The 57,671-nt window shown below is 41.9% G+C and carries 55 protein-coding genes and 1 pseudogene (2 of these 56 cut by a window edge); 52 read left to right on the forward strand and 4 right to left on the reverse strand.

Translation table 11 applies throughout. The annotated features are described in order from the left end of the window. A protein-coding gene (locus ACDD58_RS12860; RefSeq protein ID WP_370777814.1) for a DegV family protein crosses the window boundary here: on the forward strand, positions 1-716 show its 3' portion. Its footprint begins 160 nt before the window's first position; only the last 716 of its 876 coding nucleotides appear in the window; its start codon lies beyond the left edge, outside the window; the stop codon is at positions 714-716. A gap of 165 nt (positions 717-881) precedes the next feature. Here ACDD58_RS12860 and ACDD58_RS12865 read toward each other — a convergent pair whose 3' ends face one another. Further along, the gene (locus ACDD58_RS12865; RefSeq protein WP_186899544.1) at positions 882-2,231 is read right to left on the reverse strand and encodes an MATE family efflux transporter; all 1,350 of its coding nucleotides are present in this window, start codon (positions 2,229-2,231) and stop codon (positions 882-884) included. Between the two features lie 150 nt (positions 2,232-2,381). Between ACDD58_RS12865 and ACDD58_RS12870 the strand changes: the two genes are divergently transcribed. The 8 genes from ACDD58_RS12870 to ACDD58_RS12905 all read left to right on the forward strand — a co-directional run bounded on the left by ACDD58_RS12870 (position 2,382) and on the right by ACDD58_RS12905 (position 11,283). Then, a complete protein-coding gene (locus ACDD58_RS12870) occupies positions 2,382-3,278 on the forward strand; it encodes a LysR family transcriptional regulator (RefSeq protein ID WP_370777816.1) in 897 nt (298 codons plus the stop codon). A gap of 132 nt (positions 3,279-3,410) precedes the next feature. Continuing rightward, positions 3,411-4,691, forward strand: coding sequence for an adenylosuccinate synthase (locus tag ACDD58_RS12875; protein WP_370777817.1), 1,281 nt, complete (start codon positions 3,411-3,413; stop codon positions 4,689-4,691). Positions 4,692-4,708: 17 nt separating this feature from the next. Then, a complete protein-coding gene (locus ACDD58_RS12880) occupies positions 4,709-5,311 on the forward strand; it encodes an HAD family hydrolase (protein ID WP_370777819.1) in 603 nt (200 codons plus the stop codon). A 181-nt stretch (positions 5,312-5,492) separates the two neighbouring features. Continuing rightward, complete coding sequence (locus ACDD58_RS12885) at positions 5,493-6,440, forward strand: ABC transporter ATP-binding protein (RefSeq protein WP_370777820.1); 948 nt, start codon at positions 5,493-5,495, stop codon at positions 6,438-6,440. Continuing rightward, positions 6,440-8,560, forward strand: a complete 2,121-nt coding sequence (locus ACDD58_RS12890; protein ID WP_117919163.1) for a Gldg family protein — start codon at positions 6,440-6,442, stop codon at positions 8,558-8,560. Before ACDD58_RS12885 ends, ACDD58_RS12890 begins: the two co-directional genes overlap by 1 nt. Then, the gene (locus tag ACDD58_RS12895; RefSeq protein ID WP_117919165.1) at positions 8,560-9,210 is read left to right on the forward strand and encodes a DUF4340 domain-containing protein; all 651 of its coding nucleotides are present in this window, start codon (positions 8,560-8,562) and stop codon (positions 9,208-9,210) included. The genes ACDD58_RS12890 and ACDD58_RS12895 overlap by 1 nt, the downstream gene beginning before the upstream one ends. 268 nt (positions 9,211-9,478) lie before the next feature. Beyond that, positions 9,479-9,925, forward strand: coding sequence for a MarR family winged helix-turn-helix transcriptional regulator (locus ACDD58_RS12900; protein ID WP_241070969.1), 447 nt, complete (start codon positions 9,479-9,481; stop codon positions 9,923-9,925). Next, positions 9,922-11,283, forward strand: a complete 1,362-nt coding sequence (locus ACDD58_RS12905; protein WP_117919169.1) for a citrate/2-methylcitrate synthase — start codon at positions 9,922-9,924, stop codon at positions 11,281-11,283. Before ACDD58_RS12900 ends, ACDD58_RS12905 begins: the two co-directional genes overlap by 4 nt. 22 nt (positions 11,284-11,305) lie before the next feature. On the opposite strand, the gene ACDD58_RS12910 is transcribed toward ACDD58_RS12905, so the two are convergent. Continuing rightward, entirely contained in the window at positions 11,306-11,521 is a 216-nt protein-coding gene (locus ACDD58_RS12910; protein WP_241070970.1) for a hypothetical protein, read from the reverse strand. A gap of 239 nt (positions 11,522-11,760) precedes the next feature. On the opposite strand from ACDD58_RS12910, the gene ACDD58_RS12915 reads away from it, so the two are divergent. From ACDD58_RS12915 to ACDD58_RS13000, 18 genes are all read left to right on the forward strand, one after another. Then, positions 11,761-12,264 carry an SEC-C metal-binding domain-containing protein gene (locus ACDD58_RS12915; RefSeq protein ID WP_117919172.1) on the forward strand — a complete coding sequence of 168 codons (504 nt, stop codon included), beginning with the start codon at positions 11,761-11,763 and terminating at the stop codon, positions 12,262-12,264. A 74-nt stretch (positions 12,265-12,338) separates the two neighbouring features. Then, a complete protein-coding gene (locus ACDD58_RS12920) occupies positions 12,339-12,563 on the forward strand; it encodes a hypothetical protein (RefSeq protein WP_241070971.1) in 225 nt (74 codons plus the stop codon). A gap of 173 nt (positions 12,564-12,736) precedes the next feature. After that, on the forward strand, positions 12,737-13,054 hold the full coding sequence (locus tag ACDD58_RS12925) for a DUF1540 domain-containing protein (protein ID WP_117919176.1): 318 nt from the start codon (positions 12,737-12,739) through the stop codon (positions 13,052-13,054). Between the two features lie 217 nt (positions 13,055-13,271). Continuing rightward, positions 13,272-13,859: a zinc dependent phospholipase C family protein gene (locus tag ACDD58_RS12930; protein WP_118208988.1), complete on the forward strand. Its 588-nt coding sequence runs from the start codon at positions 13,272-13,274 to the stop codon at positions 13,857-13,859. A gap of 181 nt (positions 13,860-14,040) precedes the next feature. Next, entirely contained in the window at positions 14,041-14,208 is a 168-nt protein-coding gene (locus ACDD58_RS12935) for a Spo0E family sporulation regulatory protein-aspartic acid phosphatase (RefSeq protein ID WP_117919180.1), read from the forward strand. A 269-nt stretch (positions 14,209-14,477) separates the two neighbouring features. Next, positions 14,478-14,912 carry a division/cell wall cluster transcriptional repressor MraZ gene (gene mraZ / locus ACDD58_RS12940; protein ID WP_117919182.1) on the forward strand — a complete coding sequence of 145 codons (435 nt, stop codon included), beginning with the start codon at positions 14,478-14,480 and terminating at the stop codon, positions 14,910-14,912. Positions 14,913-14,923: 11 nt separating this feature from the next. Next, on the forward strand, positions 14,924-15,862 hold the full coding sequence (rsmH, locus tag ACDD58_RS12945; RefSeq protein ID WP_117919184.1) for a 16S rRNA (cytosine(1402)-N(4))-methyltransferase RsmH: 939 nt from the start codon (positions 14,924-14,926) through the stop codon (positions 15,860-15,862). Between the two features lie 15 nt (positions 15,863-15,877). Next, positions 15,878-16,381 carry a hypothetical protein gene (locus ACDD58_RS12950; RefSeq protein WP_118208986.1) on the forward strand — a complete coding sequence of 168 codons (504 nt, stop codon included), beginning with the start codon at positions 15,878-15,880 and terminating at the stop codon, positions 16,379-16,381. A 44-nt stretch (positions 16,382-16,425) separates the two neighbouring features. Further along, the gene (locus ACDD58_RS12955; RefSeq protein WP_370777827.1) at positions 16,426-18,477 is read left to right on the forward strand and encodes a peptidoglycan D,D-transpeptidase FtsI family protein; all 2,052 of its coding nucleotides are present in this window, start codon (positions 16,426-16,428) and stop codon (positions 18,475-18,477) included. Between the two features lie 79 nt (positions 18,478-18,556). Then, positions 18,557-20,284 (forward strand): peptidoglycan D,D-transpeptidase FtsI family protein, encoded by a 1,728-nt coding sequence (locus ACDD58_RS12960; RefSeq protein WP_370777829.1) that lies wholly within the window; start codon positions 18,557-18,559, stop codon positions 20,282-20,284. A 74-nt stretch (positions 20,285-20,358) separates the two neighbouring features. Beyond that, on the forward strand, positions 20,359-21,312 hold the full coding sequence (gene mraY / locus ACDD58_RS12965) for a phospho-N-acetylmuramoyl-pentapeptide-transferase (protein ID WP_118209043.1): 954 nt from the start codon (positions 20,359-20,361) through the stop codon (positions 21,310-21,312). Between the two features lie 30 nt (positions 21,313-21,342). Then, the gene (murD, locus tag ACDD58_RS12970; protein ID WP_370777832.1) at positions 21,343-22,707 is read left to right on the forward strand and encodes a UDP-N-acetylmuramoyl-L-alanine--D-glutamate ligase; all 1,365 of its coding nucleotides are present in this window, start codon (positions 21,343-21,345) and stop codon (positions 22,705-22,707) included. Positions 22,708-22,754: 47 nt separating this feature from the next. Beyond that, positions 22,755-23,873: an FtsW/RodA/SpoVE family cell cycle protein gene (locus tag ACDD58_RS12975; RefSeq protein ID WP_117919193.1), complete on the forward strand. Its 1,119-nt coding sequence runs from the start codon at positions 22,755-22,757 to the stop codon at positions 23,871-23,873. 2 nt (positions 23,874-23,875) lie between these two features. Next, positions 23,876-24,631 carry a cell division protein FtsQ/DivIB gene (locus ACDD58_RS12980; protein WP_117919195.1) on the forward strand — a complete coding sequence of 252 codons (756 nt, stop codon included), beginning with the start codon at positions 23,876-23,878 and terminating at the stop codon, positions 24,629-24,631. Positions 24,632-24,746: 115 nt separating this feature from the next. Further along, positions 24,747-25,946: a cell division protein FtsZ gene (gene ftsZ, locus ACDD58_RS12985; RefSeq protein WP_186899552.1), complete on the forward strand. Its 1,200-nt coding sequence runs from the start codon at positions 24,747-24,749 to the stop codon at positions 25,944-25,946. Positions 25,947-26,154: 208 nt separating this feature from the next. Further along, a complete protein-coding gene (locus tag ACDD58_RS12990; protein WP_330414569.1) occupies positions 26,155-26,946 on the forward strand; it encodes a sigma-E processing peptidase SpoIIGA in 792 nt (263 codons plus the stop codon). Positions 26,947-26,977: 31 nt separating this feature from the next. Then, positions 26,978-27,709 carry an RNA polymerase sporulation sigma factor SigE gene (sigE, locus tag ACDD58_RS12995; protein WP_117919201.1) on the forward strand — a complete coding sequence of 244 codons (732 nt, stop codon included), beginning with the start codon at positions 26,978-26,980 and terminating at the stop codon, positions 27,707-27,709. A gap of 128 nt (positions 27,710-27,837) precedes the next feature. Then, positions 27,838-29,448, forward strand: coding sequence for an MBL fold metallo-hydrolase RNA specificity domain-containing protein (locus ACDD58_RS13000; RefSeq protein WP_186899553.1), 1,611 nt, complete (start codon positions 27,838-27,840; stop codon positions 29,446-29,448). Here ACDD58_RS13000 and sigG read toward each other — a convergent pair. After that, complete coding sequence (gene sigG / locus ACDD58_RS13005) at positions 29,445-30,224, reverse strand: RNA polymerase sporulation sigma factor SigG (RefSeq protein WP_118208980.1); 780 nt, start codon at positions 30,222-30,224, stop codon at positions 29,445-29,447. The genes ACDD58_RS13000 and sigG overlap by 4 nt on opposite strands. A 155-nt stretch (positions 30,225-30,379) precedes the next feature. On the opposite strand from sigG, the gene ACDD58_RS13010 reads away from it, so the two are divergent. From ACDD58_RS13010 to ACDD58_RS13110, 21 genes and pseudogenes are all read left to right on the forward strand, one after another. Next, positions 30,380-30,688: a hypothetical protein gene (locus ACDD58_RS13010; RefSeq protein WP_241070973.1), complete on the forward strand. Its 309-nt coding sequence runs from the start codon at positions 30,380-30,382 to the stop codon at positions 30,686-30,688. Between the two features lie 54 nt (positions 30,689-30,742). Beyond that, positions 30,743-31,588 (forward strand): diaminopimelate epimerase, encoded by an 846-nt coding sequence (dapF, locus tag ACDD58_RS13015; RefSeq protein ID WP_117919211.1) that lies wholly within the window; start codon positions 30,743-30,745, stop codon positions 31,586-31,588. A gap of 21 nt (positions 31,589-31,609) precedes the next feature. Beyond that, positions 31,610-31,861, forward strand: a complete 252-nt coding sequence (locus ACDD58_RS13020; RefSeq protein WP_117919213.1) for a PqqD family protein — start codon at positions 31,610-31,612, stop codon at positions 31,859-31,861. A gap of 13 nt (positions 31,862-31,874) precedes the next feature. Continuing rightward, positions 31,875-34,052, forward strand: a complete 2,178-nt coding sequence (locus tag ACDD58_RS13025; RefSeq protein WP_370777836.1) for an NAD-dependent epimerase/dehydratase family protein — start codon at positions 31,875-31,877, stop codon at positions 34,050-34,052. Next, on the forward strand, positions 34,049-34,960 hold the full coding sequence (locus ACDD58_RS13030) for a hypothetical protein (RefSeq protein ID WP_370777838.1): 912 nt from the start codon (positions 34,049-34,051) through the stop codon (positions 34,958-34,960). Before ACDD58_RS13025 ends, ACDD58_RS13030 begins: the two co-directional genes overlap by 4 nt. Before the next feature lie 20 nt (positions 34,961-34,980). Further along, complete coding sequence (locus ACDD58_RS13035) at positions 34,981-37,371, forward strand: amino acid ABC transporter permease (RefSeq protein WP_370778751.1); 2,391 nt, start codon at positions 34,981-34,983, stop codon at positions 37,369-37,371. Between the two features lie 30 nt (positions 37,372-37,401). Then, on the forward strand, positions 37,402-39,276 hold the full coding sequence (locus tag ACDD58_RS13040) for a DUF2194 domain-containing protein (protein WP_370777839.1): 1,875 nt from the start codon (positions 37,402-37,404) through the stop codon (positions 39,274-39,276). Positions 39,277-39,278: 2 nt separating this feature from the next. After that, positions 39,279-40,721: a GT4 family glycosyltransferase PelF gene (pelF, locus tag ACDD58_RS13045; RefSeq protein ID WP_370777841.1), complete on the forward strand. Its 1,443-nt coding sequence runs from the start codon at positions 39,279-39,281 to the stop codon at positions 40,719-40,721. Positions 40,722-40,724: 3 nt separating this feature from the next. Next, positions 40,725-42,179: an exopolysaccharide Pel transporter PelG gene (gene pelG, locus ACDD58_RS13050; RefSeq protein WP_117919223.1), complete on the forward strand. Its 1,455-nt coding sequence runs from the start codon at positions 40,725-40,727 to the stop codon at positions 42,177-42,179. Continuing rightward, entirely contained in the window at positions 42,176-42,559 is a 384-nt protein-coding gene (locus ACDD58_RS13055; RefSeq protein ID WP_117919225.1) for a DUF2304 family protein, read from the forward strand. The genes pelG and ACDD58_RS13055 overlap by 4 nt, the downstream gene beginning before the upstream one ends. Beyond that, on the forward strand, positions 42,531-43,754 hold the full coding sequence (locus tag ACDD58_RS13060) for a glycosyltransferase (protein ID WP_370777843.1): 1,224 nt from the start codon (positions 42,531-42,533) through the stop codon (positions 43,752-43,754). The genes ACDD58_RS13055 and ACDD58_RS13060 overlap by 29 nt, the downstream gene beginning before the upstream one ends. 35 nt (positions 43,755-43,789) lie before the next feature. Further along, positions 43,790-44,587: a glycosyltransferase family 2 protein gene (locus tag ACDD58_RS13065; RefSeq protein WP_370777845.1), complete on the forward strand. Its 798-nt coding sequence runs from the start codon at positions 43,790-43,792 to the stop codon at positions 44,585-44,587. After that, entirely contained in the window at positions 44,562-45,800 is a 1,239-nt protein-coding gene (locus ACDD58_RS13070; protein WP_370777847.1) for a DUF4874 domain-containing protein, read from the forward strand. Before ACDD58_RS13065 ends, ACDD58_RS13070 begins: the two co-directional genes overlap by 26 nt. 18 nt (positions 45,801-45,818) lie before the next feature. After that, on the forward strand, positions 45,819-46,805 hold the full coding sequence (locus ACDD58_RS13075) for a glycosyltransferase family 2 protein (RefSeq protein ID WP_370777850.1): 987 nt from the start codon (positions 45,819-45,821) through the stop codon (positions 46,803-46,805). A gap of 42 nt (positions 46,806-46,847) precedes the next feature. Continuing rightward, positions 46,848-48,392: a lipopolysaccharide biosynthesis protein gene (locus ACDD58_RS13080; RefSeq protein WP_370777852.1), complete on the forward strand. Its 1,545-nt coding sequence runs from the start codon at positions 46,848-46,850 to the stop codon at positions 48,390-48,392. Further along, entirely contained in the window at positions 48,376-49,653 is a 1,278-nt protein-coding gene (locus tag ACDD58_RS13085; protein ID WP_370777854.1) for a nucleotidyltransferase family protein, read from the forward strand. Before ACDD58_RS13080 ends, ACDD58_RS13085 begins: the two co-directional genes overlap by 17 nt. A 14-nt stretch (positions 49,654-49,667) precedes the next feature. Further along, positions 49,668-51,089, forward strand: coding sequence for a DUF4832 domain-containing protein (locus tag ACDD58_RS13090; RefSeq protein ID WP_370777856.1), 1,422 nt, complete (start codon positions 49,668-49,670; stop codon positions 51,087-51,089). A 60-nt stretch (positions 51,090-51,149) separates the two neighbouring features. Then, positions 51,150-51,266, forward strand: a pseudogene (locus ACDD58_RS13095) (glycosyl transferase); the annotation flags it as partial. A 107-nt stretch (positions 51,267-51,373) separates the two neighbouring features. After that, positions 51,374-51,754 carry a hypothetical protein gene (locus ACDD58_RS13100; protein WP_117919237.1) on the forward strand — a complete coding sequence of 127 codons (381 nt, stop codon included), beginning with the start codon at positions 51,374-51,376 and terminating at the stop codon, positions 51,752-51,754. 106 nt (positions 51,755-51,860) lie between these two features. Continuing rightward, positions 51,861-52,166, forward strand: coding sequence for a hypothetical protein (locus ACDD58_RS13105; RefSeq protein ID WP_241070976.1), 306 nt, complete (start codon positions 51,861-51,863; stop codon positions 52,164-52,166). Between the two features lie 138 nt (positions 52,167-52,304). Next, entirely contained in the window at positions 52,305-54,071 is a 1,767-nt protein-coding gene (locus tag ACDD58_RS13110; RefSeq protein ID WP_117919239.1) for an ABC transporter ATP-binding protein, read from the forward strand. Positions 54,072-54,082: 11 nt separating this feature from the next. Here ACDD58_RS13110 and ACDD58_RS13115 read toward each other — a convergent pair whose 3' ends face one another. Beyond that, a complete protein-coding gene (locus tag ACDD58_RS13115; protein ID WP_370777858.1) occupies positions 54,083-55,276 on the reverse strand; it encodes a PqqD family protein in 1,194 nt (397 codons plus the stop codon). A gap of 127 nt (positions 55,277-55,403) precedes the next feature. Here ACDD58_RS13115 and ACDD58_RS13120 point away from each other — a divergent pair, with 127 nt between their 5' ends. The 4 genes from ACDD58_RS13120 to ACDD58_RS13135 all read left to right on the forward strand — a co-directional run. Then, complete coding sequence (locus ACDD58_RS13120; protein WP_370777859.1) at positions 55,404-55,850, forward strand: S24/S26 family peptidase; 447 nt, start codon at positions 55,404-55,406, stop codon at positions 55,848-55,850. Positions 55,851-55,985: 135 nt separating this feature from the next. Then, positions 55,986-56,480 carry a QueT transporter family protein gene (locus tag ACDD58_RS13125; RefSeq protein WP_015520593.1) on the forward strand — a complete coding sequence of 165 codons (495 nt, stop codon included), beginning with the start codon at positions 55,986-55,988 and terminating at the stop codon, positions 56,478-56,480. A gap of 279 nt (positions 56,481-56,759) precedes the next feature. Further along, entirely contained in the window at positions 56,760-57,458 is a 699-nt protein-coding gene (locus ACDD58_RS13130) for an N-acetylmannosamine-6-phosphate 2-epimerase (RefSeq protein ID WP_370777861.1), read from the forward strand. A gap of 2 nt (positions 57,459-57,460) precedes the next feature. Beyond that, a protein-coding gene (locus tag ACDD58_RS13135) for a transporter (RefSeq protein ID WP_118208963.1) crosses the window boundary here: on the forward strand, positions 57,461-57,671 show its 5' portion. Its footprint extends 1,067 nt past the window's final position; the window shows 211 of its 1,278 coding nt (coding positions 1-211); its start codon is at positions 57,461-57,463; the stop codon falls past the right edge of the window.

Consider the following 57,671-nt stretch of genomic DNA (forward strand, 5'->3'; position numbering starts at 1 on the left):
CTGAGAAGACAGACATCCATACATCCATGCCACTTGTAGGAAATGTCACAGACACCTGGGATGAACTGTTAAAAGAGTATGATGAGATCGTGCATATTCCAATGTCATCCGGACTCAGCGGTTCCTGTGAGACTGCCATTATGCTTTCACAGGATTACGATGGAAAGGTACAGGTGGTTAACAATCAGAGAATTTCTGTTACACAGCGGCAGTCCGTTTTAGACGCGATCGCACTTTCGAAACAGGGAAGATCTGCATCTGAAATTAAAGAGATCTTAGAGCGGGATAAATTTGAATCGTCTATTTATATTATGGTGGACACACTTTATTATCTGAAAAAGGGCGGCAGGATCACACCGGCGGCTGCAGCACTCGGAACATTGTTAAAGTTAAAACCGGTACTTCAGATCCAGGGGGAAAAATTAGACGCATTTGCCAAGGCAAGAACTGTAAAACAGGCAAAGAGCATGATGATCGAGGCAATGAAGAACGATTTTGCCAACCGCTTCAAAGATCCAGCCGGAGAGCATATGTATCTTGAGATGGCATACACGCATGACTTGGAAACGGCAGAGAACTTTAAGAAAGAAGTGCAGGAAGCATTTCCAGGCATGGAAATCCGTATGGATCCGCTTTCACTTAGTATTTCCTGCCATATCGGACCGGGAGCATTAGCAGTGGCATGTTCAAGAAAGATTCCGGAACTGGAAGAGTAATCAGAAAATAAAAGAAAGTAAAAAATATATAAGAAAATCGGTTGGAGACTGAATTTCATAAGAAATTTAGTTTTCAACCGATTTTTATTTAATACATTCCTATTCTTCACATTGCCTGAAAATAAGAAAAATCTAAGTGCCTGATTTAGATTATATTGTTTAGGATCATGATAAAGTATGACCGTGCAGTTTGATTTTTTTATGTTTCCATATGATATAAGTGATCATCAGAGGAATACCGGCGCCCACCCAGGCAGCAGGATCAGCAAGGCAGATCCCCTGATAACCGAGCGGTTTCTGCAGGAGTGCGATCGCAACAAAGCGGCATACCAGCTCGATCACGCCACTCAACATTGGAACAAGTCCTTCGCCTAATCCCTGTAAGGCATTGCGGTATAAAAAGATCATGGCAAGCGGGAGGAAAAACCAGCTCACTGTTTTTAAATACATCATGGCGTAGGAGAAAATCTCATCGGAAGGATTGCTTACAAACCAGCTTACGATAAATTCTCCACCGAAAATACAGATGGCAGCACCGATGGCTGCTGCAGCGATACAGATGAAAAATCCTTTGCGCATACCGTCGAAAATACGGTTGTATTTTCCTGCACCGAGATTCTGACCACAGTAGGTTGCCATGGCGGTACCGAGCGTCGGCATGGTCTGAGTTGCGATATTGTTGACCTTAGAGGCAGCTGTAAAGGAAGCAACCACACTGGAACCAAACACGTTGACAGCACTCTGCAGGATCATGGTTCCAATGGCGGTGATGGAGTAATTTAATGCCATTGGGATACCGATCGAGAGCATGTTAATGACACCCGGGCGATCCAGATAATAATCCGCTTTTGTTGTGCGAAGGATCTCAAACTGCCGGAACATATGGATAAAACATAAGATCGCAGAAATTCCCTGTGCAATAATGGTGGCATAAGCAGCACCGGCGGTTCCTGTTTTTAACACAACAATAAATAAAAGATCCAGTACAACATTTAATATAGAAGAAAAGATCAAAAAGTAAAGTGGTGTTTTGCTGTCCCCGATTCCTCTTAAAATACCGGCAGAAACATTATATAGCATCGTTAAGATAATACCTGCAAAAATAACTTTGATATAGGCATCTGCCATGGAAAGTATATTGTCCGGTGTGTGCATCCAGACTAAAAACAGACGGGATGCCGCAACAGTCGGAATTGTGAGGATTGCCGAAACGATCACGGTTAAGATCAGAGAGAGCGCAACATAGTGTTTTAACAAACGAAAATCTTTTGCACCGAAAGCGTGTGATATCATGACGCCAAATCCCTGTGCGATACCGGTTGCAAATCCGAGCACCAGAAACATGATGCATCCGGTAGAACCAACGGCGGCAAGTGCTTCTTCACCGAGATATCTTCCCACGATGATCGTGTCTACCATATTATAAAATTGCTGGAACAGATTTCCTAATAAAACCGGAATGGAAAAAAACAGTATGATTTTTAATGAACTGCCGGTGGTCATATCTTTTGTCATGCTACTGGAAACTCCTTTCAAACTTTGGTATGATGTAATTATTCAGTGCACATATATGCAGTATAATGTAAGGCTTAGTATACGTCACAAAAATCGGAAATACAAGCGGAAAATAAGACTTTTTTCCTAATTTTTTTAAGGGAGAATCAGATGGATATCAATTTGGAATACTATAAGATATTTTATTATACAGCAAAGCAGAAAAGCATTACTCTGGCGGCAGAAAAACTTTCTATCTCACAGCCTGCGGTCAGTCAGGCAATCAAACATTTAGAAAAAGATCTTGGCTGTGCATTATTTGTAAGGACGGCAAAGGGAGTTCGCCTGACAAAGGAAGGGGAGATGCTTTTTTCTTATGTGGAGCGCGGCTACGAGGCAATTCTTTCCGGGGAGAGGAGGCTTCTTGAGATGCTCAATCTTGAAAAAGGAGAGATCTGCATCGGTGCAAGTGATATGACGCTAAAATATTATCTGCTGCCTTATCTGGAGCGGTTTCATGAAAAATATCCTAATATCCGGGTAACCGTGACAAATGCGCCGACACCGGAAACCCTGCAGCATCTTGCAGATGGCAGAATTGATTTTGGAATCGTAAGTTCTCCGGTTGAACCGCAGGGCTGGCTTAAGATCATTCCGGTAAAAGAAATCAGGGACGTCTTTGTGGCAGGCAAAAAATATAAAGAACTTTGTGGAAAGAAAATGAAATATGAGGAACTTTCGGAATATCCGCTGGTGTGTTTAGAGGGAAGTACCTCAACGAGACATTATGTGGAAGCATTTTTAAAAGAAGAAGGTGTGACGGTATCGCCGGAATTTGAACTTGCCACCAGCGATATGCTGATACAGTTTGCACTCCGCAACCTTGGGATCGCAAGTGTGATGGAAGAGTTTGCAAAAGAGTATGAGGAAGATGGCAGACTGTTTAAACTGCAGTTTGAAAAAGAAATCCCGGCACGGAAATTCTGTATCGTGTTAAATGAGAGGATTCCAATGTCTGCGGCTGCAGCGAAACTTTTAGGCGGTCTTATAAATACACATAATGAATGATTATACCAGATATAAAGAAGATTAATTTTACTTATAGAAAAACATCATGTATAATCAGTAAGTAAAAACAAGGAGCAAGTGACTTTTTGTTCCTGAACAGGAATAGCAAAGAGAAACTAGGAGGATATTCAAATGGTAAAAGCAGTCGTTGGAGCCAACTGGGGCGATGAAGGAAAAGGAAAGATTACAGATATGCTTGCAAAGGAAGCAGATATTATCGTACGTTTCCAGGGTGGTGCAAATGCAGGTCATACGATCGTAAATGATTACGGAAAGTTTGCACTTCACACATTACCGTCAGGTGTATTTTACGGACACACCACAAGCGTGATCGGCAATGGTGTCGCTTTAAATATTCCGGTACTTATGAAAGAGATCCAGTCTATCGTGGAGAGAGACGTTCCGAAGCCAAAGATTTTAGTTTCCGACCGTGCACAGATGGTGATGCCTTATCACATTTTATTTGACCAGTATGAGGAAGAGCGTTTAGGCGGTAAATCTTTCGGTTCCACAAAGTCAGGTATCGCACCATTTTATTCTGATAAATATGCAAAGATCGGTTTCCAGGTCAGCGAGTTATTCGATGAGGAACTGTTAAAAGAAAAGGTTGTCCGTATTGCAGAGACAAAGAATGTACTCTTAGAGCATTTATATCATAAACCACTGATCAATCCGGATGAATTATTAGAGACATTACATGAGTACCGCGATACCATTGCACCTTATGTATGCGATGTTTCTTCTTATCTGGATCAGGCGATCAAAGAAGGAAAGACTATATTATTAGAGGGACAGCTTGGTACTTTAAAAGATCCGGATCACGGAATTTACCCGATGGTTACATCTTCTTCTACATTAGCAGCTTACGGTGCGATCGGAGCAGGTATCCCGCCATATGAGATCAAACAGATCGTAACAGTATGTAAGGCATATTCTTCTGCAGTCGGAGCAGGTGCATTTGTCAGCGAGATCTTCGGTGATGAGGCAGATGAGCTTAGAAGACGTGGTGGTGACGGCGGTGAGTTCGGTGCGACTACAGGACGTCCGAGACGTATGGGATGGTTCGATTGTGTGGCAAGTAAATATGGCTGCCGTCTGCAGGGAACAACAGATGTTGCATTCACGGTACTTGATGTACTTGGATACTTAGATGAGATCCCGGTATGCGTTGGCTATGAGATCGACGGAGAAGTGACCACAGATTTCCCGACAACTGCAAAATTAGAGAAGGCAAAACCGGTATTAAAGAAACTTCCGGGATGGAAATGCGATATCCGCGGAATCAAAAAATACGAGGATCTTCCGGAAAACTGCAGAAAATATGTAGAATTTATCGAGGAGCAGATCGGATACCCGATCACCATGGTATCAAATGGACCGGGAAGAGATGACATCATTTACCGCACCAAATAAGAAAAAGGATATCTGGTATGATAAAAAATATTATTTTTGATGTAGGCATGGTGCTGGTCAACTGGGATCCACATGCGGCATTTCAGAAGTTAGGTTTTGATGAAAAGACGGAGGAAGCAGTCGGGAATGCGACTGTTTACTCGGATGCATGGAATGAATCAGACCGCAGTGTTTTAGATTCTGATGAACAGCTTGCGGTATTTGTTCAGAATGCACCGGACTATGAAAAAGAGATCCGTATGTTCTGGGACAATGTCGGAATGGCGATTTACCAGTATGAATATTCACGTGCATGGATTCAGGAACTGAAAAAGAAAGGTTATCATGTATATATCCTTTCTAATTATGGAAAATGGACTTATGAGCACACTACGGAAGCACTGTCGTTCTTAGAAGATGTAGACGGTCAGGTGTTCTCCTTTGAAGTTCACCAGATCAAGCCGGAACCGGAAATCTATCAGACTCTGCTGGACAAATTTAAACTGACGGCAGATGAATGTGTATTTTTAGATGACCGCAGGGAGAATGTCGAGGCAGCAGAAGCGCGGGGGATTCATACGGTATTATTTACAACGTATCAGGAAGCCTTGGAAAAATTAAAAACATACGGTGTTGTGTAAGAATTTACATGATCCTGCCTGTTATAAGGGCATATAAAACAAAGAGCTGTTTTCACAGATGTGGAGATGGCTCTTTGTTTTTACGTTCACACTTTTATCACAGATTCATCCACTTTTAAACACAATTACACGTTACCCTTATAAAGTAATATTTAGGGAATGGAATAAGGAGGAGAAAAACGTGATTGAAATCAATCATCTGGTAAAAAAATACGGCAGTCATGTCGCCGTTGATGATTTGTCGCTCACAGTAGAGCCTGGCAGAATTTACGGCTTTTTAGGACCGAATGGTGCCGGAAAATCAACAACGATGAACATTATTACCGGCTACCTTGCAGCAACAGGCGGTGAGGTAAAAATCAACGGATTTGATGTGTTAAAACAGCCGGAGGAAGCAAAAAAGTGTGTGGGGTATCTGCCGGAGCTGCCGCCTCTTTATATGGATATGACGGTAAAAGAATATCTGGATTTTGTGGCTGAATTAAAGAAATTAGATAAGAGCCGGCGGGCAGGTTATGTGAAAGAAGCCATGAAAATTACAAGAACGGAGGAAGTATCAGGAAGATTGATCCGCAACCTGTCAAAAGGTTACCGTCAGAGAGTCGGTTTTGCACAGGCGGTACTTGGATATCCGGAAATACTGATCTTAGATGAACCGACGGTAGGATTAGACCCGAAACAGATCATTGAGATCAGGGATCTCATCAGAGAACTTGGAAAGAAACATACAATTATACTCAGCTCTCATATTTTGTCTGAAATCTCTGCTGTCTGTGATCATGTATTTATTATCTCTCATGGAAAACTGGTTGCCAGTGATTCGACAGAGAATCTGCTGGAGCGGATGACTGGTGCACAGGAGATTGAACTTTTGCTGAAAGCGGAAGAAAATGAGGCAGAGACGGCAATCCGCGAGATTGCACAGGTAGAACGGTGTGAAAAAACAGAGGCGAAAGAGGATGGTACAGTAGGGCTTCTTGTGACAGCAAAAAAAGATGCGGATGTAAGGGAAGCAATTTATCACACCTGTGTGGAACATCATATGCCGATTTTAGAGATGAAAGCAGCATCGAAGTCCTTAGAGGATGTATTCCTTGAACTTACCTCACAGGAAGGAGGAATAAAATAATGTTTGCAATTTTTAAACGTGAGATCAGATCCTATTTCCAGACTGTGGTGGGATGGCTTTTCATAGCGGCGGTACTTGCTTTATATGGTTTATATTTTTATGCTTATAATTTAAGATCCGGTTCGCCTTACGTATCGTATTCACTTTCGGCAGTCGCATTTATTGTTATGATCGCAGTACCGGTACTTACGATGCGCAGTTTTGCGGAGGAGAGGCATACAAGAACCGATCAGCTGATGCTGACATCTCCTGTTCCGCTTGGTAAGATCGTGTTTGGCAAATATCTTGCCATGGTCGGAGTATTTTCCATTGCCATGGTCATCGTTGCACTGACACCATTATTTTTATCAATTTATGGCTCGGTTCCGCTTGGAGAAAGCTATGTTGCTATCTTAGGATTCTGGCTGTATGGCAGTGCGTGCATTTCGGTCGGTATGCTGATGTCGGTTGTAACCGAAAGCCAGGTTATTGCAGCAGTTTTAGGGTTTGCAGCACTGTTTCTGGGTTATATGATGTCAAGTATTACCAGTATGATCTCGCAGAGCGGTAATATTCTGACAAAAATATTAAATGCATATGATCTTTATACGCCGCTGGATAAATTTATGAACGGCTGTCTGGATCTTACAGGCGTTATTTATTTCCTGTCTGTGATCGGGATCTGCCTGTTTTTAAGCTGCCAGCTGATCCAGAAACGCAGATATTCTGTCAGCACAAAAAAGATCGCACCGGGTGCGTTCTCAATTGGTATGATCGTTGTTGCTTTTGCAATCGCAGTTGTTGTGAACCTGGTGGCAGATGAACTGCCATCCACAGCCACAGCGATCGATGCGACATCTACAAAGTTATATTCTATTACAGATACAACAAAAGATTACTTAAAGACGCTTGATTCGGACGTTAATATTTATGTGCTTGCAGCAGAGAAAAATGCGGACAGTACACTTTCCGAAACGCTGCAGCGTTATGAGGATCTGTCTGACCATATAAAAGTAAGCTATATCAACCCGTCAACAAACCCGACATTTTTCCAGAAATATACGACGGAAGCACCGACCTCAAACAGTCTGATAGTGGTGAGCGATGCACGTTCGAGGGTGATCGATTATAATGATATTTATGAATATTCCTATGATTATTCTTCTTATACAAGAAGTCTTGACGGATATGATGCAGAGGGACAGATCACAAGTGCACTCCAGTATGTGACAAAAGATTCAAGTGAACTGCCGGTTGTTTATGAGATTACAGGACATGGTGAAACTGCACTGTCCGGTGGATTTACTGAGGCAGTTGAAAAAGCCAATATGACACTCACAGAGCTGACATTGTTAAAAGAAGATGCAGTGCCTGAGGATGCATCGGCGATCATTATCAATGCACCAACATCAGACTTTTCAGCAGATGATGCAAAGAAAGTGACAGATTATCTGGAAAAAGGTGGAAAGGCACTGATCACGACAAATTTCCAGTACAAGGATCTGACAAATTTTGAAAGTATTTTAAAAGCGTATGGCATTGAGCGTGTGGACGGTATTGTCATGGAAAATGACAGTTCCTACTATTATAATAACATTCCGTATTATCTGCTTCCGGAAGTAGAGAGCAGTGATTATACATCATCTGTCAGCGGCAAATATATTTTTGCACCGTACAGTGAGGCGTTCAGTTATGACGGATCTTCCGATGATGTGACATACACAGCGCTGTTACAGACAACGGATAAGTCTGTTTCGAAAATTGATGCCGGCAACGCGACAACTTCTGAAAAAGAGGATGGAGATATTGAAGGTCCGTTTACGATCGCACTTGCTGCAGAAAAAACAGTAGATGATACATCGTCCCAGATTGTTGCCATTGGTTCCATGGAATTGTTTACGGATTCTACGGATCAGATCGTATCAGGAAGCAACGTATCCATGTTTACGGATATCGTGACGAATCTGACCGGGGGAGCAGATAATGATACTAGCGTCATTCCGGTAAAAGATTATAAGATGAGCACGATCACGATCACATCAATTTCCACGATTATCGGCGGACTGGTGGCAAGCATTTTTATACCGGTTGTTCTGATCGTCATTGGAGTTGTGATCTGGGCAGTAAGGAGGAAAAAATAATGCAGAAACAGAAAAAACAGATGGTCATTCTGGTCATTTTGCTGATATTACTGATCCTTGCCTATATAGGTGTTCATTTTTACAGTAAAAAGCAGGAAGAAAAAGAGGAAGCAAAGACGGAGGCAGAAAAGATAACGGTAACAGATATTGAAGTTTCTGATATCACACAATTTTCTTATGTGCTGGATGGAACAACGCTTTCCTTTACAAAAAATGGAACGGAATGGATTTATGACGATGATCAGTCCGTTGATATTGATGAAAGTGCATTAGAGACACTTCTGAAAAAAGCAGCGAAGATCACAGCGACAGATGAGGTTACAGAGTACGACAGTCTTACTGATTTTGGACTGGATGATCCTTCTAATACGATTACACTAAAAACAGATGCCGGACTTACCACTATCTATATTGGAAGTCAGAATGAGATCACGAATGAGTATTATTTAAAAACAGGTGAAAGTGATACTATCTATGTTGTAGACAGTGCAACAGCAACCGGATTTGATAAAAGTATTGAGGAGCTGACAGCAAAATCCGATGATACGGAAACAGAAGAACCGTCAGAAGCCGTGGAGGAAACAGAAACAGCAACAGTGGTGCCAAATGATACAGAGACATTGGAAATAGAAGAAACAGAGACGAAATAGCAGAATTGCATGATAAACTTGCAGAGCTGCTGTTGTAAATGAAAAAAGTACCGGATTGCGGATGAATGCAGTCCGGTATTTTTTTGGTAATCGCTGTTGGTTGTACAGTATGTGTGGACAACAACATTTACATAAGTTCATAAATTATTAATTTGACACATTTTAGAAAAAGGGGTAACATAAGTATTAGAAAGTTCATTAATGAACTAATCCAAACCGCAAAACAGTGAAAAAATATTTGCCATAAGAAAAAGAATGTGGAGCAGGGATGATGTACAGTGAGTATGAATTGTTTGGAACCAACCAGCAGATGAGAAAAGTGATCGAGCAGGCGTGTGAACGGCTGATGGAGACCTATGGACTGCGTCACGTGGAACTGGATATCCTTTATCTGATTTCCCATGAAAAGCAGAAAGATACTGCAAAGGATCTGATCGAGATACAGCATTTGTCCAAGGCTCATATTTCGAAATCAGTGGATAATTTAAAGCAGCATGGTTATATTGAACTGATCGCAGATGAGGAAGACCACAGAAGGATACACATTCGCATGACTGGTAAGGCAAAACCTGTGCTGGAAGAATTTGAGCAGATCCGGGCGGATATTTTGGAACGTCTGTTTGCGGGAGTGACAGAAGAAGAACGCAGCTGCTTAAAGCGTGTAATGGGTAAGATTATGAAAAACATTCAGGCAGAACAGGAGGATGGGGTATGAACCAATATGGAGATTTTGGAAAAGAAACGGAAGAACTGATGATGATATGTGATCGTAACGACAGAATCCCGCCGGAGCTGTTTAAAGAGTTCGGTGTAAAACGTGGTTTAAGGGACGTAGATGGAACCGGTGTACTTGCAGGAATCAGCAATATCTCAAGAATTGATGCATTTAAAACAGAAAATGGAAAAAAGATTCCGTGTGACGGACAGCTCTGGTACCGTGGTTATAATGTGATCGATCTGATCCAGGGATTTGAAGGGAAACGTTTTGGATTTGAGGAAGTGGCATATCTTCTTTTGTTTGGTGAACTGCCGGATACTGCAAAATTAGGAGCATTCAAGAGCATGCTCGAAGAGTGCAGACAGCTTCCGACAAACTTTACCAGAGATGTCATTATGAAGGCACCGAGCAAGGATATCATGAATTCACTGACAAGAAGTGTGCTGACACTTGCTTCCTATGATGAGACGATCGCAGACCAGGAACTTCATACACAGTTAGAACAGTGTATCAAACTGATCAGTGTATTTCCGATGCTTGCGGTATACGGCTACCATGCATATAACCATTATATCTGTGATGACAGCCTTTATATCCATCGTCCGCAGGAGGGGCTGTCTGCAGCAGAGAATCTGCTTCTTATGCTCCGACCGGATAAGGCATACACGGAACTGGAAGCGCGCGTGCTCGATATAGCACTGGTGCTTCATATGGAGCATGGTGGAGGAAATAACTCTACATTTACAACAAGAGTTGTAACATCCTCCGGATCTGATACATATTCTGTCATGGCAGCAGCACTTTCTTCCCTGAAAGGACCAAAACACGGTGGTGCCAATATCAAGGTTGTAGAAATGATGGATGATATGAGAAGCCATGTAAAGGACTGGGGAGACAGGGATGAAGTTAAAAACTACTTAGAGCAGCTTGTTGACAAACAGGCATTTGACCGCAAAGGCCTGATCTATGGCATGGGCCATGCCGTTTATTCGCTTTCTGATCCGAGAGCACGCGTGTTCAAAAGTTTTGTGGAACGGCTTGCTGTGGCAAAGGGAAGGGAAAAAGATTTTGCACTTTACAGTATGGTGGAGAATCTTGCACCGGAAGTGATCGCAGAAAAACGTCATATTTACAAAGGAGTTTCTGCAAATGTTGATTTTTACAGTGGATTTGTATACAGCATGTTAGACATTCCGTTAGAACTTTATACACCGATCTTTGCAATCGCCCGTATTGTCGGATGGAGTGCACATCGTATGGAAGAACTGGTAAATATGGATAAGATCATTCGTCCTGCATACCGGAGCATTATGCCGGAGAAAGTGTACGTGCCGTTAGAAGAGCGAGAACAGTAACAAAAAATGAGCAGAAGAAAGATTATTCTTCCTTCTGCCCATTATTTTTTTTGATCATCTTATATACAAAGGAATATGCCCAGACCAGAACTGGGATGATCACAGTTGCATAAACCGAAGCCATCAGCATATCCATGTAGTTCTCATTGGAAGAGAGCGCACAGAAAATGGTGGAAATATAAAGCCCGGCTAAAATGACGGCGCCGGAAATGGCGAGGATACGTTTTATTTTTTTCAAAGTAAGACCTCCAGTTTTATATATGTTTACCGGCATGATGTGAGTCAAAGACAGACAAAATACCGCAGCTGTACTAAGATTATCCTAGCCGAAAGTATCAGAAGAGTCAAGAAAAATAAAGACAGCATGAAATGCAAACATCATAAATTAATGAATTGCAAAAACAGTGGATGTTTGCTATAATAGTACATGCATGTTAAATGCAACCACAATTCACATAGAAAACGAGGAAACAGACTATGGCATTATTAGAACAGTGGCAGAAAATTGCCTATAATGAGAAAACAGACAGAGGGGAATTACAGAGATTCTGGCAGAGATATTTCCTTTTGGAAAAAGGCGTATATGAGAAGCTTCTTACAAACCCGGATGAGAAGGTTGAGGGAACTGTAAAAGAGCTTGCTGATAAATATAATCTGAGCATCATGGAGATGACAGGTTTCCTGGATGGAATCAATGACAGTTTAGTAGAGCCGAATCCAATCGATACCATGGAGGAGGATACAAAAGTAAGCCTTGCATTTGATAAAGAAAAATTATACAAGAACATGGTAGATGCAAAGGCTGACTGGCTGTATGAGCTTCCTCAGTGGAATGAGATCTTCGATGGTGAGACAAAAAGAAGACTGTACTTAGAGCAGAAGAAGTCCGGAACTGTTATTGTTGGCAAAAAGATCGGACGTAACGATCCATGCCCATGCGGATCTGGCAAGAAATATAAATACTGCTGTATGAATAAATAAGTAAAACAAAATCCCGGTGTTTTGAAGATTATCAGAACACAGGGATTTTTATGTATCTGAAAGGAGAACATTGTATGAAAAAATTAAAAGAATTTTTTGCAGATATGACAGAGAGCGTTTCTGTTACAAAACTGGATGGAACTTTGATCGTTGCAATAGCAGCACTCTCCGGTGTGATCATCGGAATGTTGATCTCACCGCGCAAGAATGCAAAATATGGCTGTGATAATGGCACGACTTATATCACCAACAATGGAGAAGAGGACGACTGGGACTGGGATGAAGAGGACCGGGAATAAAATTTTATGATAAAAATCCGGATATTGTCAAAAAAATATGCTCTCTAATCTGCCGGAAAGGCATAAATTTCCCCAAAAGAGAGAAACTAATACCAGACAGTCAGATCATTGCGAAAGAAATGATAAAAATACGAAAGACTGTCCCCTTTTTATAAGGGATGAAAGGAGAAAAAATGACAATTCTGGATTGTTCAGTTACAGGCTGTATTTACAATGAGGCAAACTGCTGCCACAAAGGCAGTATCAAAGTGGAGGGAGAAGACGCAAAAGAATGTGAAGATACCTGCTGCGGAAGTTTTGTGGAGCGTGGGGATAAATGCGCAAAGAATGTAACGAAAGATGCACCGAAAAATATTGATGTATCATGCTGTGCTACAAATTGTGTCTTCAATAAGGCAGAAAAGTGTGATGCAGAGCATATTGGTATCGCGGGCGGTGATGCATGTAACTGCAGGGATACAGAATGTGCAAGTTTCTGCTGTAATTCATAACAACAGATTTGCATGGAAAACCGGAGATTTGTATTGAAAAGTCTCCGGTTTTTCTTATGGTAGATATAAAATCCGACACAGAACGTACAGAAAATGTTCAGAAATTCTTAACTTGTATTTCAATCAGATGGGACGTATAATGCGAGTAGGAAATAAGTCATGATCATAGCTTACATTTTTGTATGACAGGGATGCACTGGAATGGGAGGCTTTTAGAATGAGGAAAAAATCTCATATTTCTCTTGCAAAATATATCGTAAACAGTCTTGACGACAAAGAATTAAAAAAACATAGGTTGTCGTTTTACATTGGAAGTGTTCTTCCTGATATCAAACCTTCTTTTGTTTATAAAAGGCATGAGATCAATGGAACGTTCCCTTATGTGAAAAAGCATATTGCCCGGTTGTCGGAAGGACAGAAGGTTATGAATAAAAAGGGTGGAAAATATTACAGGGATTTAGGACAGGTCAGTCATTATCTTGCAGATTATTTTACATTTCCACACAACAAAATATATCCGGGAGGATTCAAGGATCACTGCTCTTATGAAGAAAAATTAAAACGTGATCTGAGATCTTATATCAAAAGCGGGGAAGCTGAGAGACAACATGTGCCGGGTGGACATTTTATGGATGCAAAAGCTCTCTGCGATTATATCCAGAAAGCGCATGATGATTATATTGAGCGAAAACATGATGTTTCAGATGATATTACACATATTGTTGAGGTGAATCGTAAGGCGATTGAGGGAATGATAGAAGTTCTTGCGAGAAAGAGCGAAAATCACCGTCTGAAACACTCATAAAGTGGAAAATTGCAATAGCTGCTGTCGAAAAATGGGGAGAAGTGGCATGCTGTTTTGATTGATTTTTGCATGATTTAGGAGTAATATGTAAATATCAGAGAAAAGGGTGTCATAAGTACTATAAACCGCCAGCAACGCGATGAAAGTGGCATAGGAATCTTGGCAGTTAAGGAGGATTCATATGAACAGAATCGAAGAAATTCAAAGAGAAATTGAGTCTGTCAGATCAGAACTCAATCAATCATTTTTACAGAACGATGAATTCGAGGAATATTATCGAAAAAGTACGGAACTAGACAAGCTGATCGAAGAATACTTAGAGAGAAAACAGCAGGTACAGATGAGCTGACAGACAGTCGAATATGGAAAATATTATTTATAAGAACGATAGGACAAAGGTACTACCGTTCTTTTTTTGTGTAACAAATTAGCGACATTACCATAAAAAACCACTGGAAAATCAAGGAAATTCTTGATTTTTTCTTAAGAGTGGTTTAAGATGTATATAAATGTGGAGGAAAGTGGTACGAAATGGTACAAAGTGGTAGATGAGATCCTGTTTGGTGGAAGATCAGATCTTTAGGATTTTAGTTCCACTTAAAGGCAGGTGTTTGTGTTATGTTCATGGGAGAATACAATCACACAGTGGATCCAAAAGGCAGACTGATCATCCCTGCAAAGTTCAGAGAGCAGCTTGGCGATGAATTTGTAGTGACAAAGGGATTGGATGGATGCTTATTTGTGTATACCAAAGAAGAGTGGCACAACATCGAAGAAAAGTTCCGGGGGATTTCCATGACCTCTAAGGACGCCAGAAAATTTTCGCGTTTTTTCTTCGCAGGAGCAGCGGCACTAGAACTGGACAAGCAGGGAAGAATTTTACTTCCGCCGGTTTTGAGGGAATACGCTGATTTACAAAAAGATGTCGTCTTAGTCGGCGTGCTGAGTCGTGTGGAAATCTGGGATAAAGACAGATGGCTGGAAAATACTTATGATGAGGACGAGATGGATGATATCGCAGAACACATGGCAGAGTTAGGATTTAGCATTTAGAGGTGAGGACAGTGGAATTTCATCATTATTCTGTATTATTAAATGAGACAATTGAAAATTTAAATATCAGACCGGATGGAATCTATGTGGACGGAACCTTAGGCGGTGGCGGACATTCTTATCAGATCCTGAAGCATTTGGGGGAAAATGGAAGACTGATCGGCATTGATCAGGATGCAGATGCGATCAGGGCAGCCGGGGAACGCCTTACAGAGTTTGGAAATAAAGCGACACTGATCCGCAGCAACTATGCCAATATGAAAGAAGAACTGCATGCGATCGGGGTGGACAAAGTAGACGGTATTGTACTTGACCTTGGTGTTTCTTCCTTCCAGTTAGATACACCAGAGCGTGGATTTACTTACCGGGAACCGGATGCGCCGCTTGATATGCGTATGGATGACAGACAGAGCCAGACAGCAAAAGATATTGTCAATGGATACAGTGAAATGGACTTATACCGTATTATCCGTGATTACGGGGAAGATAAATTTGCAAAAAATATTGCAAAACATATTGTAGCGGAACGTCAAAAGAAAACGATCGAGACAGCAGGAGAACTGACAGATATTATACGGGCAGCTATTCCGATGAAAGTACAGGTAACCGGAGGGCATCCGGCAAAGCGTACATTTCAGGCGATCCGTATTGAGTTAAATCACGAACTTGAAGTGCTTAGAGATCATTTAGATGAGATGATCGATCTTTTGAATCCGGGTGGAAGGATCTGCATTATTACATTCCATTCGTTAGAAGACCGTATTGTAAAATCAAATTTTAAGAGAAATGAAAACCCATGTACCTGTCCGAGTGATTTTCCGGTCTGTGTCTGTGGAAAAGTTTCAAAAGGAAAAGTGATTACAAGAAAGCCGATTCTTCCATCGGAGAAGGAACTGGAAGAAAATTCGAGGTCAAAAAGTGCAAAACTTCGTGTATTTGAACGAAGATAGTTAGGGAGGAATATTATGAGAGATCAGACGGAGAGGAGAGCTTCCGGAAGAAATTATTATGTGGATGGCAATACGGTGCGCCGCATGGAAGCAGTACCTGATTACCGAAGAGAAAGACGGGAAAGAGAAGAAAGAGAACGGGAAGAACAACTGCGTAGAAGAAAACGTCAGGTAAGAAGAAATCAGGAACGTCAGCTTCGGATGAGCAAGAGTTATGTGATATTTCTTACCATGGCAGTGATCGTATTTGGCGTATTTGCAGGAACCTACATAAAAATACAGTCAGATATGACGGCAAGAATGAATACGATCAGCAATTTAGAAAGCCAGATCGCTGATTTAAAGGCAGATAATGATGAGGCATATAAGAGAATCCGTATGTCTGTAGACCTTGACAGTGTCAGGGAAAAAGCATTAAATGAGCTTGGAATGTCATATGCAAAAGAATCCCAGATTATCTATTATACTGTTGACAATGATGATTTTATGAACCAGTACAGTGAAATACCGCAGAAATAGAATGCATGTTTTGATACTGTGATATAAGAAATGCAGGGGTAAGGATGGCAGCAAAGAGAAGAAGAAAACCATGGTTGAAGTTTCCGAGACGCATGCAGAAAAAACTGGTCGTTATGTTCAGTGCGATTGCAGTTTTACTGACAGGGCTGATCGGGAGACTTATGTATATTGAACATACCAGCGGTGATAAATACGAAAAAATTGTTTTGTCACAGCAGGAATATGACAGTCAGACCATTCCGTATCAGAGAGGCGATATTGTGGACAGCAAGGGTACTGTACTTGCAACCAGTATCGCCGTTTATAATGTCATTTTAGACTGTTCGGTCATGACCAGCAAAGAGGAGTATATTGAGCCTACAATTCAGGCGCTTACAAGCTGCTTTGAGGATATGGACAGCAATACATTGTATGGTTACGCGAAAGAGCAGAATGACAGCCGTTATATCGTGCTGAAGAAAAAGGCATCTTACGAAGAAATACAGCCATTTGTTGAAATGCAGGAAGCTGTGGATGAAAAAGGGAAAAAGATAAATTCCAATATCAAGGGTGTGTGGTTTGAAAAGGAATATCAAAGAGAATATCCGTATGGTGCACTTTCGAGCTCTATTGTAGGATTTACAGCTTCCGGAAACGTTGGTGTGAACGGTCTTGAACAGTATTACAATGAAACCTTAAACGGTGTGGATGGAAGAGAGTACGGATATTTAAATACAGATAATAACTTTGAAAAGACCATCAAAGCTGCGAAAAATGGTAACACAGTTGTGTCTACGATCGATTCCCATATCCAGTCTGTGGTAGAACAAAAGATTGCGGATTTTAATGAAGCCTATACCGGGAATTACCGCGAGGGAGAGCCTGGGGCTAGCCATGTCGGAGTACTGGTCATGAATCCGAATAATGGGGATGTTCTTGCAATGGCTAATTATCCGAATTATGATCTGAGCAATCCCAGAGATCTTTCGGCATATTATACGCAGGAAGAGATTGATGCAATGGACGAAGATACACAGATGGATGCCTTGAATAAAATCTGGCAGAATTTCTGTACAACATATACTTATGAACCTGGATCTACTGCAAAACCATTTACGGTAGCGGCAGGACTTGAAACGGGCAAGGTTTCGACGGGAGACAGTTTTTACTGTGATGGATATGAGCATGTGGGTGGACATGATATCCACTGTGTAAACAGAAGCGGACATGGGATGGAAACACTTGAACAGACACTTATGAATTCCTGCAATGATGCGATGATGCAGATATCCTATCGTCTGGGGAGTGATATTTTCACCAGATATCAGCAGATATTTGGCTTTGGACAAAGAACGGGGATCGATCTTCCAGGAGAAGCAAGAACAGATTCCCTGATCTATACGGCAGATAATATGGGACCAGTCGATCTTGCAACCAATGCGTTTGGGCAGAATTTCAATACGACGATGATACAGCTTGCCACGGCATATTGTTCTCTGGTCAATGGTGGAAGTCTTTATCAGCCGCATGTTGTGAAAAGGATAACGGATGAAAGCGGAAATACGATCAGTGAAGTGACACCAACCATTTTACGGGAGACGGTATCGAAGTCAACGAGTGATGCCTTAAAACAGTATATGTATTCTACGGTCACAGGCGGTACTGCAGTAACTGCAAAGGTAGATGGATATTCCATGGGAGGAAAAACCGGTACAGCCCAGAAAGCAGGACGTGATGGCATTAATTATCTGGTGTCGTTTATCGGATTTGCGCCGGTGGAAGATCCGCAGCTTGTTATTTACTGTGTTGTGGATGAACCGAATGTTGCAGAACAGTTCCACAGTACTTATGCACAGAATATCGTAAGAGAGATCTTAGAGGAGGTTCTTCCTTATATGAATATATACCGGGATGAAGATACTACCGGTATTCATGAAGGATGGGGAATCAAAGGTGAAGACGAAGGCGATGTCGGTGATGTGACGGCAGCCGATGTTGCAAACTCTACGGCTGAGGAGAGTCTGGATGTGCCGGATACGACGGATGAACTGCCGGAGAATACGGGGGAACAGCCAGCCGAAGATATTGATCCGGGGGCAGATGAAGGTCAGCAGTAAAGAAAAGTATAAAACAAAATACATAACCTCACAAAAGTAAGAATAAAATGCTATGAAAACTTTTGTGAGGTTTTTATATATGCAGCAGGAACTTCCTTTTTATAGAAGTAAAACATTTCATCGGAAAAAGATCATGGTAATGTTTACGGTTGTATTTCTGGCGCTTTTATTTTTACTTGGAAGACTGGTGTATCTTATGATATTTTGCTCCGGATATTATGGACAAAAGGCGCAGAATCTGCATGAGAGGGAGCGTGATATTAAGGCAGCGAGAGGAAAAATTTTAGACAAAAACGGTGTGGTACTTGCAACTAACAAGTCGGTCTGCACCATATCGGTCATACACAGCCAGATCGAAGATAAAGAGGCAGTGATCACTGCACTGGTAAAAGAACTTGAACTACCGGAGGAAACAGTGCGGAAACGTGTGGAAAAGGTGAGCTCCATAGAGCGCATAAAGACAAATGTCCCAAAAGAGACAGGAGATAAGATACGGGCATATAAACTTCCGGGGATCAAAGTAGACGAAGATTATAAGCGGTATTATCCCTACGATACGTTAGCATCAAAAGTATTGGGATTTACGGGTGGTGATAACCAGGGAATTGTGGGACTTGAAGTAAAGTATGATTCTTATCTTCAGGGGACGAATGGGAAAATACTTACACTTACAGATGCAAGGGGGATTGAGATTGAAAATGCAGGGGAGACGAGACTTGAACCGGTCAACGGATACGACCTTAATATTTCCATGGACTATAATATACAGTTATACTGTGAACAGGCGGCAGAGAAGACCTATATCAAAAAAGATGCAAAATATGTGTCTGTTATCGTGATGAATCCGTCAGATGGAGAAATCTATGCAATGGTAAATTATCCGGAGTTTCATCTGAATGATCCGTTTACACTGATCAATGAGGAAAATGTTCCTGCGGAGAAAAAACAGGATCTTTTGAACCAGATGTGGAGAAATCAATGTATCAGTGATACTTATGAACCGGGTTCCACATTTAAGATCATTACAGCGGCAGCAGCATTAGAACAGGGAGTCGTTAAGCTGACGGATAATTTTTACTGTCCCGGATATAAACTGGTGGAGGACCGGAGGATACGGTGTGCCAAGACGACCGGACATGGGGCAGAAACGTTTGAAACAGGAATTATGAATTCATGTAATCCGGTATTTATCGAACTTGGAGAAAGACTTGGGGTTGACAATTTTTATAAGTATTTCAGACAGTTTGGACTGCTGTCGAAAACAAATGTGGATCTTCCCGGAGAAGCGGCAACGATCATGCACAAAAAAGAAAATGTCGGTCCGGTAGAGCTTGCAACCATATCGTTCGGGCAGTCCTTTCAGATCACGCCGATGCAGCTTGTGACTACTGTTTCTTCTATTATAAATGGGGGACACCGTATCACGCCGCATTTTGGGGTAAAAATCACAGGAGAAGGGGGAAATGAGGTAGAAACATTGAGCTATGAAACAAAAAATGACATCTGCAAGGAAGAAACGTCGGAAACAATGCGTTATCTGTTAGAGAGGGTTGTCTCTGATGGCAGTGGAAAGAATGCTAAAATAGAAGGTTTTTCCATTGGAGGAAAAACTGCTACTTCACAGACACTTCCAAGGAGTGAACATAAATACATCTCGTCATTTCTTGGATTTGCCCCTGCGGATGATCCGAAAGTTTTAGTGCTCGTTGTAATCAACGATCCGAAAGGAACTTATTACGGAGGGCAGATCGCGGCACCTGTTGCAAAAGAAATTATGGAAAACATTTTGCCGTATCTTGCGAAATGATAAAAAATGACGTATACTATTGTGTTGTTAAAAAAGTACATGAGCGCAAAACCGGCGCAAGAATGGAGATTATTATGACATATGAAATTGTAATACCGGTAATTATTGCATTCGCAATCAGTGCACTGTTAGGACCAGTTGTGATTCCTTTCTTAAGAAGACTCAAGGTAGGTCAGACAGAACGAAAAGAACTTGAATCCCATTTAAAGAAAAACGGAACCCCGACAATGGGGGGACTGATGATTCTTGCAAGTATTATCATAACATCCCTGTTTTATGTCAAAGATTATCCGAAGATCATTCCGATTCTGTTTATGACAGTCGGATTTGGTGTGATCGGATTTTTGGATGATTATTTAAAAGTTGTGCTGCGCCGTTCAGATGGACTGCTGGCATGGCAGAAGATGATTCTTCAGATCATTGTCACAGGTGTATTTGCTGTATACATGGTGAAATATTCCGGTGTGGCACTTACCATGCTGATCCCGTTCTCAGGGGGAAAATACTTAGATCTTGGATGGCTGGCAATTCCGGTTCTGTTTTTTGCGGTAGTCGGCACCGTAAACGGAACGAATTTTACGGATGGACTTGACGGATTAGCATCAAGCGTTACGATCATGGTTGCAACATTCTTTTCAGTTGTAGCAATCGGAACTAATGCAGGAATTGCACCGATCACCTGTGCTGTTGTGGGGGCACTGCTTGGATTTTTACTGTTTAATGTATATCCGGCAAGTGTATTTATGGGAGATACCGGATCTCTGGCACTGGGTGGCTTTGTAGTATCAACAGCATATATGATGCAGATGCCTCTTTTTATTCTGATCGTGGGTCTGATCTACCTGGTGGAAGTTTTATCCGTTATCATTCAGGTGACTTATTTTAAGAAAACCGGCGGAAAGCGTATTTTCCGTATGGCACCGATTCATCATCATTTTGAACTTGGCGGATGGTCTGAGACAAGAGTTGTTGCTGTATTTTCTATCACGACAGCAATTTTGTGCCTGATCGCACTGCTTGCAATGTAATAAAAATCAGATGTGGAAATGGAGTAATGCATGGATCTGACAGGAAAACAGGTATTGGTGGCAGGACTTGGAAAAAGTGGGATTGCCGCCGGGGCGTTACTAAAGAAACTTGGGTGCAGCGTCTTTCTGTTCGATGAAAACAAAAAGTTCGATACTGCTGCCTGGAAAAAAACGTATCCGGTATTTTCGGACTGCCCGTTGTGGGTAGGAGAATTGCCGGATGAGGCGGTTGATAAAATGGAGCTTGCTGTGGTAAGCCCCGGCATACCGCTTGATTCTTTGGCAATGCAAAAGATATATAATGCCGGCATACCGATATGGGGAGAGTCAGAACTTGCATACCGGCTTGCAAAAGGGCGGGTTGCAGCAATTACGGGTACAAACGGCAAAACGACAACGACAACACTTGTGGGAGAAATCCTAAAGAAATGTTATCCGGAAGTATTTGTTGTTGGAAATATTGGTATCCCATATACTTCGATCGTTGAAAAAACCACAGAACAGACCATTGCAGTGGCAGAGATCAGCAGTTTTCAGTTAGAAACAATGGAAACTTTCCATCCCTCCGTTTCTGCAATTTTAAATATCACGCCGGATCATCTTGACAGACATCACACCATGGAGGCATATATCCGGGCAAAGGAAAGCATTACAAAGTGTCAGACAATGGATGATGTATGTATACTCAATTATGAGGATGAAATGCTTCGTTCTTTTGCAGAAACGCTTAAAACAAAGGTATTGTTTTTCAGCAGCAAAAGATCATTAGCAGAGGGAATATATCTGAAAAATGACGCGATCTGGATAGCTCAGAAGGAAAAAGAACCGGAAAAACTGATAGACATAGATAAACTGAAACTTCTTGGAACACACAATTATGAAAATGTCATGGCGGCTTCCGGTGCTGCGCTTTGCATGGGAGCACCGGCTGATGTGATACAGAGCGTGTTAAAAGAGTTTCGGAGTGTAAAACACCGCATTGAATTGGTGAGGGAATTGCATGGTGTTATGTATTATAATGATTCTAAAGCGACAAATCCGGATGCGGCAATTCGCGGAATCAGGGCAATGAACCGGAAAACGGTGCTCATCGGCGGTGGGTATGATAAAGAACTTGAATTTGATGAGTGGATTGACAGCTTTGAGGGAAAAGTAAAATATCTTTTGTTAATTGGACAGACGAAAGAAAAAATCGCAGAATGTGCACAAAAGCATGGCTTTGGGAATATCGTATGTTGTGATACATTAAAAGAAGCGGTAGACAACTGTTACAGACTGGCAGAAACCGGGGAAGCAGTATTGCTCTCGCCTGCATGTGCAAGCTGGGGAGATTTTAAGGATTATACGCAGCGTGGAGATCTGTTCCGGCAATATGTCATGGAACTGCCGGAATAAAGAATCAGGGTTTGATCAGACAGGTTTTATATAAATGAGGAAAAATTATGGCAAGAAGACGGGAAAATGAGAAAAAACAAAAAGCGATCCGGTATTTTGATTACAGCCTGTTATTTCTGATTATATTTTTGCTGTGCTTTGGGCTGATCATGTTATACAGTACCAGTTCTTATTATGGATCGACAAGATTTAACGATGCAGCATATTATGTGAAAAGGCAGATGTATGCAAGCGCACTTGGAATAGCAGCAATGTTATTTATTTCGAAAATTCCATATAAGTTCTGGATGCAGGTTTCAACGCTTGCGTATTTTGTGGCATTGACGTTATGTACAGCAGTTATTTTTGTCGGAACAAGTGCAAAAGGACAGTCGCGATGGTTCAGGATCGGACCGATCCAGTTCCAGCCATCTGAGATTGCGAAAATCGCGGTTATAATTTTCCTTGCGACGATCATCTATAAAACACCAAAACGTATTGGTGAATTTAAAAGCCTGGTTAAGATCATGCTTTTTATTCTGCCGATTTTTGCGGTGGTTGCGTATAATAACTTAAGTACGGCAATTATTATCCTTGGAATTGCTGTCTGCATGTTATTTGTTGCAAGTCCGAAATATTTACAGTTCATCATCATGGGAATAGGAGTAGGTCTGGCTGGCACTCTGTTTATTCTGCTGGCATCTTACCGTGCAGAGCGTGTTATGATCTGGCTGCATCCGGAGGACTATGAAAAAGGGTATCAGACGCTGCAGGGATTATATGCGATCGGTTCCGGAGGACTTTTTGGCAAAGGATTGGGAGAGAGTATGCAGAAACTGGGATTTATCCCGGAGGCACAGAATGATATGATCTTTTCTGTTATATGTGAAGAACTTGGTCTTTTTGGCGCAGTCTGTCTGATATTGTTGTACCTGCTTATTATCTGGCGTCTGATGATCATTGCAAATAATGCCTCTGATCTTTATGGAGCATTGATCGTAGTTGGAATTATGGCACATCTGGCGATTCAGGTATTACTCAACATTGCGGTTGTTACGAATACAATTCCAAATACGGGTGTATCACTGCCGTTTATCAGTTATGGAGGAACATCCATATCGATTTTGTTGGCAGAGATGGGTCTGGCGCTTTCTGTATCGAGGGGAATTAAATTAGAGGTTGCCTGATTATGAGAATCAAAGAACAGAGAAAAAGAAAAAAAAGAAGAAAAATTGGAGCCTGTATATTCTTAGTGGTTCTGATGCTGGCAGCACTTACTGCACTGATCGTGGTAAAGGTGTTTACAGTTCAGAATGTGGTTGTAGAAGGAAACAGTCTTTATTCAGCCGATCAGATTAAAAATATGGTGCTGGATGATGATTATTCGTGGAACAGCCTGTATGTAGACCTGAAATACCGGTTTGTGGACATCGGAGAGGTGCCGTTTGTAGATACAATGGAAATTTCGCTGGATGATCCACATACACTGCGGATTTCTGTTACGGAAAAAGGCATTCTCGGAAGTTTCTATATAGATACACTTGGGCAGTATGCATATTTTGATAAAGACGGATTTGTTGTGGAAACTTCATCGGATGTAATCGAGGGAGTGCCAAAGATCACAGGCGTTACCTGCGACAGTGTGGTTTTATATGAAAAACTGCCGCTTGAGGATTCGAATCTGCTGAGAAATCTTCTGACATTGACACAATTATTGAAAAAATATGAGCTGGAACCGGAAGAGATCCATTATGACAGTGCAATGCAGCCACAGCTTACCTACGGAACGATTACAGTCAATGTTGGTTCAGAGGATTATCTGACACAGAAAATTGCAAGACTTTCCGCAATTATGCCACAACTGTCGGGACTGTCCGGTATACTTCATTTAGAAACATGGACGCCGGATACGACAGATATTGTGTTTGACCGTGCAGATCTGTAAAAAAAAGTGTAATCTTTTTTGAAAAATCAGTTGATTAATTGTAAGAAAAATTATATTATAGTGTATATGAGTTTTTTAGCTGTAAATTTTTAAGCTAAATGAAGGAGGAACTACCTTGCTGGAGATTAAGACAACAGAAGCGGATACCAGTGCAAAGATCATCGTGATCGGAGTAGGAGGAGCTGGTAATAATGCTGTAAATAGAATGATTGATGAGAGTATCGGGGGAGTCGAGTTTATCGGGGTAAACACAGATAAACAGGCTTTGGCGCTCTGCAAAGCACCGACACTGATTCAGATCGGTGAGAAGCTGACGAAAGGACTTGGAGCTGGAGCACAGCCTGAGATCGGTCAGAAAGCCGCTGAGGAGAGCATGGAAGAATTATCTGCAGCAGTAAAAGGCGCGGATATGGTTTTTGTAACCTGTGGTATGGGCGGTGGAACCGGAACAGGTGCAGCACCGGTTGTTGCTAAGATTGCAAAAGAGCAGGGAATCTTAACGGTCGGCGTTGTGACAAAGCCATTTAAATTTGAAGCAAAACAGCGTATGTTAAATGCACTTTCCGGTATTGACCGTTTAAAAGAGAGCGTTGATACTCTGATTGTGATCCCGAATGACAAACTTTTGGAGATCGTTGACAGACGTACAACTATGCCGGATGCTTTGAAGAAGGCTGACGAAGTGTTGCAGCAGGCTGTTCAGGGAATTACAGACCTCATTAATCTGCCTGCATTGATCAATCTTGACTTTGCCGATGTTTCCACAGTTATGAAGGACAAGGGTATGGCACATATCGGTATTGGTAATGCAAAGGGTGATGACAAGGCGATCGAAGCAGTTAAACTTGCAGTTGCAAGTCCACTGTTAGAGACAACGATCAATGGTGCATCTCATGTTATCATTAATATATCCGGTGATATTTCCCTGATGGATGCGAACGATGCCGCAAGTTATGTTCAGGATCTTGCAGGTGATAATGCCAATATTATTTTCGGTGCGAAGTATGATGAGTCCATGACAGATGAAGCAACCATCACGGTTATCGCAACAGGACTTGAGAATGCCCAGGCGGCACCAAAGAGCAAGATCATGCCGGATCTCCGTTATGGAAATACTGCGAATGTTACAAGACCGGTTGGAACACCTGGCATTAACAGACAGGCAGCAAATCTCGGTGCAAGTGTACAGGCACATACGCAGACACAGGCAACAACACCGACATTCTCCGGTATCCAAAGACCACGCCAGCCAGAGAGTACGGTACAGCCGATGGATATTAAAATCCCGGATTTCCTTAAAAATTCAAGAAAATAAATATAAGATAATTATGTACATCAGAAAAGAGATTTATGCATTGACAAAATGTGTAGATCTCTTTTTTCGTATAGCACAGATGATCACTTGTCGAAAATAAGGGATGATTTTTAGGATTTGCAGTTCCTGTTTTGACAAAAAAGTAATGTTATACGTTTTATAATGGCAGTAAAGATGCAAAAGAATCTGAGAAAAGAGGTGAGGCGAGATATATGTATTTTATGCAGATGTGTTCCTGCTTGAAAATCTGTTCATGGATTATATGGCAATACTTGGATGCAACTGTCTGCTGAAACGGAGAATACATGCCGGGCGGTTGTTTGCAGTATCGCTTATATTTTCGCTGTTTCACCTGTTTCTGGTTTGTTTTATAAGAAACAGGATACTTTATTTGCTGATCGCACATTTTGTTTTAAATACGGGGATGGTATTTTTGTGTTTTGGCTGGGAAGGAAAGCGCAGCTATCTGGAAAACTGGGTTGTAACCTATTTTATGTGTGTGATACAGGGAGGAGCACTGGAATGGCTCTTAGAACAGCAGATATTTACACAAAATGAGGTTTTGCAGATATTTGTTGTGACGGCGGCAGTGGTTACGGCAGTGATCTGTTTTGGAGAAAGACGCATTTACGGAAATCATATATATCCTGCGGAGTTAAAAAAAGGGGAAAGACATATCAGACTGCATGCATACTGGGATAGCGGAAATCAGCTGATGGACCCGTATACAGGACAGGAAATCAGTATTTTATCGGAAACCACAGCAGAAAAGATCTTTTCAAAGGAAAAAGATCTGGTACGGTTTGTGCCCTATCGGTCACTGGGAGAAAAGAATGGGTTAATTGCGGTAACAAATGTGGATGAAATGATAATTTTCCAGGGAAAACATGCGGTAAAGATCCAGAATGCGGCGATCGGAACGGCAGATAAAATGTTATTTGACGGTAAGGAATATGAAATGATTCTGAATGCATCAAGCATTATGCCGCATGGCATATAGTGTGAAAATAAAAATTAAGGTGGAATTGGGAATGTACATAAAATTTGCGATACCAAAGATAAGAACAATGATATTTCCTGGTATTTTTCGAAAGAAAAAGAATGAAGTGCATTATATCGGAGGTGCAGAGGTACTTCCACCGCCACTTGCAGGTGAAGATGAGGCGGTATGTATAGAGATGCTCACAAGTGATGAAAGCGGGCAGCTTGCGAGGAAACGTCTGATCGAACACAACCTGAGACTTGTGGTTTATATTGCAAAGAAATTTGATAATACCGGTGTTGGGGTGGAAGATCTGATCTCGATCGGCACGATCGGCCTGATCAAGGCGATCAACACATTTAATCCAGGAAAAAACATTAAACTGGCGACCTATGCATCGAGATGTATTGAAAACGAAATCCTGATGTATCTGCGGCGAAACAGTAAAACAAGAATGGAAGTGTCTATTGATGAACCCCTAAATGTTGACTGGGATGGAAATGAACTGCTGCTTTCAGATATTTTAGGAACTGACGAGGACGTGATCTACCATGACATTGAAACGGATGTGGAACATCGGCTGCTTAAGACCGCAATTGGAAAGCTTTCCGGAAGGGAACGGATGATCATTGAACTGCGGTTTGGATTGAACACGATTGACGGTGAAGAAAAAACACAGAAGGAGGTTGCGGATATGCTTGGTATTTCCCAGTCTTATATATCCAGACTGGAAAAAAAGATCATGGGAAGACTGAAAAAAGAAATCGTGCGTCTGGAATAAAACACCATTTTATGTTGTTGTGCAAAATGACAAAATGATTAAAAAATTTATAAAATATGAAATAATATTGTGCATATAGCTGAAAAATAGTATAATGAAAGAAAAGCAGACAGAATGGGGGACTTCATATGGTATTGGAATTTTTAGGCGCAGCACATGAGGTAACGGGCAGTTGTCATTATCTGTCATTTGCAGATAAGCATATACTGGTGGACTGTGGAATGGAACAGGGACCGGATCTATACACGAACCAGGATATACCGGTTAATGCGGCAATGATTGATTATGTGTTTGTGACACATGCACATATTGACCATTCCGGATTATTGCCTCTTTTATACAATCATGGTTTTCGCGGCAAAATTTACTGTACGTTAGCGACTAATGAACTGTGTAACATTATGCTCAAAGACAGCGCACATATCCAGATGTTTGAGGCAGAGTGGCGTAACCGGAAGGCAAAACGAGCCGGAAAACCGGAAATAGTTCCTCTTTACGATATGAATGATGCGATGAGCGTGCTGAATCATTTTGTGCCGTGTGATTATCAGAAAAAGATTAAAGTCTGTGACGGACTTGAAGTAAGATTTGTGGATGCCGGTCATCTGCTTGGATCTTCAAGCATTGAAATGTGGGTACAGGATGATGACGGAACAGAGGTAAAACTGGCATTTTCCGGAGATATCGGGCCGGGCAGCCGTCCGCTTATCAAGGATCCGGAATATATCAAAGATGCCGATTATGTGATCATGGAGTCAACTTACGGTGACAGAAAACACAATACACCTCTGGATTTTGCGATCGCCCTTGCGAAAGTGATCAAAGAGACGCTGTATGAACGGGGAGGCAATCTGGTCATCCCGGCATTTTCCGTAGGCAGAACGCAGGAGATGCTTTATTTTATACGCAGGATCAAAAGCGAACATCTGCTGCCTGAATTTGAAAATTTTGAGGTATACATAGACAGCCCGTTAGCGGTTGAGGCTACAAGTATCTTTAATAAGAGCGTGGAAGAATGTTTTGATGAAGATGCGAGAGCACTTGTGCAGCAGGGGATTAACCCGATCGGATTTCCGGGACTTAAAATGGCGATCACAAGTGATGAATCGAAGATGATTAACTTTAATGATGATCCGAAAGTTATTATTTCTGCATCTGGAATGTGTGAGGCGGGACGTATCCGCCACCATTTGAAACATAATCTGTGGAGAAAAGATTCCACGATTTTATTTGTAGGATACCAGGTACCTGGAACGCTTGGCTTTTCCCTTTTAAATGGTGCGAAAGAAGTCAGGCTTTTTGGAGAGACGATCGAGGTCGCAGCAACGATCGAGAATCTTCCGGGTATCAGCGGACATGCGGACGTGGAACAGCTTACAAAGTGGGCGGCATCATTTGAAAACAAACCGAAAAAAGTATTTGTGGTACATGGGGAGGATAAAGTCACAGAGCAGTTTGCAGACCATCTGAAAGATGCTCTGGGATATGATGCATATGCACCGTTCCCGGGAGACGCATTTGACCTTGCAACAGGTGAACAGGTGCGTGAAGGTTCCAGGGAACGGGCAGAGAAAAAGACGATGGAGAAGAGCCGTGCGTCAAGCAATGTATTTGCAAGACTGCTTGCTGCGGGACAGAGGCTTCTTACGGTTATCAATAAATGCGAAGGAATGCCAAACAAAGAACTTGGTAAATTTGCAGATCAGATCAATGCCCTGTGTAATAAGTGGGAACGTTAAAGCGACAGATAATGACGGATGGATTTTAAGGCGGATTTTTCCAGACGGCTGACCTGAGCCTGTGAGATATGGATCTCGTCAGCCACTTCCATCTGCGTTTTGCCTTCAAAAAAACGAAGTTTTAAAATATAATTTTCGCGTTCGTTCAGCCGGTTAAGAGCGTCGTTTAAGGATAGTTCTTCGATCCAGTTTTCTTCCCGGTTTTTTTTGTCGCTGATCTGATCCATGACATAGAGTGTGTCACCGCCGTCAGTATAGACCGGATCATAAAGACTGAGCGGGCTTTGTATGGCATCGAGGGCAAAGACAATATCCTCTTTGGAAATGCCGGATTCGGCTGCGATTTCGTCAAGAGTCGGTTCTTTGTTTTCAGATTTTGAGAGAATCTCTTTTGTATGGATTGCCTTGTAGGCAGTGTCGCGCAGGGAACGGCTGACACGGATAGAGTTATTGTCGCGCAGGTAGCGCCGGATTTCACCTATGATCATTGGTACTGCGTAGGTGGAGAATTTCACACCGATCGTTGGATCAAAGTTATCGATGGATTTGATCAGACCGATACATCCGATCTGAAAGAGATCATCAACATTTTCGTGGTTGCCGGAAAAACGTTTGATGACACTTAATACCAGTCTGAGATTGCCCTTGATATATGTTTCTCTGGCAGCGTTGTCTCCCTGCTTGATTCGTGCAAACAGAGCATCTTTTTCCTCTTCTTTCAAAATGGGGAGTTTTGCGGTATTGACACCGCAGATTTCTACTTTATAAGAAGCCATGCTGTTTTCCTCCGGAATTTCGTATTTACCATAAAGAGCATGCTTCAAACAGATGAATTTTATTCAGAAATTAACTTTTTTTCCAAAGAGTTTCGTGTTAAAATAAAAAGGTATCAAAAACCAGAACAGAGTGTGGTGCAGTGATGATGAAAGATATGATCGATAAAAGAAATGAGCAGGAACGGATTGCGAGAAGTATTATCAAGTACTGGAATGTGAATTATATTCCGAGAGCACAGACCGATCCAATGAAACAGATGCAGACTGGGGAAACAGAAAGTAAGCAGGAACAGACTGCAGACGAAAATATGCAGGAAGACTACAATAGAGCAACAAATGCATATTCAGGTCAGTATGGTCAGGAGAAAGACTTAGATGGTGTGAAAAGAGAACAGATAGACAAGATCCTTCATGAAAAGGCAGAGAATATCCATCGTCTCTTTGAAAATGGGGGAGTAGAGTAACCGTTATTTATTTTTTGCATATGATATCATAAGGAAAATAACAGAGGAATCAGAATGTCTGAAATCATACTTCGCAAATATCATGGGGTTGGCAATGATTATCTGATTTTCGATCCAAAGAAAAATGACGTTGTTTTAAACGAAAGACTGATAAAGCAGTTATGCAGACGTAATATTGGCGTCGGTGCAGATGGGATTTTGTACGGACCGCTTATTGAAGATAAAAAAATTAAAGTACGAATTTTTAATCCGGATGGAAGTGAAGCTGAAAAAAGCGGCAATGGCATCCGGATTTTTTCAAGATATTTAAAAGATGCCGGCTATGTAAAAGAAAAAAAGTATTATCTGACCACAAAGGCGGGGGATACGCTTGTAACTTTTCTGGATGATGCTGGAGAGCGCATGCGTGTGGATATGGGATATGCGGTATTTGAGGCAGAACAGATCCCGGCACTTGGATTTGAAGGAGAAGTCGTGGGAGAATCGATATTTTTCTGCGATAATTTTTATAATGCAACCTGTGTATCCATGGGCAATCCTAACTGTGTTATCATGCTTGAACGGGTAGACCGCAAGAAGGCAATGCAGTTAGGACCGTATGTGGAAAATGCAAAATATTTTCCGAATCGTATCAATATGCAGCTTTGCCAGATCGTGGATGAAAAAAATATACAGGTTGAGATCTATGAACGTGGAGCAGGTTATACGTTTGCTTCCGGCACCGGGGCCTGTGCGGCAGCAGCAGCTTCTCACCGTTTAGGGCTGGTGGGAGATGAAGTGACCGTACATATGCACGGTGGAGATCTTTTTATAGAGTTTGGGGAAGACGGTAGAATTTTTATGACGGGTTCGGTTGTATATATTGGAAAAATTACTGTTGCAGAGCAGTTTTTTTCATGAAAGAGAAAGGAAATGATTTAGATGAAAGAACGGTATCAATTACGTCATGCGGCAGGGGCGTACTGGCTTTTGGATATGGAGCAGGGAAAACAATATAAAAAACCGTTCATGTTAAACGAGTGTGGTGCATATATTTATCGTGCGTATATTTCAGGAATGTCCGAAGATGAGATCGTACAGGCATTTGCAAAAGAATATGAATTATCATTCTCCGGTGCACAAAGTGATGTGAAACAGTTTATGATGGAGTTAAGACAACAGGGTATTATTTGAGGATGGGACAGATATGAACATATTGCTGGTTGGAAATGGCGGAAATTTCATGCGCCTTATGATTAACAGGCTGAATAAAGAAGGACACAGGGTATTCGTTCTGACGGAGGAACCAAAGAAAGGGTATAGTTTAAAGAAAGTATTTGAAGTGTATCATTTTTCGTATGAGGATGCCTGTGTGCGGGAGGTATTAGAGAGCATCATGCCACAGGTGGTTGTTTTTTGGGGGGCATACGACCATAATTTCTCCTGGAACAAGGTGGAAAATACAGCGGCATCCTACGCGGCCGGACTTACGAATATTTTGATGAATTATATAGCTTTAAAGAAAGGCAGATTTGTCTATCTTTCTTCGGAGAGTGTTTTTGATGGTGAAAATGCCCGTCTTATGAAGGAGGACGATCTTACCGGGGCATGCAGCAAGAGAGGGCAGGCAATTGCCATCGGAGAAGAAATCTGTAAAAATTATGCACGGATGGGGAATGACATTGTGGTTCTCCGGCTTGATCATCTGTATGGGGAGATACGAAAGAAAGAAGATACCGATACGATCTGCGCAAAGATGTGCTTAGAGGCTGTAAATACCGGTGAGATCATTGCGTCACAGAATGAAAAAATAATGCTTTTGCACGAGGCTGATGCAGTGGAGTTTATTTACCAGATGATGGTGACAAAGGAGCATAAACACACATTGTATCAACTGTCTTCCGGGGAAAAAATATCACGGTATGACCTTGCTAAGGCAGTTGCTGCGGGAATGAAGACCGGAGTCAGTGTCATAGAAGAAGAAAACGAAAAATACCGGGAAGTTATGCTTTCCGGTAAAAGATACGAGGAAGAGTTTGGGCTTCGTGTGATTCATCATGCCGGGACTGATGTGGAAAAGATTGCGGCTTATTTTGGCAGGCATGCAGCAGAATTTACAGATATAGTGAGGAAAAAGGGGTATTTGTTTCAAAGATTTGGCAGCAGAACAAAGGAAATCATAACGAATCTGATCCCTTTTATGGAAAACCTTATCTGTTTTATCCCATTTTTTATGTTAAATAACCGGGCAGTTGGAAGTGAATATTTTCAGAATATTGATTTTTATCTTCTGTATGTGCTGTTGTTTGCACTTGTGTATGGACAGCAGCAGGCAACGTTTTCTGCGCTGCTTGCCGTGGCTGGATATTGTTTCCGGCAGATGTATCACAGAAGCGGATTTGATGTCATGCTTGACTATAATACCTATGTCTGGATCGCACAGCTTCTGATCTTAGGTCTGGCAGTAGGTTACTTAAGGGACCAGCTTCGCGCGATGAGAGAGGAACAGCAGCATGAGGTATCATATTTAACCAAGCAGCTGGATGATATTTCAGATATTAATGTCAGCAATGTCAGGGTAAAAGAGATTCTTGCAAATCAGATCGTAAATCAGAATGACAGTTTTGGAAAACTATATGAGATCACGTCAAGTCTTGAGCAGTATGAACCATGTGAGGTACTTTTTTATGCAGCGGAAGTGCTTGCAAGACTGATGGGAAGCAAGGATGTGGCAATTTATACAGTGGCGAACCGTTCTTATGCACGTCTTTTTTCTGCAACATCAGCAAAAGCACGCAGTCTTGGTAATTCGATCAATTACAGCCAGATGGATGCCATGTATACGGTTCTTGCCGGGAAGAAGGTTTATATTAATAAAAATATGGATGAAAGGTATCCGCTTATGGCGAATGCCATTTATTCAGAAGATGAGATGCAGCTGATACTGATGATCTGGGGGATTCCGTGGGAAAGGATGACGTTAGGACAGGCAAATATGCTGACAGTTATCGGCTATCTGATCCAGAATGCGGTGGTGCGTGCAAACCGTTATATTGCCGCGTTAGAGCAGCAGCGATACATACAGGGAACAAATATATTGGAACCGGAAGCCTTTTCATCCCTCGTAAAGGCATATTTAAAGGCAAGGGATAAGGGTCTGACACAGTGTGCACTGCTTTCTGTGGACACAGAGAAAAAAGACCGTGAAGAGACTGGCAGACGGCTTACAAAACTCTTGAGACAAAGTGATTATGTCGGTGAACTTGAAGACGGAAAAATGTATGCACTTCTTGCAAATACCAGTACAAAGGATGCAGATATGGTAAGAGAAAGGTTTGAAAAAGAGGGAGTGTACTGTCAGATTCAGGAGGATATATTTTTATGACAGTTACGGAAAAGAGATTTTGTATCGTCCTTTTGATCAATATGGCGGTTGCTATTTTTTACGTGGTATGGAGCAGTCTGGGCAGACGTGAAGGGAAAAAAACAGATATACTGATGAAAGGCATCGTTATGTTTCTGTGTCCGGTGGTGGGACCGTTGTTCTTTTTTGCCGGACTGGTGTTTAATAAGGTCTTTTTCAGACAGAATGTAGATCTTGAGGATGTTATTTTCAGTAAAGAGCGTGTAAAGACACATCTTCGTGCTGATGAGGAGAGGGAAGGAAATTTAGTACCGATCGAGGAAGCACTTGCGATCAGTGATAAGGACAGTTTGAGAACACTGGTAATGAACGTAGTACGTGGAGATGTACAGAATTCCCTGGCATCCATTTCACTTGCATTAAACAGTGAGGATACAGAAACGTCACATTATGCCGCTACGGTATTAAGGGATGCACTGAATGATTTCAGAAAGCGTTCGCAGGAACTTTACCTTCAGATGAAACAGGATGGATGCGACGCGGCAGAAGGAGCATGTATCCTGATCGAGTATATGTATGGAGTTTTGATCCAGGAGGTGTTTCATGAAAAGGAACAGCAGACCTATATTGACATGATGGAAGAGGCATGCAGCTTCCTGAATGAAAAATATCAGGAAAAACTGCAGGTTTCCTATATTGAGGGGCTTTGTATGATGCTTCTTAAGATAAAGGATTTCAAGCGCATGAAATACTGGTGCGATAAGAGCAGGGAACTTTATCCGGAGGAGTTATCAACTTATACCTGCTACTTAAAACTTTATTTTACAGAGGGAAACAAAAAAGATTTCTTTGATGAATTGGAAAAATTAAAAAAATCCGATATTGTAATAGACAGAGAAACATTGGAATTGATTCGTATTTTTAGCTGAAGGAGGTGATGGCAGTGTCGATGAAAGTTCTGACTGTATTACAGTTTATCAGCATTTTTGTGATCTATACCGGGTTTTTTATAGCGGTTCCGGCACTGCTTTTGCATCGCAGGCTGAAAGATGAAATATTTAGTGTCAGGTTTTTCTTTTATATTGTATTAGGTCATTTTTATCTGATCAATCTGGTATTATTTCTTCAATTACTTCATATTTCTGGAAGATTCACACTGATTTTGGGCAGTGTTCTCCCGGTTATTGTATCATTGATCCGTACGAAAAGAGTTTCACCCAAAAAAATCGGGCACGTCATAGGAAACAGAACATCGCATGTCATCCGGGAGACGCTTGGCATCAAGCTGCTCCTTCTTGAGATAGTCCAGTGGATTGGCAGGAAGGTGAAGAAGCTGTGCAGAAGAATGAGTGGACTGATCATCAGACATTTTGCTGATGGAGTGCTGTTTATTGTATTTACTGCAACGGTTCTTGTGATGTATGGCACCAATATGATCCATACATACGGTTATTGTGCATCCGATATACCTGTGCACAATTACTGGATCAATGCAATGGGAAATAATGATGTATTTGTAGCTGGGATTTATCCGTTTGGATTCCATTGTGTGATCTATTATATTCATGCTGTAACAGGAATAGAAACATATGTTCTACTCCGGCTTTTTTATGTAGTGCAGGTTTTATATATCCATTATGCACTGCTGGCATTTTTGAAAGCATGCTGCAGAACATCATATTGCGCATGGGGAGCTGTGTTTTTTTATGTGCTTGCAGCATTTTTTAACAGGAATACCTATTCCCGTTACTACAGTTCCCTGCCACAGGAATTTGGTATGATATTTATTCTGCCGGGAATTTACTTTATGTTTGTCTTTTTAAGACAGCGGAAAGCAGAAGTGGATCAATGCAGAAAAGGAAAAAATATTGCCGGATTAAAGACCTGGAAGTGCAAAAGTACCCGTTATCTGATGGGATTTGTTGCAGGATTTGGTCTTACACTTATTGTGCATTTTTATGACACCATGGTAGCAGGTCTGTTCTGCATCGGTATCGCAGGGGGATATCTGTTTCGTATTTTTAAGAAGGAATATTTTTTCCGGGTACTTGCGACCGGTATCTTAAGTATTTTCTTAGCAGTGCTGCCGATGGGAATCGCATTTTTACAGGGAACGCCATTGCAGGGATCACTTGGCTGGGGACTTAACGTGATCAATGGCAGCAGTAATACAGGCAATGAGGAAGAACAAACAGATATTACAGATAATGAAAACGAAGAAATGAATACAACGGGTGCACTGAGCCAGGGCACGACGGAAAGCATGGGTCCGGCCGGAAATACAATGAATCAGACAGTGTCCGGTAATAGCACAGACAATGTACAGATGCCGGAAACAACGCAGGTAAAAACGTCAACGTTTGCTGCGCTGGTGGAAAGGGTACGGTTCCGGATCACTGATATTGCAAAGAACGGTCTGGATTATCTCTGGACGGGAGTGCACAATGTTGTAATGCTTCAGGCAAGTGACCAGTGGATGATGTTCATTTTTGGCTGTGAGGGATTTTGTCTGGCAGGAGGATTATTATTTGTGCTCATTGGAAAACTTGACTACGGATCAATGCTGATGTCCACCGGATTTGGACTGCTGCTTCTGATGATGTTTCTTAGTGCATGGCGTTTTGGACTGCCGCATATTATGGATGCAAGCAGGTGCAGTATATATGTGGCTTATATGATACCGGCAGCGATAGGGCTTGGAGCAGACGGCATAGTGGCACTGGTCTTTGGATTTTTTAAGCATGATATCTGGATGAATCTGGTCTCACTGCTGACCTCAGCCGTCCTGGTTGCGGTACTGGTCAACGGAAACCAGATCCGTACACCGTCGATCGTAACAGCACTGCAGTCAAATTCGGCGATCACTTGTCTGGCAAATATAAAAAGAGAAAACGAAAAGTATAAATATACGATCTGTTCTGCAAATGATGAACTGCGAATGATGGAAGATTATGCGCGTCACGAGGAGACGATCACATTTTTACGAAGTATGGAAGGAAATGCGGTAAACGGAAATCTGACATTGCCGACAGACCGTGTATATTTCTTTATTGAGAAGATACCGCTTGATTATACTGTAGCATATGAGGGGAGCGGACAGCGTATCTCGGAAGAAGGAGCAAAAAAACCGTTGCCGACAGCAAATGATATTTCCGTTTATGAGGGTGAAAACAGATGGATCGTAATGTCAAGGATGTATTACTGGGCGCAGGCATTTATGGAACTGTATGGAAAAGAAATGCAGGTGTATTATGAAACAGATGATTTTGTCTGTTATGTGGTAGAACAGAATACCTACAGTTTATATGATTTTTCGATTGATTATGGATATAATGAATGACAATAGGATGTTTGAAGATCATATATTCTATTGCCGGCAGAAAAAATAGCAGATGCCAAAAGAGATGGATCTGGAAAGGAAAATGTGATGGTATCCCGGAGAAATTTTGCTACGATCACTATCATGCTCGTTATTTTATTGTTTATGTTTCAGTTTACGGGTGTGATGAAAGATAAACTCAGTAAATATGGAATCAATGAATATCAGGAGAGTGCCCGGACAGAACTTACGGAAAAGGATATGTTTCCTGCATCCGGACAGAGTGAACAAAAAACGGCAAAGGTTTTTTATGCCGGGCAGAGTGAAAAAACAAAAAACACGGTAAAATGGTGGTGTACATACAGTAAACGGGATTTTCAGACCGCAGACTCCCTGAATGTTATCATGGATGATGAAGATGATCTGCCGGATGTTCTGGTCTTAGATGGAACATATCTGGAAAACAGGGAGAATATAAATGCGGTCAGTGATGCGGTTGAAAATGGTGTAAATGTTGTGGTTTCAGGACTTCCGGATGCGGATGAGATCGAGAAGAACAACAGTTTGCGAAAACTGCTTGGAATCCGTTATGTGGAACAGAAAGAAGTAACACTCGAAGGCATACATCTGTTTGCAGGATTTCTGCTTGGCGGGGAAGTCATCTATCAGGCGAAAGATGAGGAAGAAGAAAAAAATAAGGATATGGATCTTACGGTTCCGTGGTATGTGACGGGTGAGGGAACCAAAAGCTATATGGTTGGAATGTTAGAAGATGTCCGGCCGGACAGTGGAAGACAGCCTGCGATCATATGGAGAAACGGACTGGAAAATGCCTGTGTGTTCTGTGTGAATGGTGATTATCTGGAAGATAATTCCGGTATTGGAATCCTGGATGCAATGATGGCAGAAGCATCTTCCTTTGAGATTTATCCGGTGGTTAATGCACAAAATCTTGTGATCGCAAATTATCCGGGATTTGCATCAGAAAATGAAAATAATATGGAAAAAATATACAGTCAGTCACAGAAAGCGTTGTTTCGGGAGATTATCTGGCCGTCTCTGGTTTCAATTGAACGAAAGATCGATGCAAAACTGACTTGTATGATGACACCACAGTTTGATTATAATGATGAAAATGAACCGAGGGAGGGAGAAGTTGCATATTATCTGAAATTATTGAAAGAGGAGTATGGGGAAGCCGGGCTTTCCTCCGGTAATGTGTCGGATACCGGATTGTCTGAAAAAATGGAGCAGGATGAACAGTTCTGGAAAAGAGAGGCACCGGATTACTGTTTTCAGTCTTTATTCCTGGAAAATGAAAATGAACTTGGTGATGCCTTAGAAAATGATAAACTTGGCGGAATAAGGACAGTTGTAACCCCGGAATCACAGACTTACGATGAACCGGTCATTTCTTTTGCCAAGGAAAATGTGACGCTGCAGCGGGCTACCGGGGACGGCGTAAATCACACATTTATGGATGATTTCAGACAGAGATGCATTCAGACAGCGCTGGGATATTCCAATACAGTGTGGGATCTGCTTGTGGCAGCGTATCCGGAGAAAAAAGCTGATGCATGGGAGGTCCTTTCGAAGGAAGCGGCGTCTAACATCTGTACTTATCAGAAACCGTATATGGTGTTTGATGAGACGACTCTTTCAAAGAGCGACCAGAGAATCCGCAGATTCTTTGCACTTTCCTATTCCGTGGAATCTGAAGATAATACGATTTCGCTGCATGTGGATGGATTAGAGGAGCAAGCATGGTTCTTACTGCATACAGGAAGCCGTGAAATAGAAGAAATGCATGGCGGAAGTTTCTCTGCAGTTGAGGATGGTGTTTACCTGATCTGTGCAGAGAATGATGAGGTAACGATCCGGTTGAATGAGGAAGAAGAAAAACAATTGTTTTTTTACGAGGATTGAGAATGAAAGTATGTATTGTAGCAGAGGGATGTTATCCTTATGTGGTAGGTGGTGTGTCGAGCTGGATCAACAGCATGATAAAATCTTTTCCGGAGATCAAATTTGTGGTGCTTTCGATCGTGGCAAACCGTTCCTACCGGGGAAAATTTGTGTATGAACTGCCGGAAAATGTGTCAGAAGTTTATGAACTTTATCTGGAAGATTATGACTGGGTAGAACAGAAGAAAAATAAAAAACTGCACTTAAATCAGACAGAATATGAGGCGCTGCGATCCTTACTTTTAAACCGTAACGTTGAGTGGGATACATTGTTTACATTATTTGAAAAGAAAGAATTTTCACTGAATGCTCTTTTGATGGGAGAAGATTTTTTAAAGGCAGTGCGGGAGTGTTATCAGCTTAAGTATTCACAGGTTGTCTTTTCTGATTTTTTGTGGACGATGCGGTCCATTTATCTGCCGCTATTTCTGACCTTAAAGATGGAACTGCCCAAAGCAGATCTGTATCACTGTGTTGCAACCGGGTATGCAGGGGTGATCGGAAGCATGGCAAAGAAAAGATATGGATGTGCGCTTATGGTTTCAGAACATGGAATTTATACCAGGGAACGGGAGGAGGAACTGATCCGTGCAAAGTGGGTAGGTGGTATCTATAAAAATATCTGGATTGAACAGTTTAAAAAAATGTCACTGCTTGCATACCGGTATGCAGATCAGGTAACATGCCTTTACAAGCATGCCATGGAACTTCAGATCGAACTTGGATGTCCCGCAGAAAAAATAAAAATCACGCCAAACGGTATTGATGCACAGAGATTTGTCAGATGTCTTGAGGAAAAGAGAGAAGATGATGATATGATCAATATCGGGGCTGTGCTCAGAATTGCGCCGATCAAGGATGTGAAAATGATGATCCGGGCATTTGCTTATGCAAAAAAAGAGGCACCAAAACTTGCGTTATGGATCATGGGACCATCGGATGAAGAAAAAGAATATGCAAAAGAATGTTTAGAACTGGTGGAACTGCTTGGTGTGGAAGATGTGATCTTTACGGGAAAAGTTGACGTGACAGAGTATCTTGGCAGAATGGATATGACCATACTCACGAGTATCAGTGAGGGACAGCCGCTTACGATCCTGGAAAGTTTTGCTGCGAAAAAGCCGGTGATTGCAACGGATGTAGGAAATTGCAGAGGACTGATCTATGGCGAAGGGGATTCGTTTGGGGAGGCAGGAATCATCACACATATCATGAATGTGGAGGAGATTGCCGCCGCGATGGTAGATCTTGCACGGCACAGGGAGAAGAGAATCGGTATGGGAGAAAACGGTTACCGGAGACTAAGGAGCCGGTATCTTGTAAATGACATGAGAGAAACGTACCGGCAGATCTACCGGCAGTTTGAGCATGCAGACAGAGAGCAGGGAAAGAAAGGGGATGTGTGATCTATGGCTGGAATTGGTGTAAAACTTCAGAAAATATATGACAGGCGCACGATCCTTGCAAATCTGGCGGGCTTTGGGTACAGTACCATGGTTACGATCGCACCAATGTTTGTTGTGATCGGCAATGTGATGCTGATGAGTCACTTCCTTGGCTATGAGACGGTGGGATATGCGAGAAGGGGATTATTTTCAGGCACGGTACTTTATATTTTTATATTTTCCCTGCTGGTTGCGGCGCCGTTTAATGCTGTATTATCGAGATATATGTCCGATATTATTTATGAGGAGAAATACGAAGATATCCTGCCATGCTATGAAGTCGGACTGTTTCTGAATATCGTGTTTGGGTGTCTGTTTGCGATTCCGTTCTGTATCAGAGAGTATCTGAAGGGGCAGGTGGATCTGGTATTTGTGTTTACCGGATTTTGTGGATTTATTTCGCTTCTGCTGGTATTTTATTCCATGCTGTATCTGTCAATCTGCAAAGACTACCAGAAAATATCTTTATTTTTCCTGATGGGAATGGCGGCAGCATTTGGGCTTGCATGGCTGCTCGTAAAAGTCTTTCACAGAGATATCATATACAGCATGCTGCTTTCACTTACGATCGGATTTTTTCTGACAGCATCAATATCAGCAGCAACCATAAAGAGTTACTTTAAAAGAAACAGTCATCAGTACCGCAAGGTGCTTCGCTATTTTAAAATTTACTGGCATCTTGTTGCAACAAATCTGCTGTATACGTTAGGACTTTATATACATAATTTTGTATTCTGGACGACGGATTTAAAGATGACGGTGGCAGATACATTTGTCTATGCGCCGGCATATGATATGGCAACCTGTCTGGCAATGTTTACGAATCTTTCGTCGACTATTATTTTTATCAGCCGCGTGGAAATGCATTTTCATGAGAGATACAAGGCTTATTCGGAGGCTGTTATCGGTGGAAGATGGGAAGATATCAACAATGCCAAAAACAGAATGTTCCGCCAGCTTGCCGCCGAGCTTATGAATCTTGTGAGAATCCAGTTTATCGTTTCGGTCGTGCTTTATCTGCTCTGTGTGATATTGCTGCCGGGAATGGGATTTTCAGGGCTTGTAATGCAGATTTATCCTTGTCTTGCAGCCGGATATTTTATTCTTTTCCTGCTGTACGCGGAACTGATTTTTCTGTATTATTTTAATGACATGACAGGAGCACTTTTAACAGCGGTATGTTTTTGCATGGGTACTTTTTGTGGAACGCTGTTTTCAAAGGAACTCCCTGACCTCTGGTATGGTGCGGGGCTTGTCATGGGAAGTTTCCTTGGGTTTACCGTTGGATATTTTAGACTTCGCTGGGTGGAACGACATATGGATGTGCATATTTTCTGCCAGGGTGAATTATTTAAAATAAAAAGAGGAAAAAAACCTTCCGCAAAAAGTTATGACAGAAAAGAGGGGATCAGGGCATGATATTAAAAGTGTTGATGATAGGTTTTGGTATATTTCTGCTTATTATGGATCTGTTTATGTATGCAAGACAGAAACTCACAGATGTGATCGGACTTGGCTGGGCGATCGTTTCGCTGGCATTACTTGTGGCGGGTATCGTTGTAAGCCTGGATGATGTCTGTTATCTGTGGAGTGGGGCAAAAAATATCGTTTTGCTTATGTTTGCGGTGTTTGCTGTTATAATTCTGTTTTTGTTTAAGATCAGTATGGCAGTGTCAGTTGTGGTAGTAAAAAATCAGGAACTGGCGATGCAGGTATCGCTGCTCAATCAGGAAAATGAAAGAATATTGCAGGAGCTGAAGGTGCTTGTGGATGAAAAAGAAGATATTGTTCGTAATTAATACGTTAGGCGGAGCCGGTGCGGAGATGGCACTTTTAGAACTGCTTGAAAAACTGATAAAGGAAAATGAAAAAACAAAAGATGTACAGTATGAAATATCTCTTTATGTCCTGATGGGGCAGGGAGAACTGGTAAAGCGGCTGCCGGGAGAAGTGATACTGAAAAATAAATCGTATCAGCCCTTGTCTGTTCTGCAGAAAGAGGGAAGATATTTCATGTACAGGACAATATTAAAGACCATGTTTGTCCGTGGAACCATATTCCGCCTGATGCCGTATCTTTTGTCATTGCTTGCGGATATGTTAAAGAAACGTAAGATTTTACCGGATAAACTGCTTTGGCGTGTGCTGTCTGATGGAGGAGAGCGGTTTGCGGAAGAATATGATCTTGCGGTTGCATATTTAGAGGGGGGATCGGCATATTATGTTGCAGATCACGTCCATGCAAAGAAAAAGGCTGCGTTTATACATATTGATTACACGAAAGCAGGATATACAAGGAAGTCAGACCGTGACTGTTATCTGAAATATGATGCTGTTTTTCCAATCGGGGAAGAAATAAAGCAGCAGTTTTTGAAGGTTTATCCGGAATGCAGTGGACGGACAAAGGTTTTTCATAATATCATCAATACAGAAAAAATAAAAACAAAGGCGCTGCAGCCCGGTGGATTTTCTGATGATTTTGACGGTATCAGGCTTTTGACGGTCGGCAGGCTCACAGAACAGAAATCCTATCCAACAGCAATACGTGCAATGAAAATGATAAAAGAGAAACATAAAAATGTCCGCTGGTATGTTCTTGGGGAAGGACCAAAACGAAAGGAACTCGAACGGTTGATCGGGTCACTTGGCATACAGAAAGATTTTATTCTGTGTGGATCTGTGGAAAATCCGTATCCGTATTATAAGGGTGCAGATATCTATGTACATGCAACCGGATTTGAAGGAAAAAGCATTGCGATACAGGAGGCACAGACACTTGGACTTCCGGTAATTGCGTCGGAGAGCAGCCGTGAACAGATCAAAGATGGTGTGGATGGTGTTTTATGCAGATTAGAACCAGAAGCAGTCAGTGATGCTGTATGCAGAATGGTGGAAGATGTGGCAATGAGAAAACGGTACGGGGAGGCATCTCTCAAAAAAAATGTTGTCTTTGAGAAAGATATGGAACTGTTGACCGGGTTACTGTCAGATTGACGGAAAAGATACATGCAGCAAAAAAGAGGATTGGAATGGAAATGAAAAAGCAAAAAGAGTTATTGATTATTATGCCTGCATACAATGAGGAAAAGAATATCGAAGCAGTGCTCTGTGAACTTGAAAAGCCGGAAATAGCGTCTATTGCCGATATTCTTGTTATGAATGATGCATCTTCGGATTCAACAAACTGGGTGGTAAAGGCGCATGGACATACGTTAGTTACGCACGTGTTTAACCTTGGTTACGGCAGTGCCTTACAGCTCGGTTATAAGTATGCGATACGAAGGAAATATAAGTATGTGATACAGATGGATGCAGACGGACAGCATGATGTATGCAATATTCCCCAAATTTATGAGAGACTCCGGCAGAAGGATGCGGATGGCAGATATCCGGACATTGTGCTTGGATCAAGATTTATGGAGGAAAGTTCTGATTTTCCGGTTTCCATGACAAAAAAACTGGCATATGCGCTGTTCCGTAAGATGATCAAAATGACGACAGGACGTCAGATATATGATCCGACAACCGGACTGCAGGGACTTAGCCGGAAGGCATTTTTATATTATTCGAAATACAAGCATTTTGATGATAAATATCCGGATGCAAATATGATCATTCAGATGCTGCTGCTTGGATTTAAGGTGGAAGAGATACCGGCAGTCATGCATAACAGGCAGACGGGGGTCAGTATGCATTCCGGACTGAAACCGGTTATTTACATGTTTCGTATGGTGTTTTCAATTATCGGAGTAGTATTCCGTGTAAAAGTACTAAAAATTGATGCGGGGGCAGGGAAAGAAGATGTTTTTCTGGAAGAACAGAAATAAAAAACATTTTACAGTAAGATTCCCGGAAGAGAGCAGAAAAGAATGTGCAAATCCGGGCAGAGGATGGTATCATATTTACACATTTACACTGGATAAGAGAGATACGGATGGGCTTTTATATCAGCCTTTCTGGGATGACGAGACACTGGTGCTGGTACGATTTGACATCGGGGCATATCGGGGAAAAGAGCTTCCGAAAGAAGCACTTGCGTATGCTGATGAAATTTTAAAATGTTTTCACTGTTACGGGAAAGAGGTCATTTTGCGTGTCTTGTATGACACAAAGGGGAAAGGAATGGAACGGGAACCGACGTTGTTTTCCATGATTTTAACCCATATGAGGCAGATGGGAGCGGTTGTGCGTGCACATAAGGATGACATCTTTGTAACACAGGGATTATTTATCGGTAACTGGGGGGAAATGCACGGATCTAAGTTTCTGGATCAGGAATACATCAGGAAACTCTATGCAGCGTGGAGAGAGGCGATAGGACCGGACATTAAGATCGCACTCAGAAAACCGTCTTTCTGCCGTATGGCAGTGGCAGGAGAGGATGGCGAATTGGCACCTGGAGTATTTGATGATGCGATCTTTGGCTCAGAAAATCATATGGGGACCTTTGGACAGAAGCATCGTGATGACAGTGTGTGGACAGAAGACTGGTGCATTGAAGATGAACTGGTTTATATGCGGGAAACATGTGGATTGGTTCCATTTGGTGGGGAAGTGCTTTTTGGGCAGGAGGCACCTGTGAAAGAAATGCTGCTTTCGCTGAAAGATTTGCGGGTTACATATCTCAACAGCATTTATGAGGGGCAGATATTAGACCAATGGAAACAGATGGAATATGGGGAATGGGGCAGTTTCTACCAGTATATTGGTGCACATCTGGGATATCGTTTTGTGGCAGAGAAAGCTGTATTTTATACAGACAGAATAGAAATTGAGATAGCCAATACCGGATTTTCCAATATCTGTGATAAAGCAGAACTTGCATTGGTTAAGGAAAATATGGACGGAACAGAAGATGTTTATACGGCAGATTATGATATCCGGACATTATCCGGACATGAAACAGCAAAAATTATATTTCCACTGTCAGGATTGCAGGATGGAAAGGGAAAATATTATCTGAAGCTGACAAGATGCAGAGGAAAAGCGGAGATACGTTTTGCAAATGAGGGGGCAGGAGAACAGCTATATCTCAGATAAAAAGGGAGTATGAAAAACATGACAAAAAAGACAGACAAGATCAGTGTGATCGTGCCGGTATATAATGTGAAAAATTATCTGGAAAGCTGTGTGCAGAGTATTATGGGTCAGACATATCCGGATCTGGAGATACTTTTGATCGATGATGGATCTAATGACGGTTCTGCAGAGATATGTGACAGGCTCCAGGGTGCAGATGCGCGTATAAAAGTATATCACGAAAAAAATAAAGGAGTGTCTGGTGCGAGAAATAAAGGTCTGAAGGAGGCAACAGGTGCATATATTGCATTTGTTGATGCGGATGATGTATTAGATCCGGATATGTATACCTACCTGACCGGGCTTTTAAAAACATATAAAGCACAGATCGCCACATGTTCCGGATGGTACAAATATGATTCCGGTGTGGAAAAAAGGTTTGAAAGTCCAAGAAATGTGGTCTGTTTAAACGGAAGAGAAGCACTTGGTGTTTTGCATGAGAGATGCTATCTGCGTGCCTATGTCTGGAATAAACTGTTTCGACGGGAGGTTCTTGACGGAATCCGTTTTTCAACGGAACTGTCTTTTGCGGAAGATTATGAGATGTTCTGCCGGGTACTAGAGCAATGTGGCAGAATCGTATGCGGAACAAAAACGAAATATTATTATATGCAGAGAAAATCAGGTGTATGCAATTGTGGATATGACAGAACATACCAGAAGGCAATGATGATGTTTGAGGATTACTGCAGGATCTATTCACGCAGGTATCCACAGTATAAAAAATTATTTGAAAACCACTATCTGTTTGATCTGATGGGGATGGCTGCTGCAATGAGCCGGAACGGTAATTATGTTGCCGCTGACTGCAGAAAAATAAAAAAATATGTCAGACAAAAACTGCCCCAGTATCTTATGGATAAAAAGGTTTCACTTCATTTAAAGGGAAGCGCCTGTATGATCAGTGTCAGCGTAAGGGCATTTGGCGCAGTCTACCGGTTACTGCACGGTGTGGAATCTGAATAACCGGGCACATTTTGTGAAAATAGGAGAGAGGTGAGAATACAGATGGAAAAGAGCAGAACAGAATATTCTACCATGAATACCATGGTTGCAATGATCTCAAGAATCGCTGCGATCCTGATGGGATTTGTGACACGTGTGGTATTTACACATACACTCAGTGAAAGTTATGTCGGAATCAACGGACTTTTCACAGATATCTTAAATGTACTCTCACTGACAGAACTTGGTGTGGAGACGGCGATCAGTTATGCGCTCTATCGCCCGATCGCGCAGGGGGATATCAAAAGACAGCAGATTCTGATGCGGATGTTTCAGACATTCTACCGTATTACAGCAGGCTGTGTGGCAGTGTTAGGACTGTCGATCGTCCCTTTCTTTGATATTCTTATGAAAAACCGGCCGGATGTGGATCATCTGATGCTTATTTATTTTTTATATCTGGCAAATTCGGTCGTATCGTATCTGCTGGTATATAAAAGAACATTGATCGAAGTGCATCAGTTGAACTATATCGTTCTTTTATATCAGACGGCTTTTCTGATTTTGCAGGATATCTGTCAGATCCTCATTTTACTTACAACACACAATTTTATATTATTCCTGATCATTTATATTGTCTGTACACTGCTTTCAAATATCTGTATCTCGTTGAAGGCGGATCGGATGTATCCCTATCTGAAAGAGAAAACAAAAGAAAAACTGCCGGAAGAAGAGAGAAAAGATATATTCCGCAATATAAAAGCCATGCTGATGCATAAACTTGGAAATGTAGTGGTCAATAATACAGATAACCTGCTTATTTCCTCCTTTGTGGGGGTTGTCAGTGTAGGTATTTATTCAAATTATTACCTTTTGATCGGATCAGTCAGACAGGTGCTGGATCAGATTTTTCAGGGAATCACAGCGAGTGTCGGAAATCTTGGGGCAACGGAAGACGAAAAAAGAGTAAAGAGTATTTTTGAGACGGCTTTTTTTATCGGAAACTGGCTTTATGGAGTCGCTGCGATCTGTCTATATGAATTGTTAAATCCATTTGTGGAACTCACATTTGGGAAGCAGTATTTGTTTCAGATGCCTGTGGTTTTGATCTTATGCATCAATTTCTATATCAATGGAACGAGAAAAGCGGTACTGACATTCAGAGATTCACTTGGATTGTTCTGGTTTGACAGGTATAAAGCATTGGTAGAAGCAGTGTTAAACCTTGTCATTTCGGTGATTCTGGTATGGAAAGCAGGAACATTTGGAGTATTTGCAGGAACGTTTCTCTCTACCATGCTCACATCTGTATGGGTGGAGCCATATGTTCTGTACCGGCACAGACTGCATGCGAAAGTATCTTCATTCTTTGTCCGTTATGTGATCTATGCAGCAGTGACAGGATTGACATGGTATGGAACAGACAGGATATGTGCATTTGCAGGCGGCAGTGTCATTGTTGTATTTTTGAAAAGACTTTTCATTTGTGCGGTAGTGCCACATCTTGTGATGCTTTTATGTTTTTGCCGTACAAAAGAATTTGGGATTGTAAAGAGAAAGGCACTTGCTATCTGGAAGAAGAGGTGGAACGATGGAAGAAAAAAATGAAGAAAAAAATGAAGAAAAAAATGAAGAAAAAGAACTTATATTGTGCAGCCTTCTGGATGCAGCTCTGCATGCAGAGTTGCATGAGGATAATCCGGCAGATATAAAACAAAAATGTGAAAAGATAAAACAACAGAAAACAGACTGGAAAAGCATTCTTTCGATAGCGGATAACCATCGTGTGCTGCCGCTTTTATATGATGTATTGGAAGACATCCTGCCTGAAAACGGGGAAGACTGGAAAAGGGTGGAAGAGAAAAGTATACAGACTGTAGGGCAGTCTTATCGCCTGCTGTTTATGAGCAGGTATGTGACCGGACTTTTGGAGGATGCAGGGATGCATACGATCTTACTGAAGGGAAGCGGTATAGCAGGACTTTATCCGGTGCCGGAACTGCGTAAATCAGGGGATGTTGATCTTTTATTTGAGGATGAACAGACGGCGCAGAAAGCGGGCAGTTATCTGTTAGCGCATGGTTTTATGGCGGAAGGTGGTCATCAGGAAAATCATCATCTTACTTATATAAGTCAGGAAGGGATTCGCCTGGAACTGCATAGTGCGCTGGTGGAGCCATTTGATTCACAGGAAGTGAACGCTTTTATGAAAAAATGTCAGAAGACTTTCTTTGAAAACAGAGTTACGGAAAATGTGATGGGGGTGGATTTTTTCCTGACATCACCACCGTATCAGGCATTTTATCTGCTGTTACATATGCTTCAGCATTTTCTGCGTTCGGGGTTTGGATTAAAACTTTTATGTGACTGGGTTGTGTTCTGGGAACATGGATGTACGGCAGAGGAAGATAAGATATTTTTAAATCTGGTCCGGGAATGCGGAATTTTAAATTTTGCATGTGTCGTTACGGAATTTTGTATCAGATATCTGGGATTATCAGAACAAAAGGTGGAGTTTCTCAAAAATCAGGGCGAAGCTGACGGTATGAAGGATGAATCTTACCTGAAAGAATTTTTTACAGAGATCATGGAATCTGAAGAGTTTGGTGAGGCGGCCCCGGAGCGGATGGTAGCCATGAGGGGGACTGGATGGATGGATTATATCCGGGAGTTCCATCATCAGATGCATTTAAGCCATCCGAAAGCCGGAAGGTATAAAATACTTTATCCCATTTTGTGGGTAAGGACATTCTTCGGATTTGTATACCGTAACCGGAAACTTCGCGGAATATCGAGCATAGCTATCTTAAAAAATGCAAAAAAAAGGAGCCGTCTGGTAACAAAAATGAAACTGTTTGAAATGGACTAAAAAAGAGGAGTAGAATGAGAAAAAAATTACTGTTTTTCATTCTGTTTGTGCTTGTGATTGCCGGGATTATTGCCGGAGTACATGACTATTTTCACTGGAAAGTAATGCTGACGGAAGAAAATTTTACGGAATCTTCAGAGGAAATATGGAATCCGGACCGGGGTTTTTATCATATTTATGGGTTTTTGATATCGGACGAACCGGTGGATATGGGGGAACAGTTAGACACACAGATGGAAAAAGATTCAGATCATGCACTTGCCATGGTGCAGATCAATTTAAGGGAATATCGGGAAAAAGAGATATCAAAAGAAGGTCTGCAAAATATAGAAAAACTGTTTCAGGCGATGTCAGCTGCAAAAGTACACTGGATCGTACGTTTTTTGTATGACTGGAATGGAGAAAATGAAAAGTATGAGCCACAGAGTATTGACATTGTGTTAAAACATATGCAGCAGACAGGGGAGGTATTGGCAAAATACAGGGATTCAGTTTTTACGCTACAGGGGCTTTTTGTCGGCAACTGGGGGGAACTGAATGGAACAAAATATGCAAAAACGGATTCTTTGCAGCAGCTTGCAAAACAGCTTGTACAATCGACAAATGGTCAGATGTATCTTGCTGTGCGGACACCGGTACAGTGGCGGAAGATCATGGAAAGTGCAGACGTTTCCAGAAAAAATGGTCCGAATGATCCTTTATATGACATGCTGGGACTGTTCAATGACGGAATGTTAGGAAGCGGCAATGACTGCGGAACTTATGGGGAGAAGAGTGCTGCAGAAGCCGGGGTGGATCAGGCATGGAACCGCAGTGAAGAACTTGCATTTCAGGAAAAGTTATGTTCACGTGTGCCAAATGGCGGGGAGGTCATTATTGACAACGGATACAATGATTTCGAGCATGCCATTGCGGATTTGAAAACCATGCATGTGACCTATCTGAATGAGGATTATGATGAAGCCGTATTGGAAAAATGGGCATCATCTAAGGCGCAGACAGAGGATTGTTTTGATGGTATGGATGGTCTTTCGTATATACGCAGACATTTAGGCTATCGTCTGCTGTTGTCAGAAGTTTCCATGCAGCATGATTTCTGGGAAGATACGGCAGAGATCACAGTGGCATTGCAAAATGTCGGTTTTGCACCGGTCTATAAAGAATATGAGCCGGTACTTCTTGTGAAAGATGAGACCGGACAGACGATTTATGAGGAAAGTCCATCAGGAGATGTCAGATCGCTTTTGGGAGGAAATGAAGCAGACAGAAAAGAGAGCTTTTCTGTCAGTGTACCGCTTCGGGGAGTAAAAAAGGAATGCTACAGTGTGTATTTTGCACTGCGTGATACAGCAGACGGCAGTTTTATCACATTTGCCAATGAACAGAAAATAGAAAATGAAGGATATAAGATCGGAACCATTTTACTCGAATCGTAAAATGGTTCCGATTTTGTTTGAGTTTTTCCGTAAGATAAACTGTGAAAGGAAGGAAAAATTATGACAGAGAACAGAAAAATATATCTGAGTTTTGTAGTTCTATGTTATAACTCTGAAAGTTACATGACAAGGTGCATTGAATCACTGCTGCCGGGTGGAGAAGATGTGGAGATCATTAAAAAGTCGATTTTGGGAGAAAAAAGACGTGTGGTGATGCTTGACAGTACAGACGGATATGGGTAAAATTATAGAATAAGACTAAAAACAGGGAGAGGGAAGTTCATATGAGAGAGTATATGAAACCGATGTTAGTTACCAGTGATGAACTTGCAGAAGGGGTGTATCTGGCAAGTGGGGCAGGATGTTATACAGCATCTGCTTATATACATCAGACTCCGCAGGACGGAAGAGGAGATTACCGCATTCAGGTTAATGGTAAACATGATGCAGATCATACCAGGGAAGCACAGCAGTTGAACATTTCGTTTAACCAGCCGGTCAGTTATGTATCCGGTGGTACAGGATGTACATCAGGTGACGGAACAAGTTCCCTTTGCATTGCTTTGGGATATCATCAGAATCCGACGGATAATATTGGGTTTGGCGATCTGGTCGTACAGTCAGATGCAGGTCTTGCAATTACAGGGGTAAGTATTACAGACTAAGGGACAGATCCGGTAAGATAAAATAATAAATGAACTGAGGAATATAGAAGTAATGAACAGATATGAAAGACCAACGATCATCGCATATTAGGATACGGCAGAAGGCGTGTATCTTGCAAGCGGTGGTGCAAACGACCATGTAGCAAGCGGCATAAAATGTGACAGCCAGTATATGAACGGCAACTGGCAGGCACCGGACTATTCTTCATGGAATGGGGGTACCAGAGGTTACAGGCAGCAGTTCGGATGTCTGGGATGTCCGGCTAATACAGCTTCAGCTTGTGGACTTAAGACACATTACGTGGATTCCGGATACGCTGGAAGCTATGATACCGATAATGGAAACCGTAAGCCAACATGGGAAAAGAAAGGATACGGACCGGATGATACGGTAACGGATTGGTCTATGTAGAGCATATAGAAATCAGAACAGGGTTATCATATGGCATGTGTTTGGGCGATTATCTGACACATATCCATGTGGTAACCTCTTTTTTTCGTGGTACAGATTTGTTATAATAACCGGGAACGGAATGAAATGGAGATTATTATGTTAGACAGTCTGAGACATTATCATAAAAGGATCAAAGAGGGCGTATTAAAAGATATGTGGCGGGAAACTGTCTGGATCTATGAGTATGCGAGAAAGTACTGGAAACAGATGATTTTTTATACCCTTCTTGGTCTGTCGGGAACGGTCATTTCACTGATATCAAGTCTGATCTCAAGGGATATGGTCGATATTATCACTGGACAGCAGGCAGGACTTTTAGTGCGTACATTCTGTCTGTATATCGGATTTTCCATAGGAAATATGCTGATCTCACAGGTTACAAGTTATTTTTCCAATAAGATCAGTATCAGTGTGGACAATGATATCAAAGCAGATATTTTTGATAAAATGCTTGTGACGGATCTTGAAGAGATCCAGAAGTATCATACGGGTGATCTTCTGACACGCTGGAATTCTGATGCCTCCAACATTTCGAATGGTATTTTAAGCTGGATTCCAAATCTGGTCATCTATACGGTGCGATTCATCAGTACATTTGCACTTGTCTTTTACAATGATCCGATGTTTGCACTGCTTGCCATGCTTGGCATGCCGGTCAGCATGCTTATGTCGAAACGGATCTTAAAACGCATGAAGGGCAATAATGAAAAAAGTGCAGCCATGAATGCGAAGATGTCAGGATTTAACCAGGAAGCATTTTCTAATATACAGACGATCAAAGCATTTGATCTGGTGCGTCTCTACGGAGAACGGCTGCGCGGTCTGCAGAAAGAATACCTTAGCATGAAATTAGAGTTCCAGAAAATGTCCATGGCAACTTCGATCTTATTATCGGTTGTCGGGCTTGCAGTGTCATATAGCTGTTATGGATTTGGTATTTACCGTGTCTGGAGTGGTGCGATTTCCTATGGTACTATGACGATGTTTTTATCTTTATCCGGTTCGCTGACAGGAACATTAAATCAGCTTGTGTCGCTGGTACCGACGGCAATTTCACTGACCACATCTGCGGGAAGGCTGATGGATATCCTTGGAATGCCGAAAGAAGATTATTCGGATGCAGAACGTGTAGAAAAATTTTATGAGGAGAACAGGGAGCGTGGTATCGGTCTTTGTTTTTCTAAGATGTCTTATACCTACCACAATGGAACAAGAGTATTTACAGAAGCGGATTTTGAAGCACATCCACACGAGATCGTTGCGTTAGTGGGACCTTCCGGTGAAGGAAAAACAACACTTTTACGTATCATGCTTGCTCTGTTACATATACAAGGAGGTGCGGAGGATCTGGTGGGAGAGAAAACAGGAGAAGTACTTGCAATCACACCAGCAGCACGTCGGCTTTTTTCTTATGTACCACAGGGAAATACAATGTTTTCCGGAACAATTGCAGAGAATATGCGCAACGTCAGACCGGACGCTACGGATGATGAAATCAGAGAGGTCCTTATAGCAGCCTGCGCATGGGAGTTTGTGCAGAAACTGCCGGATGGAATATACAGCAGAGTAGGAGAGCGGGGAGGAGGATTTTCAGAGGGACAGGCGCAGCGCCTTTCCATCGCAAGGGCACTGCTTCGCCATGCGCCGATCTTGCTTTTAGATGAGGCAACAAGTGCACTTGATGTTGCAACAGAGCGAAAGGTTTTGAAAAATATTATGCAGACAGATGAGCCGCGCACCTGCATTGTGACCACACACCGTCCGACAGTATTATCAGTATGTGAGAGAGTGTATGGTATCCGTGAGCAGAAGTGTGTCGTGCTGACAACACAGGAAGTACAGAAAATGATGGATGATTTTTAAAAGAAAACAGCTCAGACAGACAGATCGATAGCTGCTTTCATGACGGCTGCAGCTTCGGGATCTTTGGTACAGTTCAACCGGAAAATCCGTGTCAGCGGGGCAAGCTTTTCTGCAAATGCAAGGCTTTTTAGCACCAGATCTTTTGTCCAGGACGGAGAGATCATGCGCTGCACCAGACAAAGTGCCTGTTCATCCAGAGAGAGAAAATCGACACGATTAAAAGGAGCCTGCTTTAAAAATACAATGCCGCCAAGTGGATAGGTCGTGGTGGTGTATATTTCAGATGTTCCACACCAGGGCAGACCGTATACGCAAGGCATTCCGTCTTTTATGCCAAGGATGTTCAGATCTCCGTTTAAAACCGGAGTCTGGTACTGATTCATCCAGAGGTCTGCATGTGTGGATTTGCCGGTGCCGGAACTGCCGGAAAAGAGCCAGGCTTTGCCCTGATATAATATGGAAACCGAATGCAGGACAAAAAGGTCATGCCATGCTGCAACAATCAGGAAAGCAAAACGCAGTGCATGAAAGATATCATCTGCGTGGTTTGTGGTGTAGTCGTCGGTGCAGTAGAGGACGGCGGCGGAACCGTCTTTTTTTACACGCATTTCATGAATACCCCAGTGGGTGCCAAAGACAAAACGGTAAGTGTCTGTAACGTCGAAGATAGTAAGCTCGGCAGTACTAAGCAGCAGTGTTCCTTCTAAAAGCCCCGACGGCTTTCCGGTCTGTACCAGAATGGCCTGATCAGCCACAGCGGCTTCGCAGGAAAAATCTTTAAAATAAGTGTCAAACAAAACATCCGGACCGGACCATGAGAAGCAGAGAATACCGATCTTAAAATATTTAAGTGCGTGATTGTCGGAAAAAAGTGCAGGAAAAGTATTGCCGGTCCAGACATGATCCGGGCAGGCAGTTTGTGTCAGTGTATTGTCAGAAAGCATGCCAAGTTTTTTTAAGGTGGAAAGATAACTGTCCAAGTCAGATTCGAACTGTGGCAGCATAGTTTCATCTGCATTATAGTGGTTTTTCATGATTGACAAAAGTGTGCTTTTATCCGCACCGGTGGAGAGAGCATCCCATAAAAGGGCACCAGACTCATTCAGACGCAGAGAACGGGCATGGTCAGCAATGTTCTGCCCATAGGGAAGAACATAGGGAACAGAGGAAAGTGTTGTTTTAAAAAATCCGTCAGATATTTTCATATGGCTGCGGCTCCTTTACATGAAAATGAATTGGAAATATTATAGCATTAGCAAAATGGAAATGCTACAATATTTCCGGATGTCATGAAATTAAAAAAGACGGAGTGATTTTAACGGGGGGAATGTAATGAAGTACGATATCGAGCAGTTATTAGAAGCGGGGGAAGTAATACAGATTTATCCCGAAGGATATAGTATGTACCCGATGTTTGTACCGGGGCGGGATGCTGCAGTCATAAAAAAGGCAGATGTAAAAAAAATTCGGCGTGCAGATGTCGTGTTATATCGCAGAAAAGGAAGTATCCTGGTTTTACACCGTGTCGTAAAATGCAGGGATGGTCAGTTTTATATGGTCGGTGATAATCAGATGGAGATAGAAGGACCGGTGCAGGAAGACCAGATAAAGGGGATTCTAACTGCATTTGCAAGAAATGGACACCGCATCAGCGTGAAAAATCCATTTTATGTAATTTTATCAGGTATGTGGCTGCTGCTGCGACCGGTGAGAGGGATATTTTGGTCATTTACTGCATGGGTGCGAAAGCTGCATATAAATAAATTTATACAAAAATAAATAAAATATATAAAAAAGCAAATGTTTCTGCCGGGGTGTTGCTTTTTTCCAAAAGTTATGTTAGACTCAGGAAGTTGCAGTAATATCGAGTGTTCGAGACCTTCCACTCGTAAAACAAAACTAAAGGAGAAACAAATGAGAAACAAAAAAGTATTACTTATCGTGCAAGCTGCACTTATCGCAGCTATCTATGTTGTACTGACTTATTTTATCAGTGCATTCAATCTTGCTTCCGGCGCAATTCAGGTCAGGATTTCCGAGGCACTTACCATTTTACCGGTATTTACACCGGCAGCTATTCCGGGACTTTTTATAGGATGCCTGCTCAGCAATCTGCTCACCGGCTGCATGCCGCTTGATGTTGTGTTTGGCAGTCTTGCGACACTGATCGGGGCATGTGGAACTTATGCGTTAAGAAAGCACAAATGGCTGGCTCCGTTACCACCGATCGTGGCAAATACGATCATTGTACCGTTTGTTCTGGCATATGTGTACATGGCAGAGGGGACGATCCCATTCTTTATGCTGACTGTCGGAATCGGCGAAGTGATTTCCTGCTATGTGTTAGGTATGATCTTGTATAAAGTGTTAAATAATTACCGCAGTGTGATCTTTAAAAACGAAGATTAGTGAGGGCAGAAAAGGAGTACTGATTATAAGTGCAGCTTGTGATCAGTACTCTTTTTTTGTCAATTTTGATGAACCTTCTTCTGATATTTGTGCAAAAGTGTACAAAAGAAACCGGAATTCTGAAAGAATTTTGTGAAAGAAGTTTCGCAAAAACAAAAAATATCAATTTTGAAGGAAAGTAGATTCAGTATCGGGTAAAATCGTTGAAAAAACCGGAAATTCGGGGTATAAAATTTATATCACAGAGGATCCCAAAGGTGATGTGAAAGGAGTAAGAGAATGGAAGCGCAGTTTGAGAATTTGCGAAGCAAGCTGATTGTATCGTGTCAGGCACTAGAAGATGAACCTTTACATTCATCATTTATTATGGGGCGGATGGCCAAAGCCGCATATGAGGGTGGAGCAGCAGGAATTCGGGCAAATACGGTAGAAGATATTCTTGAGATAAGAAAGAATGTTTCACTTCCAATCATCGGTATTATCAAGGAGGTGTATGACAATTCAGAAGTATATATTACACCGACCTTAAAAGAGGTAGATGCATTGATGGAGATAAAACCAGAAATTATTGCAGTGGATGCAACAAAGCGCATCAGACCAGATGGAACTTATCTGAAAGAATTTTTTGAAAAAGTGAAAGAAAAATATCCGGATCAAAAATTTATGGCAGACTGTTCAACGGTGGAGGAAGCATTACTTGCAGATGAAATTGGATTTGATTTTATTGGAACAACACTTGTGGGATATACGCCGTACAGCGTAAATGACAAAATTGAACAGAATGATTTTGAAATTATACGCAAGATATTAAAACAGGTACATCATCCGGTAATTGCTGAGGGAAATATCGATGTGCCGCAGAAAGCCAGACGAGTAGTTGAACTTGGATGTTATAGTGTCGTTGTGGGTGGGGCGATTACAAGACCGCAGCTCATCACGAAAAAGTTTACAAATGCACTGATTGAAGGAGGAGAATAGGTATGCAGACGTTACAGGTAATAGTAATTTTGGCAATCTTCTTAGCGGGAGTTGCTCTTATGATGACAAAAAAGATGCCAGCGATTTTAGCACTTCCATGTATGGGAATTTTAATCGCAGTAGTAGCAGGAGTTCCATTTATATCAAGTGATGCAGAAACACAGAGTATTACTTCTTATGTAATTGCAGGTGGAGCATCCCGTCTTGCGAGCA

The sequence above is a fragment of the Roseburia sp. genome (assembly GCF_041325975.1).
In the GTDB taxonomy this organism is placed as follows: Bacteria; Bacillota; Clostridia; order Lachnospirales; family Lachnospiraceae; genus Roseburia; species Roseburia rectibacter.

Excerpts from the sequence above, each read along its gene's own strand:
- ACDD58_RS12865 (WP_186899544.1), bottom strand. The coding sequence starts at position 2,231 with ATGACAAAAGATATGACCACCGGCAGTTCATTAAAAATCATACTGTTT.
- ACDD58_RS12870 (WP_370777816.1), top strand. The coding sequence starts at position 2,382 with ATGGATATCAATTTGGAATACTATAAGATATTTTATTATACAGCAAAG.
- ACDD58_RS12875 (WP_370777817.1), top strand. The coding sequence starts at position 3,411 with ATGGTAAAAGCAGTCGTTGGAGCCAACTGGGGCGATGAAGGAAAAGGA.
- ACDD58_RS12880 (WP_370777819.1), top strand. The coding sequence starts at position 4,709 with ATGATAAAAAATATTATTTTTGATGTAGGCATGGTGCTGGTCAACTGG.
- ACDD58_RS12890 (WP_117919163.1), top strand. The coding sequence starts at position 6,440 with ATGTTTGCAATTTTTAAACGTGAGATCAGATCCTATTTCCAGACTGTG.
- ACDD58_RS12895 (WP_117919165.1), top strand. The coding sequence starts at position 8,560 with ATGCAGAAACAGAAAAAACAGATGGTCATTCTGGTCATTTTGCTGATA.
- ACDD58_RS12900 (WP_241070969.1), top strand. The coding sequence starts at position 9,479 with ATGATGTACAGTGAGTATGAATTGTTTGGAACCAACCAGCAGATGAGA.
- ACDD58_RS12905 (WP_117919169.1), top strand. The coding sequence starts at position 9,922 with ATGAACCAATATGGAGATTTTGGAAAAGAAACGGAAGAACTGATGATG.
- ACDD58_RS12915 (WP_117919172.1), top strand. The coding sequence starts at position 11,761 with ATGGCATTATTAGAACAGTGGCAGAAAATTGCCTATAATGAGAAAACA.
- ACDD58_RS12920 (WP_241070971.1), top strand. The coding sequence starts at position 12,339 with ATGAAAAAATTAAAAGAATTTTTTGCAGATATGACAGAGAGCGTTTCT.
- ACDD58_RS12925 (WP_117919176.1), top strand. The coding sequence starts at position 12,737 with ATGACAATTCTGGATTGTTCAGTTACAGGCTGTATTTACAATGAGGCA.
- ACDD58_RS12930 (WP_118208988.1), top strand. The coding sequence starts at position 13,272 with ATGAGGAAAAAATCTCATATTTCTCTTGCAAAATATATCGTAAACAGT.
- ACDD58_RS12935 (WP_117919180.1), top strand. The coding sequence starts at position 14,041 with ATGAACAGAATCGAAGAAATTCAAAGAGAAATTGAGTCTGTCAGATCA.
- mraZ (WP_117919182.1), top strand. The coding sequence starts at position 14,478 with ATGTTCATGGGAGAATACAATCACACAGTGGATCCAAAAGGCAGACTG.
- ACDD58_RS12950 (WP_118208986.1), top strand. The coding sequence starts at position 15,878 with ATGAGAGATCAGACGGAGAGGAGAGCTTCCGGAAGAAATTATTATGTG.
- ACDD58_RS12955 (WP_370777827.1), top strand. The coding sequence starts at position 16,426 with ATGGCAGCAAAGAGAAGAAGAAAACCATGGTTGAAGTTTCCGAGACGC.
- ACDD58_RS12960 (WP_370777829.1), top strand. The coding sequence starts at position 18,557 with ATGCAGCAGGAACTTCCTTTTTATAGAAGTAAAACATTTCATCGGAAA.
- mraY (WP_118209043.1), top strand. The coding sequence starts at position 20,359 with ATGACATATGAAATTGTAATACCGGTAATTATTGCATTCGCAATCAGT.
- murD (WP_370777832.1), top strand. The coding sequence starts at position 21,343 with ATGGATCTGACAGGAAAACAGGTATTGGTGGCAGGACTTGGAAAAAGT.
- ACDD58_RS12975 (WP_117919193.1), top strand. The coding sequence starts at position 22,755 with ATGGCAAGAAGACGGGAAAATGAGAAAAAACAAAAAGCGATCCGGTAT.
- ACDD58_RS12980 (WP_117919195.1), top strand. The coding sequence starts at position 23,876 with ATGAGAATCAAAGAACAGAGAAAAAGAAAAAAAAGAAGAAAAATTGGA.
- sigE (WP_117919201.1), top strand. The coding sequence starts at position 26,978 with ATGTACATAAAATTTGCGATACCAAAGATAAGAACAATGATATTTCCT.
- ACDD58_RS13000 (WP_186899553.1), top strand. The coding sequence starts at position 27,838 with ATGGTATTGGAATTTTTAGGCGCAGCACATGAGGTAACGGGCAGTTGT.
- sigG (WP_118208980.1), bottom strand. The coding sequence starts at position 30,224 with ATGGCTTCTTATAAAGTAGAAATCTGCGGTGTCAATACCGCAAAACTC.
- ACDD58_RS13010 (WP_241070973.1), top strand. The coding sequence starts at position 30,380 with ATGATCGATAAAAGAAATGAGCAGGAACGGATTGCGAGAAGTATTATC.
- dapF (WP_117919211.1), top strand. The coding sequence starts at position 30,743 with ATGTCTGAAATCATACTTCGCAAATATCATGGGGTTGGCAATGATTAT.
- ACDD58_RS13020 (WP_117919213.1), top strand. The coding sequence starts at position 31,610 with ATGAAAGAACGGTATCAATTACGTCATGCGGCAGGGGCGTACTGGCTT.
- ACDD58_RS13025 (WP_370777836.1), top strand. The coding sequence starts at position 31,875 with ATGAACATATTGCTGGTTGGAAATGGCGGAAATTTCATGCGCCTTATG.
- ACDD58_RS13030 (WP_370777838.1), top strand. The coding sequence starts at position 34,049 with ATGACAGTTACGGAAAAGAGATTTTGTATCGTCCTTTTGATCAATATG.
- ACDD58_RS13035 (WP_370778751.1), top strand. The coding sequence starts at position 34,981 with ATGAAAGTTCTGACTGTATTACAGTTTATCAGCATTTTTGTGATCTAT.
- pelF (WP_370777841.1), top strand. The coding sequence starts at position 39,279 with ATGAAAGTATGTATTGTAGCAGAGGGATGTTATCCTTATGTGGTAGGT.
- pelG (WP_117919223.1), top strand. The coding sequence starts at position 40,725 with ATGGCTGGAATTGGTGTAAAACTTCAGAAAATATATGACAGGCGCACG.
- ACDD58_RS13055 (WP_117919225.1), top strand. The coding sequence starts at position 42,176 with ATGATATTAAAAGTGTTGATGATAGGTTTTGGTATATTTCTGCTTATT.
- ACDD58_RS13060 (WP_370777843.1), top strand. The coding sequence starts at position 42,531 with ATGAAAAAGAAGATATTGTTCGTAATTAATACGTTAGGCGGAGCCGGT.
- ACDD58_RS13065 (WP_370777845.1), top strand. The coding sequence starts at position 43,790 with ATGGAAATGAAAAAGCAAAAAGAGTTATTGATTATTATGCCTGCATAC.
- ACDD58_RS13070 (WP_370777847.1), top strand. The coding sequence starts at position 44,562 with ATGTTTTTCTGGAAGAACAGAAATAAAAAACATTTTACAGTAAGATTC.
- ACDD58_RS13075 (WP_370777850.1), top strand. The coding sequence starts at position 45,819 with ATGACAAAAAAGACAGACAAGATCAGTGTGATCGTGCCGGTATATAAT.
- ACDD58_RS13080 (WP_370777852.1), top strand. The coding sequence starts at position 46,848 with ATGGAAAAGAGCAGAACAGAATATTCTACCATGAATACCATGGTTGCA.
- ACDD58_RS13085 (WP_370777854.1), top strand. The coding sequence starts at position 48,376 with ATGGAAGAAAAAAATGAAGAAAAAAATGAAGAAAAAAATGAAGAAAAA.
- ACDD58_RS13090 (WP_370777856.1), top strand. The coding sequence starts at position 49,668 with ATGAGAAAAAAATTACTGTTTTTCATTCTGTTTGTGCTTGTGATTGCC.
- ACDD58_RS13100 (WP_117919237.1), top strand. The coding sequence starts at position 51,374 with ATGAGAGAGTATATGAAACCGATGTTAGTTACCAGTGATGAACTTGCA.
- ACDD58_RS13110 (WP_117919239.1), top strand. The coding sequence starts at position 52,305 with ATGTTAGACAGTCTGAGACATTATCATAAAAGGATCAAAGAGGGCGTA.
- ACDD58_RS13115 (WP_370777858.1), bottom strand. The coding sequence starts at position 55,276 with ATGAAAATATCTGACGGATTTTTTAAAACAACACTTTCCTCTGTTCCC.
- ACDD58_RS13120 (WP_370777859.1), top strand. The coding sequence starts at position 55,404 with ATGAAGTACGATATCGAGCAGTTATTAGAAGCGGGGGAAGTAATACAG.
- ACDD58_RS13125 (WP_015520593.1), top strand. The coding sequence starts at position 55,986 with ATGAGAAACAAAAAAGTATTACTTATCGTGCAAGCTGCACTTATCGCA.
- ACDD58_RS13130 (WP_370777861.1), top strand. The coding sequence starts at position 56,760 with ATGGAAGCGCAGTTTGAGAATTTGCGAAGCAAGCTGATTGTATCGTGT.